General features: G+C 64.6%; 56 protein-coding genes (2 of these 56 cut by a window edge). 44 read left to right on the top strand and 12 right to left on the bottom strand.

Annotated elements, in window-relative coordinates:
• The 6 genes from RAD10_RS21380 to RAD10_RS21355 form a co-directional block, all read left to right on the top strand.
• A protein-coding gene (locus tag RAD10_RS21380; RefSeq protein WP_018315871.1) for an NYN domain-containing protein crosses the window boundary here: on the top strand, window positions 1–334 show its 3' portion. Its footprint begins 464 nt before the window's first position; the window shows 334 of its 798 coding nt (coding positions 465–798); its start codon lies off the left edge, out of view; it ends in the stop codon at window positions 332–334.
• A gap of 85 nt (window positions 335–419) precedes the next feature.
• Window positions 420–2,222, top strand: a complete 1,803-nt coding sequence (locus RAD10_RS21375; protein WP_461619139.1) for an adenine deaminase — start codon at window positions 420–422, stop codon at window positions 2,220–2,222.
• Between the two features lie 153 nt (window positions 2,223–2,375).
• The gene (gene gcl / locus RAD10_RS21370; RefSeq protein ID WP_461619138.1) at window positions 2,376–4,166 is read left to right on the top strand and encodes a glyoxylate carboligase; all 1,791 of its coding nucleotides are present in this window, start codon (window positions 2,376–2,378) and stop codon (window positions 4,164–4,166) included.
• An 11-nt stretch (window positions 4,167–4,177) separates the two neighbouring features.
• Window positions 4,178–4,963, top strand: coding sequence for a hydroxypyruvate isomerase (gene hyi / locus RAD10_RS21365; RefSeq protein ID WP_461619137.1), 786 nt, complete (start codon window positions 4,178–4,180; stop codon window positions 4,961–4,963).
• A 210-nt stretch (window positions 4,964–5,173) separates the two neighbouring features.
• A complete protein-coding gene (locus tag RAD10_RS21360) occupies window positions 5,174–6,061 on the top strand; it encodes a 2-hydroxy-3-oxopropionate reductase (RefSeq protein WP_461619136.1) in 888 nt (295 codons plus the stop codon).
• 114 nt (window positions 6,062–6,175) lie between these two features.
• Window positions 6,176–6,559: a DUF1236 domain-containing protein gene (locus tag RAD10_RS21355; RefSeq protein WP_018315876.1), complete on the top strand. Its 384-nt coding sequence runs from the start codon at window positions 6,176–6,178 to the stop codon at window positions 6,557–6,559.
• A gap of 45 nt (window positions 6,560–6,604) precedes the next feature.
• Here the strand turns inward: RAD10_RS21355 and RAD10_RS21350 are convergent, their stop codons facing one another.
• The 3 genes from RAD10_RS21350 to RAD10_RS21340 all read right to left on the bottom strand — a co-directional run bounded on the left by RAD10_RS21350 (window position 6,605) and on the right by RAD10_RS21340 (window position 8,216).
• Window positions 6,605–6,982: a VanZ family protein gene (locus tag RAD10_RS21350; RefSeq protein ID WP_461619135.1), complete on the bottom strand. Its 378-nt coding sequence runs from the start codon at window positions 6,980–6,982 to the stop codon at window positions 6,605–6,607.
• Between the two features lie 77 nt (window positions 6,983–7,059).
• Window positions 7,060–7,647, bottom strand: coding sequence for a thiamine pyrophosphate-dependent enzyme (locus RAD10_RS21345; protein ID WP_461619134.1), 588 nt, complete (start codon window positions 7,645–7,647; stop codon window positions 7,060–7,062).
• 8 nt (window positions 7,648–7,655) lie between these two features.
• Window positions 7,656–8,216, bottom strand: a complete 561-nt coding sequence (locus RAD10_RS21340) for a thiamine pyrophosphate-binding protein (RefSeq protein WP_461619133.1) — start codon at window positions 8,214–8,216, stop codon at window positions 7,656–7,658.
• A gap of 253 nt (window positions 8,217–8,469) precedes the next feature.
• Here RAD10_RS21340 and RAD10_RS21335 point away from each other — a divergent pair, with 253 nt between their 5' ends.
• From RAD10_RS21335 to RAD10_RS21325, 3 genes are all read left to right on the top strand, one after another.
• Window positions 8,470–9,519, top strand: a complete 1,050-nt coding sequence (locus RAD10_RS21335; RefSeq protein WP_461619132.1) for a hydroxyacid dehydrogenase — start codon at window positions 8,470–8,472, stop codon at window positions 9,517–9,519.
• Window positions 9,520–9,633: 114 nt separating this feature from the next.
• Window positions 9,634–10,083 carry a flagellar basal body rod protein FlgC gene (locus tag RAD10_RS21330; RefSeq protein ID WP_461619131.1) on the top strand — a complete coding sequence of 150 codons (450 nt, stop codon included), beginning with the start codon at window positions 9,634–9,636 and terminating at the stop codon, window positions 10,081–10,083.
• 120 nt (window positions 10,084–10,203) lie between these two features.
• Window positions 10,204–10,416 (top strand): hypothetical protein, encoded by a 213-nt coding sequence (locus RAD10_RS21325; RefSeq protein WP_018315882.1) that lies wholly within the window; start codon window positions 10,204–10,206, stop codon window positions 10,414–10,416.
• Window positions 10,417–10,419: 3 nt separating this feature from the next.
• Here RAD10_RS21325 and RAD10_RS21320 read toward each other — a convergent pair whose 3' ends face one another.
• The 3 genes from RAD10_RS21320 to RAD10_RS21310 form a co-directional block, all read right to left on the bottom strand.
• Complete coding sequence (locus RAD10_RS21320) at window positions 10,420–10,995, bottom strand: GNAT family N-acetyltransferase (protein ID WP_461619130.1); 576 nt, start codon at window positions 10,993–10,995, stop codon at window positions 10,420–10,422.
• 6 nt (window positions 10,996–11,001) lie between these two features.
• Window positions 11,002–13,356, bottom strand: a complete 2,355-nt coding sequence (locus RAD10_RS21315) for an Orn/Lys/Arg family decarboxylase (RefSeq protein WP_461619129.1) — start codon at window positions 13,354–13,356, stop codon at window positions 11,002–11,004.
• Window positions 13,357–13,437: 81 nt separating this feature from the next.
• A complete protein-coding gene (locus tag RAD10_RS21310) occupies window positions 13,438–13,917 on the bottom strand; it encodes an Lrp/AsnC family transcriptional regulator (RefSeq protein ID WP_461619128.1) in 480 nt (159 codons plus the stop codon).
• Between the two features lie 145 nt (window positions 13,918–14,062).
• Between RAD10_RS21310 and ald the strand changes: the two genes are divergently transcribed.
• Window positions 14,063–15,178: an alanine dehydrogenase gene (ald, locus tag RAD10_RS21305; protein WP_461619127.1), complete on the top strand. Its 1,116-nt coding sequence runs from the start codon at window positions 14,063–14,065 to the stop codon at window positions 15,176–15,178.
• 3 nt (window positions 15,179–15,181) lie between these two features.
• Here the strand turns inward: ald and RAD10_RS21300 are convergent, their stop codons facing one another.
• The 4 genes from RAD10_RS21300 to RAD10_RS21285 form a co-directional block, all read right to left on the bottom strand.
• On the bottom strand, window positions 15,182–15,817 hold the full coding sequence (locus RAD10_RS21300) for a DsbA family protein (protein WP_461619126.1): 636 nt from the start codon (window positions 15,815–15,817) through the stop codon (window positions 15,182–15,184).
• 75 nt (window positions 15,818–15,892) lie between these two features.
• Window positions 15,893–17,803 carry a flavin-containing monooxygenase gene (locus tag RAD10_RS21295; RefSeq protein ID WP_461619125.1) on the bottom strand — a complete coding sequence of 637 codons (1,911 nt, stop codon included), beginning with the start codon at window positions 17,801–17,803 and terminating at the stop codon, window positions 15,893–15,895.
• A complete protein-coding gene (locus RAD10_RS21290; protein ID WP_461619124.1) occupies window positions 17,800–18,447 on the bottom strand; it encodes a TetR/AcrR family transcriptional regulator in 648 nt (215 codons plus the stop codon). Before RAD10_RS21290 ends, RAD10_RS21295 begins: the two co-directional genes overlap by 4 nt.
• Window positions 18,444–19,937 carry an AMP-binding protein gene (locus RAD10_RS21285; protein ID WP_461619123.1) on the bottom strand — a complete coding sequence of 498 codons (1,494 nt, stop codon included), beginning with the start codon at window positions 19,935–19,937 and terminating at the stop codon, window positions 18,444–18,446. The genes RAD10_RS21290 and RAD10_RS21285 overlap by 4 nt, the downstream gene beginning before the upstream one ends.
• A 173-nt stretch (window positions 19,938–20,110) precedes the next feature.
• Between RAD10_RS21285 and RAD10_RS21280 the strand changes: the two genes are divergently transcribed.
• From RAD10_RS21280 to mmsB, 19 genes are all read left to right on the top strand, one after another.
• The gene (locus tag RAD10_RS21280) at window positions 20,111–21,370 is read left to right on the top strand and encodes an ABC transporter substrate-binding protein (RefSeq protein WP_461619122.1); all 1,260 of its coding nucleotides are present in this window, start codon (window positions 20,111–20,113) and stop codon (window positions 21,368–21,370) included.
• A gap of 90 nt (window positions 21,371–21,460) precedes the next feature.
• Entirely contained in the window at window positions 21,461–22,363 is a 903-nt protein-coding gene (locus RAD10_RS21275; protein WP_461619121.1) for a branched-chain amino acid ABC transporter permease, read from the top strand.
• A complete protein-coding gene (locus tag RAD10_RS21270; RefSeq protein ID WP_461619120.1) occupies window positions 22,360–23,379 on the top strand; it encodes a branched-chain amino acid ABC transporter permease in 1,020 nt (339 codons plus the stop codon). The genes RAD10_RS21275 and RAD10_RS21270 overlap by 4 nt, the downstream gene beginning before the upstream one ends.
• Before the next feature lie 2 nt (window positions 23,380–23,381).
• Window positions 23,382–24,137 (top strand): ABC transporter ATP-binding protein, encoded by a 756-nt coding sequence (locus tag RAD10_RS21265; protein ID WP_461619119.1) that lies wholly within the window; start codon window positions 23,382–23,384, stop codon window positions 24,135–24,137.
• Window positions 24,134–24,847, top strand: coding sequence for an ABC transporter ATP-binding protein (locus tag RAD10_RS21260; RefSeq protein ID WP_461619118.1), 714 nt, complete (start codon window positions 24,134–24,136; stop codon window positions 24,845–24,847). Before RAD10_RS21265 ends, RAD10_RS21260 begins: the two co-directional genes overlap by 4 nt.
• A gap of 165 nt (window positions 24,848–25,012) precedes the next feature.
• Window positions 25,013–25,231: a hypothetical protein gene (locus RAD10_RS21255; RefSeq protein WP_018315898.1), complete on the top strand. Its 219-nt coding sequence runs from the start codon at window positions 25,013–25,015 to the stop codon at window positions 25,229–25,231.
• Between the two features lie 110 nt (window positions 25,232–25,341).
• Window positions 25,342–26,400, top strand: coding sequence for a YeiH family protein (locus RAD10_RS21250; protein ID WP_461619117.1), 1,059 nt, complete (start codon window positions 25,342–25,344; stop codon window positions 26,398–26,400).
• 95 nt (window positions 26,401–26,495) lie between these two features.
• Complete coding sequence (locus RAD10_RS21245; RefSeq protein ID WP_461619116.1) at window positions 26,496–27,668, top strand: fumarylacetoacetate hydrolase family protein; 1,173 nt, start codon at window positions 26,496–26,498, stop codon at window positions 27,666–27,668.
• Window positions 27,669–28,229: 561 nt separating this feature from the next.
• On the top strand, window positions 28,230–29,195 hold the full coding sequence (gene ytfQ / locus RAD10_RS21240) for a galactofuranose ABC transporter, galactofuranose-binding protein YtfQ (RefSeq protein ID WP_018315902.1): 966 nt from the start codon (window positions 28,230–28,232) through the stop codon (window positions 29,193–29,195).
• Window positions 29,196–29,313: 118 nt separating this feature from the next.
• Complete coding sequence (locus RAD10_RS21235; protein WP_461619115.1) at window positions 29,314–30,858, top strand: sugar ABC transporter ATP-binding protein; 1,545 nt, start codon at window positions 29,314–29,316, stop codon at window positions 30,856–30,858.
• Entirely contained in the window at window positions 30,855–31,847 is a 993-nt protein-coding gene (locus RAD10_RS21230) for an ABC transporter permease (RefSeq protein ID WP_461619114.1), read from the top strand. Before RAD10_RS21235 ends, RAD10_RS21230 begins: the two co-directional genes overlap by 4 nt.
• Window positions 31,844–32,824 (top strand): galactofuranose ABC transporter, permease protein YjfF, encoded by a 981-nt coding sequence (gene yjfF, locus RAD10_RS21225; RefSeq protein WP_461619113.1) that lies wholly within the window; start codon window positions 31,844–31,846, stop codon window positions 32,822–32,824. The genes RAD10_RS21230 and yjfF overlap by 4 nt, the downstream gene beginning before the upstream one ends.
• Window positions 32,821–33,585 carry a FadR/GntR family transcriptional regulator gene (locus RAD10_RS21220; protein WP_461619112.1) on the top strand — a complete coding sequence of 255 codons (765 nt, stop codon included), beginning with the start codon at window positions 32,821–32,823 and terminating at the stop codon, window positions 33,583–33,585. Before yjfF ends, RAD10_RS21220 begins: the two co-directional genes overlap by 4 nt.
• A complete protein-coding gene (locus RAD10_RS21215; RefSeq protein ID WP_461619111.1) occupies window positions 33,582–34,508 on the top strand; it encodes a Gfo/Idh/MocA family protein in 927 nt (308 codons plus the stop codon). Before RAD10_RS21220 ends, RAD10_RS21215 begins: the two co-directional genes overlap by 4 nt.
• A 2-nt stretch (window positions 34,509–34,510) precedes the next feature.
• Window positions 34,511–35,587, top strand: a complete 1,077-nt coding sequence (locus RAD10_RS21210; RefSeq protein ID WP_461619110.1) for an aldose epimerase family protein — start codon at window positions 34,511–34,513, stop codon at window positions 35,585–35,587.
• On the top strand, window positions 35,587–36,465 hold the full coding sequence (locus RAD10_RS21205) for an SMP-30/gluconolactonase/LRE family protein (RefSeq protein WP_461619192.1): 879 nt from the start codon (window positions 35,587–35,589) through the stop codon (window positions 36,463–36,465). The genes RAD10_RS21210 and RAD10_RS21205 overlap by 1 nt, the downstream gene beginning before the upstream one ends.
• 72 nt (window positions 36,466–36,537) lie before the next feature.
• A complete protein-coding gene (gene chvE / locus RAD10_RS21200) occupies window positions 36,538–37,611 on the top strand; it encodes a multiple monosaccharide ABC transporter substrate-binding protein (protein ID WP_461619109.1) in 1,074 nt (357 codons plus the stop codon).
• 117 nt (window positions 37,612–37,728) lie between these two features.
• Window positions 37,729–39,303: a multiple monosaccharide ABC transporter ATP-binding protein gene (gene mmsA, locus RAD10_RS21195; protein ID WP_461619108.1), complete on the top strand. Its 1,575-nt coding sequence runs from the start codon at window positions 37,729–37,731 to the stop codon at window positions 39,301–39,303.
• Window positions 39,300–40,490 carry a multiple monosaccharide ABC transporter permease gene (gene mmsB / locus RAD10_RS21190; protein WP_018315912.1) on the top strand — a complete coding sequence of 397 codons (1,191 nt, stop codon included), beginning with the start codon at window positions 39,300–39,302 and terminating at the stop codon, window positions 40,488–40,490. The genes mmsA and mmsB overlap by 4 nt, the downstream gene beginning before the upstream one ends.
• A 99-nt stretch (window positions 40,491–40,589) precedes the next feature.
• Here the strand turns inward: mmsB and RAD10_RS21185 are convergent, their stop codons facing one another.
• Entirely contained in the window at window positions 40,590–40,757 is a 168-nt protein-coding gene (locus tag RAD10_RS21185; protein ID WP_461619107.1) for a hypothetical protein, read from the bottom strand.
• Window positions 40,758–40,930: 173 nt separating this feature from the next.
• On the opposite strand from RAD10_RS21185, the gene RAD10_RS21180 reads away from it, so the two are divergent.
• The 15 genes from RAD10_RS21180 (at window position 40,931) to RAD10_RS21110 (ending at window position 56,154) form a co-directional block, all read left to right on the top strand.
• Entirely contained in the window at window positions 40,931–41,509 is a 579-nt protein-coding gene (locus RAD10_RS21180) for a cytochrome c oxidase subunit 3 family protein (RefSeq protein ID WP_461619106.1), read from the top strand.
• Window positions 41,509–41,769, top strand: coding sequence for a cytochrome C oxidase subunit IV family protein (locus RAD10_RS21175; RefSeq protein WP_461619191.1), 261 nt, complete (start codon window positions 41,509–41,511; stop codon window positions 41,767–41,769). The genes RAD10_RS21180 and RAD10_RS21175 overlap by 1 nt, the downstream gene beginning before the upstream one ends.
• 113 nt (window positions 41,770–41,882) lie before the next feature.
• Window positions 41,883–42,335 carry a c-type cytochrome gene (locus RAD10_RS21170; protein WP_018315916.1) on the top strand — a complete coding sequence of 151 codons (453 nt, stop codon included), beginning with the start codon at window positions 41,883–41,885 and terminating at the stop codon, window positions 42,333–42,335.
• Window positions 42,336–42,435: 100 nt separating this feature from the next.
• Window positions 42,436–43,782: a cbb3-type cytochrome c oxidase subunit I gene (locus RAD10_RS21165; protein ID WP_461619105.1), complete on the top strand. Its 1,347-nt coding sequence runs from the start codon at window positions 42,436–42,438 to the stop codon at window positions 43,780–43,782.
• Between the two features lie 63 nt (window positions 43,783–43,845).
• Window positions 43,846–44,655: a CbbQ/NirQ/NorQ/GpvN family protein gene (locus RAD10_RS21160; protein WP_091952902.1), complete on the top strand. Its 810-nt coding sequence runs from the start codon at window positions 43,846–43,848 to the stop codon at window positions 44,653–44,655.
• Between the two features lie 10 nt (window positions 44,656–44,665).
• Complete coding sequence (locus tag RAD10_RS21155; RefSeq protein ID WP_461619104.1) at window positions 44,666–46,582, top strand: nitric oxide reductase activation protein NorD; 1,917 nt, start codon at window positions 44,666–44,668, stop codon at window positions 46,580–46,582.
• 73 nt (window positions 46,583–46,655) lie between these two features.
• Window positions 46,656–47,318 (top strand): HAD family hydrolase, encoded by a 663-nt coding sequence (locus RAD10_RS21150; protein WP_461619103.1) that lies wholly within the window; start codon window positions 46,656–46,658, stop codon window positions 47,316–47,318.
• 7 nt (window positions 47,319–47,325) lie between these two features.
• Window positions 47,326–48,276: a sugar-binding transcriptional regulator gene (locus RAD10_RS21145; protein ID WP_461619102.1), complete on the top strand. Its 951-nt coding sequence runs from the start codon at window positions 47,326–47,328 to the stop codon at window positions 48,274–48,276.
• A gap of 316 nt (window positions 48,277–48,592) precedes the next feature.
• A complete protein-coding gene (locus RAD10_RS21140; RefSeq protein WP_461619101.1) occupies window positions 48,593–49,906 on the top strand; it encodes an ABC transporter substrate-binding protein in 1,314 nt (437 codons plus the stop codon).
• A gap of 85 nt (window positions 49,907–49,991) precedes the next feature.
• Window positions 49,992–50,864, top strand: a complete 873-nt coding sequence (locus RAD10_RS21135) for a carbohydrate ABC transporter permease (protein WP_461619100.1) — start codon at window positions 49,992–49,994, stop codon at window positions 50,862–50,864.
• A 3-nt stretch (window positions 50,865–50,867) separates the two neighbouring features.
• Window positions 50,868–51,698, top strand: a complete 831-nt coding sequence (locus RAD10_RS21130) for a carbohydrate ABC transporter permease (protein ID WP_461619099.1) — start codon at window positions 50,868–50,870, stop codon at window positions 51,696–51,698.
• A gap of 15 nt (window positions 51,699–51,713) precedes the next feature.
• Window positions 51,714–52,721, top strand: a complete 1,008-nt coding sequence (locus RAD10_RS21125; RefSeq protein ID WP_104463041.1) for an ABC transporter ATP-binding protein — start codon at window positions 51,714–51,716, stop codon at window positions 52,719–52,721.
• Between the two features lie 31 nt (window positions 52,722–52,752).
• The gene (locus tag RAD10_RS21120; RefSeq protein ID WP_461619098.1) at window positions 52,753–53,526 is read left to right on the top strand and encodes an SDR family NAD(P)-dependent oxidoreductase; all 774 of its coding nucleotides are present in this window, start codon (window positions 52,753–52,755) and stop codon (window positions 53,524–53,526) included.
• A gap of 40 nt (window positions 53,527–53,566) precedes the next feature.
• The gene (locus RAD10_RS21115; RefSeq protein ID WP_461619097.1) at window positions 53,567–55,213 is read left to right on the top strand and encodes an FGGY-family carbohydrate kinase; all 1,647 of its coding nucleotides are present in this window, start codon (window positions 53,567–53,569) and stop codon (window positions 55,211–55,213) included.
• Window positions 55,214–55,218: 5 nt separating this feature from the next.
• Entirely contained in the window at window positions 55,219–56,154 is a 936-nt protein-coding gene (locus RAD10_RS21110) for a carbohydrate kinase family protein (RefSeq protein ID WP_461619096.1), read from the top strand.
• Window positions 56,155–56,161: 7 nt separating this feature from the next.
• Here RAD10_RS21110 and RAD10_RS21105 read toward each other — a convergent pair whose 3' ends face one another.
• On the bottom strand, window positions 56,162–56,577 hold the end of the coding sequence (locus tag RAD10_RS21105; RefSeq protein WP_461619095.1) for a LysR family transcriptional regulator. The gene runs 472 nt beyond the window's last position; the window shows 416 of its 888 coding nt (coding positions 473–888); its start codon lies off the right edge, out of view — the gene reads right to left on this strand; the stop codon is at window positions 56,162–56,164.

Genomic DNA, 56,577 nt, shown 5'->3' with positions numbered 1-56,577 from the left:
CGCATCCTCAAGATCAGCGCCGCTGCAGCCGCCCGATGCCGCCACGCCCATCATCAAGAAGGTCATCACCCAGATGGAGAGCGAGGACGGCTGGGTCGCGCTCGGTGAAGTCGGACGGCAGCTTGCCAATCTGGCTTCCGATTTCGATCCGAGGACCTACGGCTTCCGCAAGCTGAGCGACCTCGTGCGGAAGACGAATTCGTTCGAGATCGATGAGCCGAAGGGCCGGTCGATGCGGATTCGGGTCAAGCCCATTGCTGCACCGCCGGCAAGAACGCGGAACCCGCGCCGGCCTGCCAGGTCGGGGGCAGGCGGCGCGGCGCCTAAGGCGTAAGCAGGGCGTGCCGTCATATTTGCACTTGCCCGGTTTGGTGCAGGGCGTAACCATCGCTGGGCCGTAACGCCGCGCGAGGGTCCCAATGACCAAACTCACCCGCTTCACCGTCGCCCCGCTGCATGCGATGACCCGGCGCCTGGCCGATGTCGCTTCCGCGCGCCTCGCGCCAGATCTGGTCATTACCGGCGCGCGGGTGCTCTCGACCTATTCGGAACGCATTCATCCCGGTCGGGAGGTCTGGATCACCGGCGGGCGCATCGCGGCAGTGAAGCCACCAGGCGCGGCGAAGAAAGTCTGGCCCAACGTGCCGCTCTACGACGCCGCCGGCGGCATCATCGCGCCGGGCCTGGTCGATCCGCACATCCACATCGAATCCTCGATGGTGACGGCCTGCGCCTATGCCGAGGCCGCGCTGCTCAACGGCACCACCGCGATCTTCTGCGACAGCCACGAGATCGGCAATGTCATGGACGTCGCCGGCGTCGAGGCCATGCTGGAAGACGCACGCGAGGCGCCGCTCTCGATCTTCTTGACGGTGCCGAGCACGGTGCCGGCGACGTCGGCTGAGCTGGAAACCGCCGGCGGCGATCTCACGCCGGACAAGATCGCCGGCCTGTTCGACCGCTGGCCGGAGGCTGTGGCGCTCGGCGAGAAGATGGATTTCGTGCCCGTCACGATGGGCGACGAGCGCAGCCATGCCATCCTCGCGGCCGCCTTGAAGCGGGGACGTCCGGTGTCCGGCCACGTCTACGGCCGCGAATTCGTTGCGGCCTATGCGGCGAGCGGCGTCACCGACACCCATGAAGCGATCGAGCGCGACATCGCCGACGACCTGCTCGATGCCGGCGTCTGGGTATTCCTGCGCGGCGGCCCGCCGACGACGCCGTGGCACTCGCTGCCGCAGGCGATCCGCACCATCACCGAGCTCGGGGCCTCGCACAAGCGCACGGCGGTGTGCACCGACGACCGCGACGCCGACGATCTCCTGATGTTCGGTCTCGACTGGGTGGTGCGCGAAGCCGTGAAGGCCGGGATGTCGCCGGAGCAGGCCTGGTCGATGGGCTCGCTGCATGGCGCCACGCGCTTCGGCATGGATGGCGACATCGGTGGCCTCGGCGGCGGCCGCCGAGCCGATCTCGTGCTGATGGACGACCAGCTCAAGCCGCAATGCACCTGGTATGGCGGCGAGCTCGTGGTCGAGAACGGCAAGATCACTGGGCTGCTCGATCAGGCGCTGTCGCAGCGCTATCAATATCCAAAGGCGGCCTATACGACCGTGAAGCTGCCGGAGAAGGTCAAGCTGACTCCGGATCTGCCGGCGAAGGCCTGCACCGTCAATGCGATCAAGACGGCGCTGCCGGGCATCACGCTGATCCATGAGAAGGTCGCGATCGAGCCAGCAAAGGACTGGCCGTCGCTGTTCACGCGCTACGGTCTGTGTTTCGTCACCGTCGTCGAGCGCCACGGTAAATCCGCCGGCAATGTTGCCCATGGCCTGCTCAAGGATTTTGGTCTGAAGCGCGGCGCAGTCGCCTCCAGCGTCGGGCACGACAGCCACAACATCATTGTCGCCGGCACCAACGAGCCCGATATGCAAGTCGCGATCGCTGCCATCAAGGACCAGCAGGGCGGCGTCTGCGTGGTCGCCGATGGCAAGGTAAGGGCGCTGGTTCCGCTACCGATCGCGGGGCTTCTCTCGGACAAGCGCGTCACGGAGGTGGCCGAAGAGGTCAAGATGCTCAAGAAGGAATGGGCCGAGGCCGGCTGCACCATCCCCTACATGGGCTTCAATTTGATTCCCCTATCGGTCATTCCGGAAATTCGCATCACCGACAAGGGCCTCGTACTGGTGCCGCAGATGGAACTGGCGCCGCTGTTCGAGTGAAGCGGCTTTCACGCAGCTCTCGATCTAACCGTTTGAGACCACCACGATTTTTCTACGGCTGCCGCATCGTGGAAAATAAAATCGATCTCGTTGAGATCGGCCTCTGCGCACCCGATGATCTCGCTCGCTGACGCAACTTGAGCGAGGTCCGATATGGCGAAGATGCGAGCTATCGATGCTGCCGTGCGAATTCTGGAGAAGGAAGGCATCTCCACCGCCTTCGGCGTTCCCGGGGCCGCGATCAATCCGCTTTACTCGGCGCTGAAGAAGCGCGGCTCGATCCGGCACATCCTGGCGCGCCATGTCGAGGGCGCCTCGCATATGGCCGAGGGCTATACGCGGGCGAAGGCCGGCAATATCGGCGTCTGCATCGGAACCTCGGGGCCGGCCGGCACCGACATGATCACCGGGCTCTATTCGGCGATCGCCGATTCCATTCCGATCCTCTGCATCACCGGGCAGGCGCCGCGGGCACGGCTCTACAAGGAAGATTTTCAGGCTGTCGACATCGAGTCGATCGCAAAGCCCGTGACGAAATGGGCCGTCACCGTACGCGAGCCGGCGCTGGTGCCGCGCGTGTTCAGCCAGGCGTTTCACGTGATGCGCTCGGGCCGGCCGGGGCCGGTGCTGATCGACATGCCACTCGACGTGCAGCTGGCCGAGATCGAGTTCGACGATGAGACCTATGAGCCGCTGCCGGTCTACAAGCCCACCGCGACGCGCAAGCAGGTCGAGAAGGCGCTGGAGATGCTCAACGCCGCCGAACGGCCGCTGATCGTTGCGGGCGGCGGCATCATCAATGCCGATGCTTCCGACCTCCTGGTCGAATTCGCCGAGATTGCCAACGTGCCTGTTGTCCCGACGCTGATGGGGTGGGGCGCGATCCCCGACGATCACGTGCTGATGGCGGGCATGGTCGGCCTTCAGACCAGCCACCGCTACGGCAACGCCACCATGCTCGAATCCGACTTCGTGCTCGGCATCGGCAACCGCTGGGCCAACCGCCACACCGGCTCGGTCGAGACCTACACCAAGGGCCGCACCTTCGTGCATGTCGACATCGAGCCGACCCAGATCGGGCGCGTGTTCAATCCCGATCTCGGCATCGTCTCGGATGCCAAGGCTGCGCTCGAGCTGTTCGTCACCGTCGCCAGGGAGTGGCGCCGGTCAGGCAGGCTCCGCGAGCGCCAGGCGTGGCCCGCGGCCTGCCGCGATCGCAAGAAGACGATGCTGCGCAAGAGCCATTTCGACAACGTCCCGATCAAGCCGCAGCGCGTCTATGAGGAGATGACCAAGGCCTTTGGTCGCGACACCTGCTACGTCACCGTGATCGGCCTGTCGCAGATCGCCGGCGCGCAGTTCCTCGGCGTCTACAAGCCGCGCAACTGGATCAATGCCGGGCAGGCGGGTCCGCTCGGCTGGACGCTGCCCGCCGCGCTCGGCGTGCGTGCGGCGTGCCCGGATCGCGACATCGTCGCGCTCTCCGGCGACTACGACTTCCAGTTCCTGATCGAGGAGCTCGCGGTCGGGGCGCAGTTCAATCTGCCCTACATCCACGTCGTCGTGAACAATTCCTATCTCGGCTTGATCCGCCAGGCCCAGCGCGGCTTCGAGATGGACTATCACGTCCAGCTCTCCTTCGAGAACATCAACGCGCCCGAGATCGGCGTCTACGGCGTCGACCACGTCGCGGTCGCCGAAGGCCTCGGCTGCAAGGCGATCCGCGTCACCGATCCGAAGGACGCGCAGGCTGCATTCGCGACCGCGCGCGAATTGATGGCCAAGCACCGCGTGCCCGTGGTGGTCGAGTTCATCCTCGAACGCGTCACCAACATCGCGATGGGCACCGAGATCGACAACATCGTCGAGTTCGAGGAGGTGCTGGACCTGCCGCTCGACGAGGTCGAGCGGGCGCGCCCGGGCGTGCTGCAGCCGGCGGAATAGGGGAGAGCATCATGCCGAAATTTGCCGCCAACCTCACCATGCTCTTCAACGAGATGCCGTTCCTCGACCGCTTCGCAGCGGCGAAGGCGGCGGGCTTTTCCGGGGTCGAGTATCTCTTCCCCTATGATTTCGACAAGGCGCAGCTGCGCGAGCAGCTGGAAGCCCACGGCCTGACCCAGGTGCTGCACAATCTGCCGGCCGGAAACTGGGCCGGGGGCGAGCGCGGCATTGCGATCCTGCCCGATCGCACTGCTGAATTCCGCGACGGCGTGTTTCGCGCCATCGACTATGCCAAGGCGCTCGATTGCGAGCAGCTCAACTGCCTCGTGGGTATTGCACCTGCCGATGCAGATCCGCGCGAACTCAACGAGACGCTGGTGGGAAATTTGCGCTTTGCCGCCTCCACGCTGGCACGTGAGAACATCAAGCTGCTGGTCGAGCCGATCAACACGCTCGACATTCCCGGCTTCTTCCTCAACGGCACCGAGCAGGCGATACAGCTGATCTCCGAGGTGCGGTCGAGCAATCTGTTCGTCCAGTACGACATCTATCACATGCAGATCATGGAGGGCGATCTGGCCCGCACCATGCAGGAATATCTGCCGCAGATCGCCCACATCCAGCTCGCCGACAATCCGGGTCGCCACGAGCCCGGCACCGGCGAGATCAACTATCCCTTCCTGTTCCGCCATCTCGACGCAATCGGCTATCGCGGCTGGGTCGGCTGCGAATACAAGCCGCGCACCACGACGCTCGAGGGTCTGTCCTGGCACGCCGCGCAGACCTTCGAGACCTGAGAATGCACCCACAGCGACGGTGCGCTCCCTCTCCCGCTTGCGGGGGAGGGCTGGGGTGGGGGTATCTCCGCGAAAAGATTCGATCGAGATGCGCTGAAAGACCCCAAGCGGATAGAGCCCCCACCCGGCGCTATGCGCCGACTTCCCCGCAAGCGGGAGAGGTGCACCGAGCTTGTGGATCGACCTGGCCTAAATCTGGAGGAATGAGACATGATCGACATCGGCTTCATCGGACTTGGCACCATGGGACGGCCGATGGCCGGCCATCTCCTGGCCGCGGGCCATCGTGTTCTCCTGCATGACGTTGCGCCGGTCGCGCCGGAGCTGATCGCGGCGGGCGGAGTTGCCTGCAAGTCGAGCAAGCAGGTCGCCGAGGAGGCCGATGCGGTCATCATCATGGTCCCGGACACGCCGCATGTCGAAGCGGTGCTGTTCGGCAAGGATGGTGTTGCGAGCGGCATCTCGAAGGGCAAGATCGTCGTCGACATGAGCTCGATCTCGCCGCTGGCAACGAAGGAGTTTGCAAAGAAGATCGAGGCACTCGGGGCGGACTATCTCGACGCGCCGGTGTCGGGCGGGGAGGTCGGGGCGAAAGCGGCGAGCCTCACCATCATGGTCGGCGGACCGGAGCGGGCGTTCAACACCATGAAGCCGGTGTTCGACAAGATGGGCAAGAACGTCACCCGCGTCGGCGCCAATGGCGACGGGCAGACGACGAAGGTCGCCAACCAGATCATCGTCGCGCTGACGATCGAAGCGGTGAGCGAGGCGCTGTTGTTCGCATCGAAAGCCGGGGCCGATCCGGCGCTGGTGCGGCAGGCGCTGATGGGCGGCTTTGCCTCCTCGCGCATCCTCGAAGTGCATGGCGAGCGCATGGTGAAGCGTAATTTCGCTCCCGGCTTCCGCATCGAGCTACATCAGAAGGATCTCAATCTCGCACTCGAAGGCGCGCGCACGCTCGGCCTGTCGTTGCCGAGCACGGCAGTGGCGCAGCAATTGTTCTCGGCCTGCACCGCGCATGGCGGCAAGGGCTGGGATCATTCCGCGATGGTGCGGGCACTGGAACTGATGGCAGGCCACGAGATCGCGGCAGCCTGAACTGTTACGCGGTAACAGTCTCCAGTTTTTGAGGCGTCTTCGCTTCGGGGGAACCGGAACAATGCTCCGGCCCCGCGGTTGAAGGCGCAGGACAATCACTGGAGACAAAGCAACATGAAAACCCGTCTTGCGATTACGTTGGCTGCAGCGTCGCTGCTGGCGTCGAGCGCAGCCTTTGCCCAGTCGACGACCGAACAAGGCGCCAGGGACGGCGCGCGTGCGGGCGGCGATATTGGCGGACCGATCGGCGCGATGGTCGGCGGCACCGTTGGTGCGGCCGTGGGCGCGGGCCTGGAAATTCCGAATGCGGTGCTGGGCGGAATTCCTCGCAGCGATTCCGTCGTGGTCGAGGAGCGCGTCGTGGTAGGCGAGCCGCTGCCGCCGACCGTGGTGCTCCGCCCCGTACCGAACTACACCGAGTATCGCTATGCGGTCGTGAACGATCGCCGCGTGATCGTCGAGCCGCGCACGCGTCGGGTGGTCAAGATCATCGACTGATCCAAGCCGACCACAGGTGTGGAGAGAAAAGGGCCCTGCGGAGTTCTACTCCGCAGGGCCTTCGCTTGCTGCAGAGGGGCTTGCGCGAAAGCGTGTCACAACCCAATCGGTGATCGCCGCGAGCGCAAAGCCGAGGCAGGCCGTGAGCGCGTCGACCAGAAAGTCCTCCAGCCGGGCGTGGCGTCCGGGTGCCCAAAATTGCATCAGCTCGAGCACGCCAATCAGAACGACCGCGGCTCCTGCGCCCGGCAGGCGCCGCCGCGGATAGGCGAGGCCGAAGGCCAGTCCCACCAGGATGAAGGCGAGCGCATGTTCGCCGTCCTGGCCGAGGTCGGAATGGGGTCGCAGGCCGGGGGGACCGAGGGTGGCGAAAGTAACGGCGGCCGCGAGCAGCCAGGCAAATGAACGGATCAAAATGGACATCCGGTTCGCTTAGCACAGATTGGCAGCGGACCGGTACAGTCCGTCCATCAGATCGCTGTGTAGTTAATGACAAAATGTTAGCGCACGCCGAGCCCGTGCATGAAGCGCTCCCGGATTTGTACGGGATCGCGCCTTGTGGTGCCGACGCCGGGCTTGTCGTCGATGCGGACGGCGATCAGGCTCGGCGCGGCGGCGGACATCGCCGCATCGACCAGGCGCTCGAAATCCTCCTCGTCTGCGGCCCAGGTGCTGTTGGAAAGGCCGGAGCCTGTGGCGATGGCAACGATGTCCGCGACGCTCGCCGCTGGCGTCGGCTGCGCGCCGGTAATTTGGTAGATGCCGTTGTCCATCACGATCATGATGAGGTTCTTCGGCTTCAACGTCGCGATCGTCGAGAGCGCGCCGAGCTGCATCAACAGCGAGCCATCGCCTTCGAGCGCGAAGACGCGTCGGTCAGGCTGCGCCAGCGCCACGCCGAGCGCGATCGGGAAGGCGAGGCCCATGCTGCCCAGCATGTAGAAATTCTGCGGGCGATGCCCGGCGGCCCAGAGGTCGAAATTGGTGTTGCCGATGCCGCCGATCACGGCTTCCTCGTGCTTGAGCTTTCCGATCAGGCGCGAGGTCACATCGAACCGGTTCATCACTTTGGTGTTGCCAATGTTCATGGTGGCGCTCACTTGTCGAAAACCTTGCCGCCGGTGAGCAGCGGGTTGAGGATCAGGGCCACCGGCGCCTGCGTGGTGACGGCCTGCTTGATCGAGCGGTCGGTGATGAATTCGAGCTCGTCGAGCCGGGTGATGGTGTGGTGCTCCAGCGCCAGCGAATCCAGCACCGGGCGCATGGTGCGGCAGACCAGCGACTGCCCGTAATTGAACTCGCCGAGCGTGCCGCGCTCGGACACGAACATGATCAGCGGGATCTGGTAGGGCACTGCGAGCGAGGCAAGCACGTTGGCGAGCGTGGCAAAGCCGGAGGTCTGCATCAGGACTGCGCCGCGCCGCCCACCCATCCAGGCGCCTGAGACGATGCCGACGGCTTCCTCCTCGCGGGCAGTGGCGAAGGTGGTGAAGAAGGGATCGGCGTGCAGGCTCTTGATCAGCGGCGTCAGCACCCGGTCGGGCACGTAAGGGATGAGGCTGATATCGTTCCGCTTCAGGGTTTGCAGGACGATGCCGTGCCAGCTCCCGTCGCTGGACGCCTGTCCCGCCTGAGTCTGCTGTTCCGCAATCGCCATTGCGTTCTCCCTTGGCGTATTTTCTTGGGCGCGCATGCTTCTTGGTTCTGGCCGTCGCGCGACCGGCCGAACTTGACGGAGCGGGCGGGATTGTCAACATGTCCGGGCCGGCACCGTGATCTGCGCTGGACGGCCTGTCGTGGTCGGCACCGCCATGTCATAAGCGGGCGACAACGAGAAAACGGGAGGGGGCACGGACGGGCGCGCATCGCGCCGACCTTGCGGATCTCCCTGGAGAGCCGGAAGGGTCCTGATGTCCGTCAACAGCAAGCGCGTCTTCTACTCCAATTATTTGGCCAATCCGATCTATGTCGACATCCTGAAGGCGCGGCCTGACGTCCGGCTCGATCGCATCGAGAACGGCAGCCCCGAAGATGTCTACGCGCCGATCCTGAATGCGGCGCACGTTTACCAGATCGGCGCCGCCCGGGACGAACTCGCCCCGCATTTCCATGTCGATGCCACCTTTTTGAAGCGGACGCCGAACCTGCTGCTGGTCTCCAGCAATGGCGCGGGCTTCGACCCTGTCGATGTCGAGGCCTGCACGGATGCGGGCGTGCTGGTCGTCAACCAGTCCGGCGGCAATGCCCATTCCGTCGCCGAGCACGCGCTGGCGATGATGCTGACCTTGTCCAAACGTATCATCCAGTCCGATCGCCGCCTGCGCCGCGAGCGCGACGTCAACCGCAACGATCTGGTCGGCAATGAGGTCGAGCACAAGACCGTCGGCATCATCGGCCTCGGCAATGTCGGCCGCCGCATTGCCGCGCTGTGCAAGGGCCTGCTCGGCATGAAGGTGCTGGCATATGACCCCTATCTCTCGGCCGGGGTGATGGCCGAGCGGGGCGGCGAGAAGGTCGAGCTCGACGAGCTCCTGCGCCGCGCCGATTTCGTCTCGATCTCCTGCCCGCTAAACAAGGGCAGCCGCAACATGATCAGCGTGCGCGAGTTCGGGCTGATGCAGCCGCATGCGTATTTCATCACCACGGCGCGCGGCTTCATCCATGACGAGGATGCGCTGCTCCAGGCGCTGCGCGACAAGCGCATCGCCGGTGCCGGCCTCGACGTCTGGTCCAAGGAGCCGCCGCCGCCGGAGCATCCGCTGCTCCAGTTCGACAACGTGCTGGCAAGCCCCCATACCGCGGGAGTGACGATCGAGGCGCGCCAGAACATGGGCCGGATCGCCGCCGAGCAGGTGCTGGACACGCTCGACGGCAAGCGCCCGCCGCGTATGATCAATCCCGAGGTCTGGCCGCATTATGCGGAGCGCTTCAAGCAGGCGTTCGGGGTGACGCCGGGATAGGGCGCGAAGGGTCAGCGCACTCCGATCATTGGTTACCACGATAGAAAGGCAAAGCGCCGCATCTTATCGATCGGGTAAGTGAACGTGTATCACTTGTCCTGTAGTTGAAAGTCCATGAGCATATTCTCGATTGCGACATCCGGACTTTCCGCGGCGAGTTTGCGCGTGAACGTCGCCGCGAGCAACATCGCCAATGTTCAAACGACCGGCCCGCTGCCGGCGTCGGGCGGGTCGAGCCCGTCGGCCGTTACAGGCAGTCCGGGCATTGCTCCGACGTTTCCTGCGGCTTACGTGCCATTGCGCGTCGATCAGGTCGACCAATCGAGCGGCTCGACGCCGAGCGGCACGATCGCGAAGGTGTCGACGGTATCGCCGAGCTATACCGCGCAATCCGACCCAAGCGCTTCCTTCGCAAACCAGGATGGGCTGGTCGCAGCGCCGAATGTCGATATCGCCAACGAATTCGTTCAACTGGCGGCCGCCAAGTACAGCTTCATTGCCAATGCGAAAGTCATTCAGGCTTACGCGGAAACGACAGAGTCGCTCCTCGATATAACCACATAAGGGCGGACTGCCGTCTGGATGGGCGGCGGGAACCTTGCCGGACTTGATCCGCGTCAAAATCTCCTTCCCCGGTGCGGCTTAAATGGGATTAGAGTGCGGCCGGGGCAGCAGGGAGGTCCCATGTCAACCTATGTCGTCAAGTTCATGAAGGATGTGCTCGGCGAGTACGGCCGGCAGAGCGAGATTTGCCAGGGTACGCTGGAAATCGACGCCTCCGACGAGGACGAGGCCAGGGAGCGGGCGAAGGCCAGGTTCTGCAAGGACCAGGCCCTGCATCACTGGTCGCTGCATGCCGACCGCATCCATGTGCGAGCGGCCGACTTTCCGTCCTGAGGTTTACCGGCCCGGCGCCATGACGGGCGGGGGCGCCGTGGTCCCCGCGCCGAGCGATCGCTGCACCATGACAGTGTCGGACCAGCGGCCGTGGCGATAGGCCACGCCGCAAAGCAGGCCGGCGCGCGCGAAGCCGAACTTCTCGTGCAGCGCCAGCGAAGGCGCGTTGTCGGCGTCGATATAGCCGATCATCTGGCGGAAGCCGGCAGCCGCACAAGCATCGATCAATTCCTGCAGCAGCAGCCGTCCGACCCCGCGGCCGAGCTGCTCGTGGTGGACGTAGATCGAATGCTTGGCCGTGTAGCGATAGGCCGGGCGCTTGCGGAACAACACTGCATAGGCATAGCCGACCACCTCGCCGCGAAACGTTGCGACCAGATGCGGCAGGCGAGTCTGCTTGAGGTTCTTGCGCCGGTCGCGCAGATCGTCCGGCTCGGGCGCGCCGGTTCCCTCGATATCGCGCGCCACGCCGTTGCGGACGTGATGGCGGTAGATCGCCAGCATCGCCTCGACATCGCTGTCGCGTGACGGCCTGACCAGGACGGCTTCGTCGCTCGCGCGCGCAGCTGTTTCGTTCATTCGCACCTACTCGGCAACGACGTAAGTATAGAGCCCGATGCGCCCCTGGGCATCGATCTCCTTGTAGACGCCCTGGATCTCGACGTCGAAGCCCGGAAATGTGTTGAAGCAGGTTTCGAACATCTTGAGATAATCCACCATGGGCTTGGCCCGTTCCGTCAGCCGCTCCCCGGGCACGATGGTAGCGATGCCCGGCGGATAGACCACGAAGGGCGTGGTCGCGATGCGGCCCGCGATGGCCTCGATCGGCAGGTAGTCGACATCGTTCTTGAACAGATAGCGCGCGGCATCGCGAGGCGACATCGCGATCTCAGGCATGTGCTCGGGCATGAACTGCCGGGCCTGAAGCGCGCTGACATCGGCGGTGCGGAAGAAGCGGTGCATCTCACCGCAGAGATCGCGTAAGCGCACGCCGGCATAGCGCGCCTGCCGCCGCTGGTAGAACTCCGGAATGACGTCGGACAGCAGCGCATTGTCATCGTGCAGCTTCTTGAAGGCGACGAGGCCGGAGATCAGCGTGCCGGCCTTGCTCGCCTCGACGCCGGGGGTGAGCAGGAAGAGCAGGGAGTTGAGGTCGTTCTTCTCGGGGACGATGCGGTTCTCGCGCAGATATTGCGCCACGACGGGGGCGGGGATGCCGTGCTCGGCATAGGCACCGGAGCGGTCGAAGCCGGGGGTGAGCAGCGTCAGCTTGTTCGGATCGGTCATGGCAAAGCCTTCGGCCATGCCGGGGAAGCCGTGCCAGTTGGTGTCGGGCGAGAGCTGCCACAGCGCTGCGTTGGTGGCGAGCTCATCGGTGGAGAGGGTTTCCCAAGCGACGTTGTGCGCGGCGCCGGGGCGGCCGACATCGGGAATGGCGACACGATCGGGAACGAAGGGCTCGAAGAACCAGCGCCGATCGGCGTTCTGCTCCTTCTCCTCGAACTCCCTGCGCATCGCGCGGATCTTCTTGCGCAGCTCGATGCCGAGGCGGATCGTGTCGTCCCACAGCACTTCGCCGGAGCGGCCCTTCATCATCTGGGCGCCGACGTCGAGCGAGGCGAACAGCGGATAGAAGGGCGAGGTGGAGGCGTGCTGCATGAAGCTTTCGTTGAAGCGGCGGTGCTCGACGCGCCGCTTCTGGCCGCGGATGTGGCGATCCTTGATGTGGATCTGTGAGGCCTGCGAGAAGCTGGCAAGCTGCTTGTGGGTCGATTGCGTCGCGATGATGCCCGGTGCCTCGGGCGGAAGGTTCGCCAGCCCCATGGCGAAGCGGCCGGCATAGAGCGGGTGGAATTTCATGAAGCCGGCCCAGGCTTCGTCGAACAGGATGTACTCGCAGAGATGGCCGATGCGCTTCAGGATCATCTCGGCGCTGTGGATCGTCCCATCATAGGTGCACTGTTCGACGACGGCGACGCGGAACGGCCGCTCCTTGCGCCAGGCCTCCTTGTCCGTGACCAGCGGGTGATTGCGGATCGCCTCGCGCAAGGTTTTCTCGTCCAGCACGTCCCAGCGCATCGGACCGATCAGGCCCCAGGCGTTGCGGATGGTCGGCACGTAAACCGGGACGCCGCCGTTGATCATCAGGGCGCCGTGATGGGCGGCCTTGTGGTTGTTGCGGTCGAACAGCACGAGGTCGCCGTCGGTGACGAGGGCGCCGAGTGCGACCTTGTTCGAGGTCGAGGTGCCGTTGAGCACGAAATAGGTCTTCTCCGCGCCAAAAATCTGGGCGGCTTCCTTCTGCGCCTTCAGCGCCGGCCCTTCATGGGTGAGGAGGTCGCCGAGATCGAGCACGGAATTGTCGAGGTCGTCGCGGAACACGGATTCGCCCAGATGCTCGACGAAGACCCGGCCGATCGGGCTGCGGTTGTAGAATACGCCGCCATTGTGCCCCGGGCAGGTCCAGAGCTGGTTGCCTTCCTCGGCATAGTCGACCAGGGCGCCGAAGAACGGCGTTTTCAGCGTCTCGGCATATTGTTTGAGCCGGCTGATCAGATTCTTGGCGATGAAGGTCGGCGTCTCCTCGGACAGGAAGACGTAGCCGTCGATGAAATCGAGCACCTCGACCGGCAGGTCCTCGAAGCGCTTGCGCCGGATCAGGAGGATGATCGGGAAATCGAGGCCGCGGCGGCGCATCAGGTTGATCAGCGCCGAGGTCTTGCCCTCCAGGCCCTTCTTGCCCCAGTCCACCACCATGCAGCCGATCGCGGCATCGGTCTGCACCGCCATCTCGGCATCTTCTAGCTTGCGCGCCCGGACCACCTCGAAGCCGGAGCGCTGGATCTCCTCGATGATCTGGTTGAAGCGGACGCCTTCGAGATCGTCGGCGTCGAACACTGGTGCGGCGAACAGGAAGTTGAAGCGCTTGAAATAATCCATGGTCTGTCCCGAATGTGCAGGAGATACAGCTCTCTGCACATTCGATGACAGTTGGATGACAGGAGAGCGGGATGGCCCCAGCTAGCGCTTTGCTTCGCCGAACACCACCGTCGGCACCGCGCGGTTGACGATTTCGCGCAGGGCGAAGCTCGATTGCACGCGCGCGACGCGCGGCAGGCGGGACAGCTCGGTGCGGTGAATGCGCTCGAAATCCTGGATGTCGCGGGCAAGCACGATCAAGATGTAGTCGTCGGTCCCCGACATCAGGAAGCAGCGCACGACGGAAGGGCATTTCACCACCTCGGCCTCGAACGCCTTCAATGCGTCGTCGCTCTGGCTCTCCAGCGCGATGCGCACCAACACGGTGGTGGTGAGGCCGAACTGCGAGAGATCGAGTGCGGCCTGGTAGGCCTGGATGTAGCCCTCGTCCTCCAGTGCCTTCTGCCGCCGGGCCAGCGCCGTGCTGGAGAGCCCCACCTTGTTGGCAAGCTCGGTGTGGCTGGCACGTGCATTGGTCGTGAGTTCCGCGAGGATCGCGAGGTCTTTCCGGTCGAGGGCCAATGTTTCGTTTCCAGCGTGAAAGGGCAGCTTGGCGCCGGAAACCGGCGCGCGCCTACCGAAACTAGCGGATATTTGCACGAAACCAAACCGGCCCCGTCGCTACGATGAGGAACGGAATCAAGGCGTTGGCAAAGGAGCCCGGAAGATGCGCGTCGGTGTGCCCAAGGAGATCAAGGTGCAGGAATATCGCGTCGGGCTCACCCCGGGCGCGGTTCGTGAATATGTCGCGGCCGGGCACCAGGTCACGGTCGAGACGGGCGCCGGCGGCGGCATCGGCGCGTCCGATGAGGTGTATCGGCGGGCAGGGGCCACCATTGCCGAGAGCGCCCACGACATCTTTGCCAAGTCCGACATGATCGTGAAGGTAAAGGAGCCGCAGAAGAGCGAATGGGCCCAGCTCCGGGACGGCCAGATCCTGTTCACTTATCTTCATCTTGCGCCGGATCCGGAGCAGGCCAAGGGCCTGCTTGCCTCGGGCTGTACCGCGATCGCCTATGAAACCGTCACGGACGCGAACGGTCACCTCCCGCTGCTCGCCCCGATGAGCGAAGTCGCCGGCCGCCTCGCCATCGAGGCCGCCGGCGCCGCGCTCAAGCGCTCGGCCGGCGGACGCGGCCTGCTGCTGGGTGGCGTGCCCGGCGTGCAGCCGGCGCGCGTCGTCGTGCTTGGCGGCGGCGTGGTCGGAACGCAGGCGGCGCGCATGGCCGCAGGCCTCGGTGCCGAAGTCACCGTGATCGACCGCTCGATCCCGCGCTTGCGCCAATTGGACGATCTTTTTGCCGGACGCGTGCGTACCCGCTTCTCGACCATCGAATCGGTCGAGGACGAGGTGTTCACCGCCGATGTCGTGATCGGCGCGGTGCTGGTGCCGGGCGCCAGCGCCCCCAAGCTGGTCACGCGCGCGATGCTGAAATCGATGCGGCCGGGCGCCGTGCTGGTCGACGTCGCGATCGACCAGGGCGGCTGCTTCGAGACTTCGCATGCGACCACGCACACCGACCCGACCTACGAGGTCGACGGCGTCGTGCACTATTGCGTCGCCAATATGCCGGGCGCGGTACCGGTAACGTCGAGCCAGGCGCTGAACAATGCGACGCTGCCGTTCGGCCTGATGCTCGCGAACAAGGGCTTTGCCGCGGTGCTGGAAAACCCGCATTTGCGCAACGGGCTGAACGTCCATCGCGGCCGCATCACCAACAGGGCGGTGGCGGAGAGCCTCGGGCTGGAGTTTGCTCCGGTGGAGACTGGGCTCGCGGCGTAGCAGTTACCCTGGCTTACGATGGCGGCTGCCGAGCGCGGCCTCGATCGTCTCGGGCTTCTCGATGCGCGCGATCAGCATGTCGATGCGATCGCCGCCCCAGAATAGCTCGCTGTTGAACACCATGGTGGGCACGCCGAAGACGCCTAGCGCTTCGGCTTCGTCGATGATGCGGTCGTGCTCGGCGCGGGCAGGGCCGTGGACGTAGGCTTCGAACTCGCTCGCCGAACCACCGCACGATGTGATGACGTCCGTGATTGCGGCGAGGTCGTCGATCTCGAGCTCATGGCTCCAGAAGCGACGAAACACCGTGTCGTGATACGTACGGAAGAAGGCGTGTCGTTGCGCAAACAGCATGCCGACGCTGGAGTAGAAAGCGTCGTAGATCCGCCGCGGCCCCTTCATGACGAGTCCCTGAGCATTGGCATAGCGCCGTGCGTCCATATAGGCGTAGCGCACCTTGCGCCAGAAATGCGGCGTGCGCTCCTCGACCGTCCCCATGAATTCGGCGACGCGCAGCGTGTAGGGCAGCCATTCGAGCTCGACGCCGTGCGTCTCTTCGAGCGCGAACAGCCGCTTGTTCGCGACGAACGCATAGGGGCTCTTGTAGTCGGTGTAGATGCGCACGATTGGCTTGGGCACGGACGGCTCCCTTTGGACGTATGGCGCTCCTTGTCGGACGGGAGGTTAACCCGCGAATTCCGAGGCGGCGAGAGGCTACGCCCTCGTCATCCTGTACTGCCCCAGATCCGGATCATGCGTCATGCGCCAATAGTCGACGAACCGCCACGGCATCGCGGAAAACACGCGGCCACTTGAATTGCGGTAGTAGGTGCTCATGCCCGGATGGGTCCAGATCATTGTCTCGTGCTCGGCGTCGACCTTTCGGACGTAGTCGTCGAGCACATCAGGGCGGACGTCGATGGCAGCGACGTCGTGCTCGATCATTTCGGCTAGGCAGGCGGCGATGTAGCGGCTCTGGCATTCCGACTGGAAGATCACGCTGCCGCCGTGCGCGGGACCGGAGTTGGGGCCGAGCATGCAGAAGAAGTTGGGGAAATCGGGCACGGTGAGGCCGAGGAACGCCGTCGGATTGTCGTTGGCCCATGCCTGGCGCAAATCCTTGCCGTTGCGGCCGCTGATGTTGAGGCGCGCCGCCATCTCCGTCACCTTGAATCCGGTTGCGACCACGATGACGTCGGCGAGGCGGTGCCTGCCGTCGGCGGTGACGATGCCGCCCTGGTCGAAATGGTCGATTGCGTCGGTGACGAGCTCCACGTTCGGCCGCGTCAACGTCTTGAACCAGTTGTTGTCGAGCAGGATGCGCTTGCCGTAGGGCGGATAGGTCGGCACGCATTTTTCGATCAAGTCCGGCCGGCCCTGCAATTCCGACAGAATGAAATCGGTCAGCTCCTGGCGGTGCCGATCGTTGCCCTTGTTGACGGCGCGCTCGGGATGCGGCCAGGCCGGGTCCTTGCGCAGGAACGGCAAGAGGCCGTCGCCATAGCGCCAGAACATGTTGAAGCGGTACCACTGCACATAGAACGGCAGATGCGCCAGCAGCCAGCGCGCACCCTCGCTGATCGGATCGGCATAGCCCTTCACCGGTCGCGCCCATTGCGCGCTGCGCTGATAGACGGTGACCGAGGCGACGCGGCCGGCGATCGACGGCACCAGCTGCATCGAGGTTGCGCCGGTGCCGATCACGGCGACATGTTTGCCGTCGATGTCGATGTCATCCGACCACAGCGCCGAATGCAGGATCGTTCCCTTGAACTTGTCCTCGCCGTTGAATCTGGCATGGGAGGGATCGTTGAGCTGGCCGATCGCGCTGATAAGCGCGGTGGATTCGAACGTCTCCTCGCCGCTCTCGGTCTTGAGTGTCGAGATCCAGCGCCGCTTGCCTTCGTCCCAGCGCGACGAGGTCAGCTCGGTGTTGACGCGCAGATGCTTGCGAATGCCGTATTCGCCCGCGACCTTCTGAAGATAGCCGAGCAACTCCTCGCGCTGGCAGAAATAGCGGGTCCATGCATTGCCGGAGCCGAACGAGTAGGAATAGGAGTGGTTCGGCGTGTCGACGCCGCAGCCGGGGTAGCGGTTAATCCACCAGGTGCCGCCGAGCTCGGCGTTTTTCTCGACAATGGTGTAGCGAATGCCGAGATGGCCGAGCGCCACGCCGAGCGCAATGGCGCAGACGCCGGCGCCGACGATCAGCACGTGCTGGCTTGCTAGCTTGTCGTCGGAGGGGCGCTTGGTCCAACGTGCCTCGCGCGACACGAAGCCCATTTCCTCGCGCATCAGGGGAGCATATTCCGCCGCGACATTCTCGCCGAGACAGGCGCGCATCATCTTCAGCAGCAGCTCGTCGCCGGGATCAGTGATGACGGGCTTCGGCGTGCCCTTGGCGAAGAGCTCGACGACCGCGGCGCGGATTTCGTCCTGGATTTCCTTGGGCACGCCGGCTTCGGGATCGGGAATGAGGCGGATGTCGCGCTTGGGCAAGTACGGCGGCGCGAGCCATTTCTCGTCGCCGGTCATATGCACCAGCACCATCAGGAGACAGCGGATGTCACCTTCTGCGATGGTCGAGGCAAGGTCGAGCGGCCTGTGCGGAGATTCGATGTTCATGGCGTGTCCTGGTCTCCGGAGCCGGTGAAGAGGCCGCGCGTCATCAGCTTGCGATAGGCGGAGATGACGTGCTCGGGCACGGCGGTGACGCCGCCGGCCGAGTAGGAGTAGCGCCGGCTGAGATAGCCGCGCGCCCCCATCAGCATGTGGACGATCGCCTCGAACTCGTCGTCGCTGAAATCCTCGATGGCGCCGGCAAGGCGCGCACGGCGGAGGATGCGGACATAGGCGACCGAGATGTTGTCGAGATGCTTCTGGTAACCGATGGGTGCGAAGAATTCGGCCTCGTTGAGGATGCGCAAAAACTCCGGAACCTCGCGGATGAAGTCGAAGAAGGCGGCGAAGCGCTCGATCTCCTGCCGCGCCGCATCCGCCGTGCCGGTGCGGGCGCGGATGAACTCGACCATGTCGAGGCCGATCTTGGGTAGCAGCTGGTCGAGCAGCTCCTGGCGGTTCTCGAAATGATTGTAGAAGGTGCCTTGCGCGACGCCGGCCTGTTCGGTGATGCGGGCAACGGAGGCTTCGGCATAGCCATGCTTGCCGACGACCTTGGTGGCGGCCTCGAAGATCTTCTGCTTGGTCCAGGCGTTGCGCTCGACGCGGTTCAGCTTTGTGATCTTCGCGGTGGCTGGGCCTTGCGTCATGCCACGGTCTCCAGTTCGGCGCGCAGCACGCGCTTGAGAATCTTTCCAGACGGGTTGCGCGGGAGGCTGTCGCGAATGATCAGCTCTTTCGGCACCTTGAAGCTCGCGAGCCGCCCGCGGCAATGCTCGGTGAGGGCAGGGAGCTCGAGCCTGGCGCCCTCGGCCAGCACGACGATCGCGACCGGCCGTTCGCCCCAGCGTGCATCGCGCAGGCCGATCACCGCGACCTCGCGCACCCCAGGCAATTCATAGATGACGCGCTCGACCTCGGAGGAGGCGATGTTCTCGCCGCCGGAGATGATCATGTCCTTCTTGCGGTCGGTCAGATACAGGAAGCCATCCTCGTCGAGATAGCCGACGTCGCCGCTGCGGAACCAGTCGCCGAAGAAGGCGGACGCCGTCTTCTCCGGATCCTTCCAGTAGCCGCGCGTGATCTTCGGTCCGCGCAGGCAGATCTCGCCGTTGACGTTCGCCGGCACGGCCTTGCCGTCCTCGTCGCGGATCTCGATCTCGACATGGGCAATCGCACGCCCGGTCGAGCCGATCTTCTCGATCTCGCGGCCGGCCTCCATGAAGGTGTCGCCGCCGACGGTCTCGGTGAGGCCATAGGCATCGATGTAGCGCGCTTTGCGGAAATATTCGGAGAAGGCGTGGATGCGCAGCTCCGGCGTCTTCTCGCCGCCGCCGATCGCCCATTTCAGGCTGGAGACGTCATAACGCTCACGCGTCGGGCAGGTGAGCATCGCGCTGGTCATCACAGGTGCGAACCAGGCGGCGTTGAGCTTGTTCTCGGCGATCGCCGCAAGCGCTGTCTCCGGCTCGAAATTGCGTTCGATGTGGATGAAGCCGCCGTGCCAGAGCACGGCGATGCCGGGCAGGTCGAGCGCGCCGACGTGATAGAGCGGGCCGACGACGAGCAGGCGGGTCTCGGCGCTGAGCCCCAGCGCGATCGTCTGGTCGGCGGACTTCCAGTAGAAATTATCGTATGTGAGCATCACGCCCTTGGGGCGGTCGGTCGTGCCCGAGGTATACATCAGCCGCATCAGGTCCGATGGTGCGCGGAGATGCATCAGCGCGGGCGGCGCATCGTCTGCGAGATGCGTAAGGCTCTGCTGCGCGGCCTCGTCGAGCACGACAACCTCTGTGCCCGCGGCATTCGCAGCCAATTCCTCATCGACGATCAAAAGCCGTGCGCCGGCGTTGCCGGTGATGTAGCTGACCTCGTCGCGGGAGAGGCGGAAGTTGATCGGCAACAATACCGCGCCGAGATGGCTGGTGGCGAAGACGAGCTCCAGGAACGCCGCACTGTTCTTCATCAGCACCGCCACGATGTCGCCGGCGCCAATGCCCTGCGCGGCGAGCCAGCCTGCCACCGTTCGGACACGCGCATCGAACGCCGCGTAGGAAATCTCCTCGCCGCGGTATTTCAGCGCGGGCCGCTCCGGCGTGCGCCGGGCATGAAAGCCGATGAAGCTCGACAGATTGATCATTTTCGCTGGTTTCAGGCCAGTTGCCGGCCTCGTTTCCTCTCCTATGAATTCTGACTCATAATTCATGCTTGGCTTGACGTCACCCCCTCCCTCTGAAATCCTTGGGAATACGGAGACGAGACGATCTCCGGCAAGGGACCAGGAAAACGCCGACCCGAAAGAGGGAGGGGAAAATGACGAGAACCCGCACGCCGGGCATCAGCCGCCGTTCAACGCTGGCGCTGATGGGCGCCGGTGCGATGAGTGTTGCCGCGCCTTGGGTGGCGCGTGCGCAAGCCAAGACCATCAAGATCGGTATGCCGACGATCCTGTCGGGCCGCGTGGCGCAGCTCGGCACGTCCTCACGCAATGCGGTGATGCTCGAGGTCGAGAAGGTCAACGCCGCCGGCGGCTTGGCCGGCCGGCAGATCGAGATGGTGATCCGCGATTCCAAGGGCCAGCCGCAGGAAGCCGCTCGCGTCGCGCGCGAGCTCGTCAACACCGACGACTGCGAGTTGCTGCTCGACGGGGAGGCGTCCTCTGGATCGTTCGCGGTGCATGAGGTGGCGCGCGATCTCGGCGTGCTCTGCATCCATACCTGCTCGGAAGCGTCCTCGCTGACGGCTGATCCGAAGCAGCACATCCCGAACGCGTTCCGCTGCGTGCGCCAGGGCATCCACGATTCCATCGTCGGCGGCAGCTACGCCGCCGCGATCGCCAAGACCAAGGGCCTGAAGAAATGGGCGACCTGTTCGCCCGACTATGCCTATGGCCGCGACACCACCGGCGAGTTCACGCTGTATCTGAAGCGTTTCGCGCCTGATGTGGAGATCATCAGCGAATCCTGGCCAAAGCTGTTCCAGCCCGACTACACCGAGGTGGTGACGAAGATCCTTCAGGCCAAACCGCAGGCGCTTTATTCCTGCCTGTGGGGCGGCGATCTCACCTCCTATATCGACCAGGCCAACATCTACGCGATGTTCAGCCAGATGGAGGTGTTCGCGGTCAACATGGCCGACTACACCGCGCTCACCGTCGTGAAGAACCTGCCCAAGGGCATCCACTCCGGCAACCGTTACATCAAGACCTTTCCGACCACGCCGGAGAACGCGGCCTGGGGCGATGCCTACAAGGCGAAGTACAACGAGTATCCGACCAATTGGTCGTGGCAGAACGCAACCGCCGTGATGTTCCTGGCCGAAGCCGCAAAGAAGGCGAACTCCGCCGATGGCAAGAAGATCGCCGAGGCATTGAAGGGCCTCACCATCAAGTGCCCGTTCGGTGCCGACGGCACCGTGACGATGCGCGGCGACGATCACACGCTGGTCGGCTACGCCATCGGCTGGGGCACCACGATCCCGCAGGAGCCGTATGTGCCGGAGGTCAAGGCCGGCGACTGGAAGACGATCTTCGAGCTGGAGGCCGAATGGAAGAAGAGCAAGGGTTACACCTGATCTGATGCGCGGCGGAGACGGGCGACCGTCTTCGCCGTTTTCGTTTGATTTTTCGCGCCGTGTCAGGCGCGCCGCAATGAAAGTGCTCCCGTGGATCTCGACGCGCTTGCCGGCTGCCTCTCCAGCTCCGCCTGCCTGGTGACGCAGACCACCAGCGGCCTCATCATCGGCATGCTGCTGTTCCTGGTCGCGGTCGGGCTGACGCTGATCTTCGGCGTGCTCAAGGTGGTCAATTTCAGCCACGGCGCCTTCTATATGTTCGGCGCCTATTTCGCGATGACGGCTTATCAGCTCACCGGCAGTTTCGCGCTCGCGATGCTGGCGGGCGCGGCCGGCACGGCCATTCTCGGATTGATCTTCGAGCGCGTCTTCATGAGCCGCGTCTATGGCGCCGACGTCTTGATGCAGCTCCTCGTCTGCTACGCCTTCGTGCTGATCTTCGACGATGTCGTGCGCCTGATCTGGGGGCCCGAATTCAAGTCGATGGGCATGCCGTCCGCGTTCCAGGTGATGCCGCTGTTCATTGCCGGCGGCGTGGTGCCGCCTTATTATCTGCTGCTGATCGGCGTCGCGCTCATTGCGGCCATCGTGCTCGGCATCGGCCTGTCGCGCAGCCGGATCGGCAAGGTGATCCGCGCCGCCGCGCAGAATCCCGGCATGGTGTCCGCGCTCGGCATCAACACCGGCCTGATCTATGGCGGCGTGTTCGCGCTCGGCGGCATGCTGGCGGGGCTCGCCGGCGCGCTCGCCGCGCCGGTGCGCTCGCTCACGCCCGGCATGGGATTCTCGGTGCTGATCGAATCCTTCATCGTCACCGTGATCGGCGGCATGGGCTCGATCCTGGGCGCCTTGATCGGCGCGCTGCTGCTTGGCCTGATCCGCTCGTTCGGCTCGCTCGGCTTTCCCCTGTTCACCGAAGGCCTGATGTATCTGTTCATGGTTGTCGTGCTGGTCTCGAAACCCACCGGCCTGTTCGGCAAGGAGGCGGCATGACCGAGCTGGAGGCCGGACGCGCGCAAGGGCTGGCACCCGTGCGCGGTGGCTCGGTGCTGCAACGCTATCGCGACGTCCTGATCGCGCTGGTCGCCTTTGCCGTGCTGGCGAGCCTGCCGCTGTTGACGGGCAGCAAGGCGCTGCTCGATTTCGTCATCCGCTGCTCCGCCTACGGCCTGTTCGCGACCTCGCTCAACCTCCTGGTCGGCTACACTGGCCTGACCTCGTTCGGCCACGGGATGTTCTTCGGCCTTGGCGCCTACAGTTTCGGCCTGATCATGCAGAAGCTCGGCGTGCCCATTCCGGTCGCCTTCGTGGCGACGCTGGCGATCACGGCGCTCATCGCGGCCGTCATCGGCGCGATCTGCGTGCGGCTAAAGGAGATCTATTTCGCCTTCGTCACGCTCGCCTTCCAGATGCTGATCCACTCGACCATCCTGTCCTGGGCTTCGTTCACCGGCGGCGACCAGGGCCTGCGCGGCGGCATTCCGCGACCCGTCTTTCTCGGGATTGATCTGGCCAACCACGTCCATCTCTACATCGCGAGCTGCGCGCTGTTGATCGTCGGGCTGCTCGCGATGCGCCAGATCGCGCAATCGCCGTTCGGCTACACGTTGCGGATGATCCGCGACAATGCCGCGCGTGCGAGCTTTCTCGGTATCGACGTCTGGCGCGCAAAACTGACCGTGTTCGTGCTGGCGGCGCTGTTTGCCTCGATGGGCGGCATGGTGATGGCGCTGTTCGTCTCCGGCGCCTATCCGGAATTCGCCTATTGGACCATCTCCGGCGAGGCCATCTTCATCAACATGCTCGGCGGTGTCTCGACCTTTCTGGGACCGATGGTCGGCACCGTGTTGCTCTTGCTGCTCAACGACACCGTGACGCGGTTCACCGAGTACCATGGCATTGTGCTCGGGGTCGTCATCCTGTTCTTCGCGCTGGGCCTGCGCAAAGGCCTGCTGGATTTCGTCGCCGAATGGTTGTCGCAGCGGCGCGACGCAGGCGAGGGCCGCTAGCGATGCTGGAGATCCGCAACCTCGCAAAATCCTTCGGCGGCGTGAAGGCAACCAACGACGTCACGCTCGACTTCCCCGACGGTTCGCTCACCGCGGTGATCGGTCCGAACGGCGCCGGCAAGAGCACCTTCTTCAACCTGATCACCGGCGCGTTGAAGCCTGACACCGGCCAGGTGCTGCTCGACGGCGTCGATCTCGCCGGCCGCTCGCCGCCGGAGATCGTGCGCCATGGCATCGGCCGCGCCTTCCAGGTGGCGAGCATTTTTAAATCGCTGACGGTGCAGGAGACCATGCTGGCTGCCGTCAGCGCCGACCAGCGTTCGTCCGCGGTGCTGCACAAGCGCTTTCCGTTGGCCGAGACGCGCGACCGCGCCGAACACGTGATGGAGCTGCTCGGCCTTGCGGGCAAACGCCATCGCACGGCCGCGACACTGTCACACGGCGATCAGAAACTCCTCGATATTGCCCTTGCGCTGGTGCTCGAACCAAAAGTGCTGCTGCTGGACGAGCCCACCGCCGGCATGGGGCCGGAAGAGCGCTGGCGCATGATCGACAAAGTGCGCGAGCTCTGGGACACCCAGAAGATCACCGTCGTCTTCATCGAGCACGACATGGACATCGTGTTCAAGATCGCGCCCGAAATCGTCGTGCTCTGCTATGGCCGCATTCTTGCGACCGGCACGCCTGACGAGATCCGCAACAACAGTGCCGTGATCGAGGCCTATCTCGGCACCGAGCATGCGGGAGCGGCCGCATGAGTTCTGTCGTCATCGAAGTCGCCGATCTCGACGTCTATTACGGCACCAGCCAGATCCTGTTCGGTGTCGGCCTCTCGGTGCGGCAGGGCGAGACCATGGCTCTGCTCGGGCGCAACGGCGCCGGCAAATCGACGACCATGAAGGCGATCATGGGGCTGGCGCCGCCGCGGCGGGGCAGGGTGAGCCTGCGCGGTGCGGTGATCTCCGGCCGGAAGCCGCATCATATCGCGCGCGCCGGTCTCGGCTTCGTGCCGGAGGATCGCCAGATCTTTCCGGAGCATACGGTCGAGGACAATCTCGTCATCGGTCGCAAAAAGGGGCCGGAGGGCCAAGACGAATGGCCGATCAAGCGCATCTATGAAGTTTTCCCGCTGCTGGAGCCGCTGCGCCATCGCATTGCCGGGCGTCTTTCGGGCGGCGAGCAGCAGATGCTGGCCATCGCGCGCACGCTGATGGGCAATCCGGCGCTGTTGCTGCTGGACGAGCCGAGCGAGGGGCTCGCGCCGATCATCGTGCAGCGGATCGGCGAGCTGTTGCGGCAGCTCCGAAGCATCGGATCGACCGTGCTGATCGCCGAGCAGAACATGCATTTCTGTCTGGGGCTCGCGAGCCACGCCACGATCATCGACAAGGGCCAGATCGTCTACGCCGCCGGAATCGACGAGCTGAAAGCCAATGAGGCGATCCGCCGGCGTTATCTGGCCCTCTGAGCCGGGCGGGCGGTGCCCGAATAGGCCCGAAGAAGAAAACAGTTGTCCGGGGGCATTCCGGCGGAAGGAGTTTCCTCGCGGGGGACCAAAAAAGCCAATCGCTTCCATTGCTGTTTGGGGTCGAAAAGACGACATTTCAGCCACGAATTGATGGATTGGCCGGCTATGGAACGCACTGGATTTGAGCCCTTCGGCGAGCAGTTGGTGTCCGCAACGGATGCCCAGCCGAAGTCGCGCGCGTCAAAGCTCCTGTTGCGGGTGGGCACCGGGCTGTTCTGGTCGCTCGTGGCCGGAATCGTGCTCGCGCGTGCGGCGTTCTTCGAACCCGGCGTCTACGACGGGTTCAGCCGTGTGGCCTCGCTCGCCAAGAGCCTGATCTTCTGAGGCCGTTATTCCGGGTTGAGGATAGAACTTCCCTCGGCCCTGATATGTCGAAAACTTATTCCCCAATGAACCGGCGCTGCGTATAAATCTTTCTCCCCTGGGAGAGATTTGTGTCGCAAAATCAAGCATCCAGCCCGGCCGATGCCAAGCCGACCACCGCCGCGAGCCGTATTTTCGCGCTGATTCCGGGCATCCTCCTCTGTATCGCCGTCGCCGGTGTCTCGGCCCTGCTCGAACGGGCGGAGCTTGGCGTTTTCGAGCATCCCTATGTCGAGGCGCTGGTGATGGCGATCCTGCTCGGGATGGCCCTGCGCAGCTTCTGGAAACCCGCGCCACGCTGGCAGGCCGGCATCGCCTTCAGCGCCAAACAGCTGCTCGAAGTCGCGGTCATGCTGCTCGGCGCCTCGATCAGCTTCGCCGCCATCGCGGCCTCCGGCGTCGCGCTGCTGGCGTCGATCGCAGGGGTCGTGGTGATTGCGCTCTGCGTCTCCTTTGGCATCAGCCGGATGCTGGGCCTGTCGACGCGGTTGTCGATCCTGATCGCCTGCGGCAACTCGATCTGCGGCAATTCGGCGATTGCCGCCGTGGCGCCGATCATCGGCGCCAACAATGACGAGATCGCATCCTCGATCTCCTTCACCGCGATCCTTGGCGTGATGATGGTGCTCGGCCTGCCGCTGTTGATTCCGCTGTTGCAATTGTCTGCCACGCAATACGGCATCCTCGCCGGCCTCACGGTCTATGCGGTGCCGCAGGTGCTGGCCGCGACGGTCCCGGCCGGGCTCGTCTCGACACAGATCGGCACACTCGTGAAGCTGATGCGTGTGCTGATGCTCGGGCCGGTCGTGGTCGGCCTGTCGCTCGCTGCCTCGCGCTGGCAGAGCGATGCCAAGAAGACCCATGTTGGCTTCTTCCGCCTGGTGCCCTGGTTCATCCTCGGCTTTCTGGCGCTGGCGACCTTGCGTTCCCTCGAAATCGTGCCGGGCACGGTGGTTGGGCCGGTGACCAAGATCACGAGCTTTCTCACCGTGGTGTCGATGGCGGCCCTCGGTCTCGGCGTCGACGTACGCGTGCTCGCCAATGTCGGCGGGCGGGTGACGGCCGCGGTGACGCTGTCGCTGATGCTGCTGCTCGGCATCAGCATCGCACTGGTGCATTGGTTCAAGTGAGGGGCGCGCTCTCTGGACTTCCCCCGCCAGACGTTTATTGGTTTTCGCCAATGTGATCGGCTGCGGCTGATCCGAGAAACAGCGAGGGCGCGGCCATGACGACATTGACGGTGAAAGACCTTCTCCCTGAGGACGGAACACGCGGCACACTCGCCGGCCGCGTCTGGCTGCCGCAGGCGAACGGTCCGGCCGTGGTCGCCGTCCGTGGCGACGGCGTCTTCGACGTCACCGCAAGATTTCCGACCATCAGCGCGCTCTGCGAAGAGGACAATCCGGCCAAGGCGCTGAGCCTGACCAAGGGCGAGCGCATCGGCGATCTCGACGCCATCGTGGCCAACACGGCGCCGGACCAGCGCGATCGCCAAAAGCCGTGGCTGCTTGCGCCCGTGGACCTGCAGACGCTGAAAGCTGCCGGCGTCACTTTTGCCATCTCGATGCTGGAGCGCGTGATTGAGGAGCGGGCGAAGGGCAATCCGGCTTCCGCCGAAGCGATCCGCAAGGAGGTGACGCGGCTAATCGGCGACGATTTGTCAAAGCTCAAGCCGGGCTCCGACCAGGCGATGCATCTGAAGCAGGTGCTGATCGATCAGAACGCCTGGAGCCAATATCTCGAGGTTGGCATCGGTCCCGATGCCGAAGTGTTCACCAAGGCGCCGACCATGTCGTCGGTCGGCACCGGCATGGATGCCGGCCTGCATCCGAAATCGACCTGGAACAACCCGGAGCCGGAGCTCGTGCTGTTCGTGTCGAGCCGCGGCAAGATCGTCGGCGGCGCGCTCGGCAACGATGTCAATCTGCGCGACTTCGAAGGACGCTCGGCGCTGCTGCTGTCGAAGGCCAAGGACAACAACGCCTCCTGCGCGATCGGACCGCTGCTGCGCCTGTTCGACGACAGTTTTACGCTCGACGATGCGCGCAAGCTCGACATCAGCCTGAACGTGAAGGGGGCGGACGGCTTCGTTCTCGACGGCCATTCCTCGATCAGCAAGATCAGCCGTGATCCGATCGATCTGGTCGAGCAGACCATCGGCAACGTGCATCAATATCCTGATGGCTTCGTGCTGTTCCTCGGCACGATGTTCGCGCCGGTCAAGGATCGCGATGCGCCGGGGCAGGGGTTCACCCACAAGCGGGACGATATCGTCACGATCGCAGCGCCCCAGCTCGGCAAGCTCGTCAATCGCATGCGCACCAGCGACGAGTGCGAGCCCTGGACCTTCGGCATCGGTGCGCTGATGAAGAACCTGGCGCAGCGGAAGCTGATCTAACACGCGGTCCTTCGCCTCTCCCTGCGTGCGGGGAGAGGCCGGAATTTGCGCGAAGCGCGAATGCCGGGTGTGGGGGGCTCTCCGCGAGTCGCTTTGATCGACATGCGCAGGCCTCTATCCACATCGTCGTTGCGAGCGCAGCGAAGCAATCCAGAATCCCTCCGCGGAAAGGATCCGGATTGCTTCGCTGCGCTCGTAATGACGGGGAGGCAAGGTCGCGGGTCCGCTATCACCGTCGTCGCGGATGAAGCCCCTCACCCCAACCCTCTCAGCGCGAGCGAAGTTCGTCGCGGCCCCGCAAGAACGGGGCGAGTGAGCGTTCCGTCGCAGCAGCCCACAAACTACCTTCATCTTCCCGTTGCATCGGTGGAAGAAAATCGCGCTTGGCGTGTCTTAGAACCGCCTGCCGCCGCTCGGCGCGATTTCCTCCAAATAGTCAAATAATATGACTAGTCGGAACTCATCTTCCGTGAAATAGTCCCTCCCGCCGCCTCGAAGGCCGGCCTGCGGGTGCCATGTTACCAATCGGCGCCCCTGATAACATTTTGGGAGACTCGCCTGATGATCCTCAAAGCCCTCTTTGCGGCCAGCGCCACGGCCGCCTTGCTGCTCGCGCTGCCGGCGAATGCCGCCGAGCTCACCATCGGCTTCTCGCAGATCGGATCGGAATCCGGCTGGCGCGCGGCCGAGACGTCGGTCTCCAAGCAGGAGGCCGCCAAGCGTAAGGTCAATCTCAAGATCGCCGACGCGCAGCAGAAGCAGGAGAACCAGATCAAGGCGATCCGCTCCTTCATCGCGCAGAACGTCGATGCGATCTTCCTCGCGCCCGTGGTTTCGACCGGCTGGGACTCGGTGCTGAAGGAGGCCAAGGAAGCCAAGATCCCGGTCGTGCTGCTCGACCGGGACATCGACCCGTCCGGCAAGGAGCTCTATCTCACCGCGGTCACCTCGGACAGCGTGCATGAAGGCGAGGTCGCCGGCGACTGGCTGGCCAAGACAGTCGGCGCCAAGGCCTGCAACATCGTCGAGCTCCAGGGCACGGTCGGCGCCAGCGTCGCCACCAACCGCAAGAAAGGCTTCGACACCGCCATCGCCAAGCACGCCAACCTGAAGGTGGTGCGCAGCCAGACCGGCGACTTCACCCGCGCCAAGGGCAAGGAGGTGATGGAAAGCTTCATCAAGGCCGAAGGCGGCGGCAAGAACATCTGCGCGGTCTACGCCCACAACGACGATATGATGGTGGGCGCGATTCAGGCGATGAAGGAAGCCGGCCTCAAGCCCGGCAAGGACATCCTCACGGTTTCGATCGACGCGGTCCCCGATATCTTCAAGGCGATGGTTGCCGGCGAGGCGAACGCCACGGTGGAGCTGACGCCGAACATGGCCGGCCCAGCACTGGATGCCGTCGCAGCCTTCAAGGGCAAGGGCACGGTTCCGCCGAAATGGATTCAGACCGAGTCCAAGCTCTATACCGCCGCCGACGATCCGCAGAAGATCTACGACAGCAAGAAGGGCCTCGGTTACTGAGGCGGGCTCCGCGCCGGACCGCTTCCAGTGGTCCGGCGACCCCCCTTCGAAACCGCTGCACGAACGGCTAGGCTGGGTGTCTGCTTCAATGGCGGGCACCCGTGGGAGTGAATTTGCCATGCAGAACAGCCCCGGTCCTGCTCTGCCCCTTCTTGAGGTGCGCGGGATCAGCAAGAGCTTTGGCGCTGTGCGCGCGCTGCAGGAGGTCGACTTCACGCTGCGCGCCGGCGAGATCCATGCGTTGCTCGGCGAGAACGGCGCCGGCAAGTCCACGCTGATCAAGGTCGTCACCGGCGTATTCCCGCGCGACGCCGGCATCGTCAGGATCGGCGGTGAAGAGGTTGCGCCGCGCTCGGCCAAGGCGGCGCTTGGGGCCGGCATCGCCACCGTCTACCAGGAGGTCAATTTGCTGCCGAACCTGTCGGTGGCGCAGAACCTGTTCCTCGATCGCCAGCCGATGCGCTTCGGCATCGTGCGCGAGGGCGAGATGCGCCAGCGCGCCAAGGCGCTGCTTGCGGAGTTTGGCCTCGACATCGACGTCGCCGCGCCGCTCGGCAACTATTCGGTGGCCATCCAGCACGTCACAGCGATTGCCCGCGCGGTGGATCTCTCCGCGCGGGTGCTGATCCTGGACGAGCCCACCGCAAGTCTCGACCGTCACGAGGTCGAGATCCTGTTCGGCATCATGCGCCAGCTCGCAAAACGTGGCATCGGCATCGTCTTCGTCAGTCACTTCCTCGACCAGGTCTACGAGATCTCCGATCGCATCACCGTGCTGCGTAACGGTCGCCTCGTCGGCGAGCGCGAGACCGCCTCGTTGCCCCGGCTCGAACTGATCCGGCTGATGCTCGGCCGCGAGTTGGCCGAGACCACCAGCGCACGCGCATCGGTGGGCGAGCACAAGGTGCGCGAGGTCTGCGCGAGTTTCGAGAATTACGGCAAGGCCGGCTATGTCGCGCCGTTCAATCTCGAGCTGCGCCATGGCGAGGTCGTCGGTCTCGCCGGCCTGCTCGGCTCGGGCCGGACCGAGACGGCGCGGCTGGTGTTCGGCGCCGAGCGCGCCGATGGCGGGAAGGCGAGGGTGGAGGGTGCGCCGGTGCGGCTGCAGTCGCCCCGCGACGGCGTACGCCACGGCTTTGGCTATTGCCCGGAGGAGCGCAAGACCGACGGCATCGTCGCCGAGCTCACCGTGCGCGAGAACATCGTGCTCGCGCTCCAGGCCAAGCGCGGCCTGCATCGGCCGCTGTCGCGCCGCGAGCAGGACGAGATCGCGCGCCGCTATGTCAAGATGCTCGACATCCGTCCGCCCGATGCTGAGCGCCCCGTCGGCCTGTTGTCCGGCGGCAACCAGCAAAAGGTGTTGCTGGCGCGCTGGCTCGCGACCTCGCCGCGGCTTCTGGTGCTGGACGAGCCGACCCGCGGCATCGATGTCGGCGCGCATGCCGAAATCATCCGCCTGATCCGCGAGCTCTGCGACGACGGGCTTTCGCTGCTCGTGATCTCCTCCGAGCTCGACGAGATCGTGACCTACTCCGACCGCGTCGTGGTGCTGCGCGACCGCGCCCATGTCGAGGAGCTCGCGGGCGAGGCGGTCGACGTCGGCAACATTGTCGCCGCCATCGCCGCCGACGGCGCCGCCGTTGCGCTTGAGGCCCACACATGACAGCGCTGCTGCCGCGCCGCGGTCTCGCCCAGATCCTCGCATTGATCGTCATCCTCGCGGTCGATCGCGTGGTGTCGCCGCAATTCTTCGACCTGCGTCTCCAGGACGGCCGTCTGTTCGGCAGCCTGATCGACGTGCTCAACCGCGGCACGCCGGTGGCGCTGCTCTCGCTCGGCATGGTTCTGGTGATCGCGACGCGCGGCATCGATCTGTCGGTCGGCGCCGTCATGGCGATCGCGGGCGCGATTGCGGCGAGCCTCGCCGACACTCACAGTCTCGCCGTCGTGCTGGCGGCAGCGCTCGGGGCGGGCTTGATTTGCGGCTTGTGGAACGGCTTCCTCGTCGCGGTGCTCGGCATGCAGCCGATCGTGGCGACGTTGATCCTCATGGTGGCGGGACGAGGCATCGCCCAGCTCATCACCGAGGGACGCATCGTGACGTTCTCCTCGCCGGATCTGGTCTGGCTCGGAAACGGCTCGGTGCTCGGCCTGCCGGTACCGGTGGTGATTGCGCTCGGCATGCTCATCCTGACCGGCGCGGTGGTGCGTGGCTCCGCGCTCGGCCTCCTGATCGAGGCGACCGGCGGCAATGCGCGCGCGAGCGAGCTTGCCGGCGTCGGCACCCGTGCGATGATCCTGTCGGTCTATGTCTGGTGCGGCGTCTGCGCCGCGCTGGCCGGCGTGATCGCGGCGGCCGACATCATGGGAGCGGACGCGAACAATGCCGGCCTCTGGCTCGAGCTCGATGCCATTCTGGCCGTGGTGATCGGCGGCACCTCGTTGTTCGGCGGCCGTTTCAGCCTCTTGCTGGCCGTCCTCGGTGCGCTGATTATCCAGACCATGAACACGGGCATCCTCTTGTCGGGCTATCCGCCGGAGTTCAACCTGCTGGTCAAGGCGGTGGTGGTGCTCACGGTGCTGTTGTTGCAATCGCCCAAGCTGACCGGTTTTGCCGGCATTGCCGCGCGGCTGCGGAGGACGAAAGCATGAGAGGTCTGCCTCCCGCCTTCATTACGGCGATCGTGCTCGTTGCGGGCTTCGCAGCCTGCGCCGTGCAGTTTCCGAACATCGCCTCGACCCGCGTCGTCGGCAATCTCCTCACCGACAACGCTTTTCTCGGCATCGTCGCGGCCGGCATGACCTTCGTCATCATCTCCGGCGGCATCGATCTCTCGGTCGGTTCGGTGATCGGCTTCACCACCGTCTTTGTTGCGCTCGCGATCGAGCGCTGGGGCATGCCGCCGCTGGTTGCTTTCGTCGCCGTCCTCGCACTCTCGGCGGCCTTCGGTGCGGCGATGGGCGCGGTGATCCATGTCTTTGATTTGCCACCCTTCATCGTGACGCTCGCCGGCATGTTCCTGGCGCGCGGAGCGAGCTTTCTGCTCTCCACCGAATCCATACCGATCACCGCGCCGATCTATTCCACCGTATCGGACTTCGCCTTGCGATTGCCGGGTGGAGGGCGATTGACGGCGATTGCGATCATCATGCTCGCGATCGTGATCGGCGGAGCCTTGCTGCTGCATCTCACCCGGTTCGGCGCCAATGTTTATGCGCTCGGCGGCAGCCGGACGACCGCGAGCCTGATGGGCGTTGCGGTCGGCAAGATGACGGTGAAGATCTACGTGCTGTCGAGCCTGCTCGCAGGCATCGCCGGCATCGTCTTCTCGTTCTACACCAGCGCCGGCTATTCGCTTTCCGCCGTCGGCGTCGAGCTCGACACCATCGCCGCCGTCGTGATCGGTGGTACGCTGCTCACGGGCGGGCAGGGCTCGGTGATCGGAACCTTCCTGGGGGTGCTGATCCAGGGCCTTATCCAGACCTACATCAATTTCGACGGCACGCTGTCGAGCTGGTGGACCAAGATCGCGACCGGCATCTTGCTGTTCGCCTTCATTGCTTTGCAGCAGGGACTGGTCGCGCTGGCGCGCCGGCCGCTGGCGAAGAGCGCAGGAGCGGCCACATGACATCGCGCATCGTCGTCATCCCGACGCGGCGGGCTCACTCCAACCATGCGGAGGTCGCCCGCTCGATCGGCATCGACATCATCGCCGGCCGCTACGCGGAAGGGACGCGCCTGCCTGGTGATGCCGAGATGATCGCGATGTTCGGCGTGTCGCGGCCGGTGCTGCGGGAGAGCGTGAAGACCCTGGTCGCCAAGGGACTGCTGACGACCAAGGCGCGCGTCGGCACCGTCGTGCGTGAACGCGCCGCCTGGAACATGTTCGACGCCGACGTGCTGGCCTGGCATCTGGACGCCGGTATCGACAAGCGTTTCCTCAATGACCTCGCCGAGATCCGTCTCGCGGTCGAGCCGCGCGCGGCCATGCTGGCGGCCAAGCAGCGGTCGGAGGAGGACCTGGCCGAGCTTCGGCGCAGCATGGACCGCATGCGGCTCGAAGCGTCCGATTCGGTCGGCTTTGCCGATGCCGACCTCGCACTTCACGTCGCCGTGGCGCGCGCCTCCGGCAACCTGTTCATGCGCTCGATCGGCCACGTCATCGAGGCCGCGCTTCGCGCCTCGTTCCTGCTGAGTGCGCCGGTCGAATTGGAGGACCGCGATACGGTGCTGCTCTGGCACCAGAAGATCGTCGATGCGATTGCGGCCGGCGATGCGGATGCCGCCTCTGAGGCGATGATTTTCGTCATTCACAACGGCATGCATCGCCATGAGGGCACGGTCATCGAGACCGCACCGGCCTCCGCGGAATCTGGAGAGGGATCGTGACGGAACTTCGCATCGCCATCGTCGGCTTCGGCAAGATCGCCCGTGACCAGCATGTCGGCGCGATCGCCGCCGTGCCGGGCGCGGCGCTGGCGGCGATTGCCAGCCGTAACGCCTCGCTGCCGGGACTGCCGCATTTCGCCACCATCGAGGAGCTTCTGGAAAAGGGACCGCCGATCGATGCGGTCTCGCTCTGCACACCGCCGCAGGTGAGGCGCGCGCAGGCTGCCGCGGCGCTCGCCGCCGGCAAGCATGTCATGCTGGAGAAGCCGCCGGGCATCGGTGTCGCCGAGCTCGATCCGCTGGTCGCGATGGCGGCGGAGGCAAAGCGAACGCTGTTTGCGACCTGGCATTCGCGCCATGCGCCGGCCGTCGAGCCCGCGCGACAATGGCTCACTGAGCGGCGCATCAAGTCGGTGCACATCAGCTGGAAGGAGGATGTTCGCGTCTGGCATCCCGGGCAGGGCTGGATCTGGGAGCCGGGCGGCCTCGGCGTGTTCGATCCCGGCATCAACGCGCTGTCGATCCTGACCAAAATCCTGCCGAAGCCCGTGTTCGTCACCGCGGCCGAGCTGGCGTTTCCCGCCAATTGCCAGGCACCGATTGCGGCGAACCTGACGCTGACCGACATCGACGGCCTTGCTGTCACCGCCGAGTTCGATTTCCGCCAGACCGGACCGCAGAGCTGGGATATCCTCGTCGATACCGACCAGGGCCGGATGACTTTGTCCAGCGGTGGCGCGCGGATGGAGGTCGACGGCAAGGTGCTTGCCGAGGCGCCCGATGAGGAATATCGCGGACTCTACCGGCGCTTCGTCGAGCTCGCGGCGACCGGCGCAAGCGACGTCGATCTGACACCCCTTCGCCTCGTCGCCGACGCCTTCCTGCTCGGCAGGCGCACCGTCGTCGAACCGTTTGTGGATTAGACATGGCCGCATCAAAAATCACAAAAGACATCTTCGGAACACTGCCTGACGGTCGCAAGGTCGAGCGTATCGTGCTGCGCGGCGAGGGCGACTTCGAGGCGCGCATCATCACCCACGGCGCGGTGATCCAGGCGCTGATTGCGCCGGATGCGAAGGGTGGTCACGACGACGTCGTGCTCGGCCATGACGCGTTCGCCGGTTATCTCGCGGAGCGAAAGTTCCTTGGGGCCACCGTCGGCCGCTACGCCAACCGCATTGCCAAAGGACAGTTCTCGCTCGACGGCGAGACGGTGCAGCTTGCCGTCAACAACGGGCCGAATGCGCTGCATGGCGGCCTCGATGGATTCGACCGTAAGCTCTGGCAGATTGCGGAGATCGACGACGGCGCCGCGCCCGGGGTGACGCTCACTTACACAAGTCCGCATGGCGAGGAGAATTATCCCGGCCAGCTCGATGTCCGCCTGACCTATCGCGTCACCGGCCCGACCGAATTGTCGTTGAGCATGGAGGCGCGGACCGACCGTCCCACCATCGTCAACCTGACCAACCACAGCTTCTTCAATCTGGAAGGCGCAACGTCAGGCACGCCCATTCTCGATCACCGGCTGACGGTTGCCGCCGAGCATTTCCTCGCCATCGATCCCACTGCCATTCCCCTGCCCGGACCGCCGCGCGCGGTGGCGGGAACGCCGTTCGACTTCCGCGAGCCTCGGCAGGTTGGCGAGCGCATCCGGCAGAACGATGAGCAATTGCGCAACGGCAAGGGTTACGACCACACCTACTGCCTTGCGCGCGACGGCAAGCTTGCGCTTGCGGCGCGGCTGGAGGCACCGCGCTCGGGGCGCGTCATGGAGCTGCTCACCGACCAACCCGGCCTGCAAGTCTATTCCGGCAACTATCTCGACGGCACGATTTCGGGGAAGGGCGGCAAGCTGATCCGGCAGTCGGACGCCATGTGTCTGGAGCCGCACATCTGGCCTGACGCGCCGAACCGGCCGGATTTCCCGAGCCCGCGCCTCGATCCCGGCGAAGTCTATCGCCATCACACGGTCTATCGCTTCGGTGTGAGGGCGTCATGATGGAACAGGTGCCGACATCAGTTCTCTCGGACGATCCCTGTCATCTCGGCGAGGGCCCGACCTATGACGTGACCACAGACACCGCCTGGTGGTTCGACATCCGCGAGGGGCGGCTGTTCGAGGCACAGCTTGGCAGTGGCAGCGTCCGCGTTCATGCGCTCGGCCGGATGGCGAGCGCGCTCGGGCGCATCGATGCCGAGCGCCAGTTGATCGTCGCCGAGGACGGTGTCTATGTCCGCAAGCTCGCCGATGGCGCGATGACGCTGTTCTGTCCGCTCGAGGCGGACAATTCTGCCACGCGCTCCAATGATTGCCGTGTGCATCAGTCCGGCACATTCTGGATCGGCACCATGGGCAAGAAGGCCGAGCCGAAGGCGGGGGCGATCTACGCGCTCCATCGCGGCAAGATCTCGACGCTGTTTCCCGGCATCAGCATCCCCAATTCGATCTGTTTCTCGCCGGATGGCGCCATTGGCTATTTCACCGACACTGCGCGCGCCGTGCTCTACGCAGTCCCGCTCAACCCCGCGACCGGTCTGCCGCGCGGCGAGCCGGAGGTGTTGTTGCGACACACCGGTATCGGCGGCCTCGATGGCTCAGTGTGCGATGCCGACGGAAAGATCTGGAATGCCTGCTGGGGCGCGAGCCGTATCGATGTCTATTCTCCGCAAGGCGAGCGTCTGCGCTCACTGAGCGTGCCGGCGAAGCAGACGAGCTGTCCCGCTTTCGTCGGTTCCGATCTGTCGCGCCTCCTTGTCACGTCAGCGTGGCAGGATATGGACGCGGCGGCACGCGCCGCCGATCCGCAAGCCGGTTGCACTTTTCTATTGGAGGCATCCGCGCGCGGTCGCGCGGAGCCAGACGTCAAGCTCGCATAGGAGACCACAGACAGCCCACGACGACGTTCTCGATGAAACAAAGAAACCGTCTGACACACAAGGGAGTAAAACATGCTGACACTGAAGACGACATTCCTCGCGCTGGCGCTGGCCGGCGCTGCAACGATGGCCACGGGCCTCACCGCCTCCGCCCAGGACAAGGCGACCGTCGGCATCGCGATGCCGACCAAATCGTCGGCGCGCTGGATCGACGACGGCAACAACATGGTCAAGGTGCTGAAGGAGCGCGGCTACAACACCGACTTGCAATATGCCGAGGACGACATCCCGAACCAGCTCTCGCAGGTCGAGAACATGGTGACCAAGGGCGCGAAGGCCCTGGTGATCGCCGCGATCGACGGCACCACGCTGTCCGACGTGCTCAAGCAGGCCAAGGCGAAGGGCATCACCGTGATCGCCTATGACCGCCTGATCCGCGGCACGCCGAACGTCGACTATTACGCGACCTTCGACAATTTCCAGGTCGGCGTGCTCCAGGCCGAGTCGATCGTGCAGGGCCTCGGTCTCAAAGACGGCAAGGGCCCGTTCAACATCGAGCTGTTCGGCGGCTCGCCCGACGACAACAACGCCTACTTCTTCTACAACGGCGCAATGAGCGTGCTGAAGCCCCATATCGACAGCGGCAAGCTCGTCGTCGCCTCCGGCCAGATGGGCATGGACAAGGTCGCGACGCTCCGCTGGGACGGCGCCACCGCTCAGGCCCGCATGGACAATCTGCTCAGCGCCTATTACGGCAACAAGAAGATCAACGCCGTGCTCTCGCCCTATGACGGCATCTCGATCGGCATCATCTCCTCGCTGAAGGGCGTCGGCTACGGCAGCGCCGATCAGCCGATGCCGATCATCTCGGGTCAGGACGCCGAGGTGCCCTCGATCAAGGCCATGCTGCGGGGTGACCAGTACTCGACCATCTTTAAAGACACCCGCGACCTCGCCAAGGTGACCGCCGACATGGTCGACGCCGCGCTGGCCGGCAAGCAGGTCACGGTCAACGACACCAAAACCTACGAGAACGGTGTCAAGACTGTGCCGTCCTACCTGCTCAAGCCGGTCGTGGTCTACAAGGACAATTGGGAGAAGGTGCTGGTCGACAGCGGCTACTACAAGAAGTCGCAGTTCCAGTAGGACTTTCTCTTGCTCCGTCGTTCCGGGGCGCCCGGCGGGCGAACCCGGAACCTCGAGATTCCGGGTTCGATGCTTCGCATCGCCCCGGAATGACGGTGATCTAAGGACACAAAGCCAATGACCGCCATGCTGGAGATGCGCAACGTCAGCAAGAGCTTTGCAGGCGTGCAGGCGCTGCGCGACGTCAACTTCTCGGTTCACGCCGGGCAAATCCACGCGCTCGTCGGCGAGAACGGTGCCGGAAAGTCGACGCTGATGAAGGTGCTCAGCGGGGTCTATCCCGCGGGCAGCTACGAGGGCACCATCGTCTTCGACGGTGAAGAGCGGCGCTTCCGCGACATCAACGATTCCGAGGCGCTCGGCATCATCATCATCCACCAGGAACTCGCGCTGATCCCGCTGATGTCGATCGCCGAGAACATCTTCCTGTCTCATCCGCCGTCGAAGCTCGGCGTCATCGACCGCGACGAGGTCTACCGTCGTACGCGTGAGCTGCTGGCGCAGGTCGGCCTGAAGGAATCGCCTGACACGCTGATCACCGATCTCGGCGTCGGCAAGCAGCAGCTTGTCGAGATCGCGAAGGCGCTGTCCAAGCGGGTGCGGATGCTGATCCTGGACGAGCCGACCGCGAGCCTCAACGAGGCCGACAGCGCCGCGCTGCTCGAACGCCTGATGGCGTTCCGCGAGCAGGGCATCGGCTCGATCCTGATCTCGCACAAGCTCAACGAGGTCGCCAAGGTCGCGGACCACATCACCGTGCTACGCGATGGTCGCACCGTCGACAGCATCGATTGCCGCGCCGAGCCGATTCAGGAAGACCGTATCATCCGCAGCATGGTCAATCGCGACATGGCGCACCGTTTCCCGGAGCGCAGCGTGAAGATCGGCGAGCCCGTGCTCGACGTCGCGAACTGGTCGGTCTATCATCCCATCCATCCCGAGCGGCAGGTGATCAAGAATGTCAATTTCGGCGTCAAGCGCGGCGAGGTCGTCGGCATTGCCGGCCTGATGGGCGCCGGCCGCACCGAATTCGCCATGAGCCTGTTCGGCCGTTCCTGGGGCACCAATATCAGCGGCAGCATCCGGCTCGAAGGCAGAGATATGGTGCTGCCGAGCGTCGCGGCCGCGATCGACGCCGGCCTTGCCTATGTCACCGAGGATCGCAAGCAGCTCGGGCTGATCCTGGCCGACGACGTCCGCAAGAACATCACGCTTGCCAGCCTCGATCAGGTTGCACCTAAACGCGTGATCGACGATATCGCCGAGCTGAAGATCGCCAGCGACTATCGCACCCGCATGCGCATCCGCTGCTCAGACGTCTACCAGGAGACCGGCCAGCTCTCCGGCGGCAACCAGCAGAAGGTTGTGCTGTCGAAATGGCTGATGACGGACCCCAAGGTCCTGATCCTGGACGAGCCGACGCGGGGCATCGATGTCGGTGCCAAATACGAGATTTACTGTACCATCAACGAGCTGGCGGAGGCCGGCCGCGGCGTCGTGGTGATCTCCTCGGAGATGCCCGAGCTGCTCGGCATCTGCGACCGCATCTGCGTCATGAACGACGGCGCCTTCGTCGGCGAGTTCAAGGGTGCGGACGCGACGCAGGAAAAGATCATGCGCGCCATCATGCGCAACGAACGAAACATTGGGAACGCCGCGCCCGCGGCGGAAATGGGAGGAACGCAGCCATGACCGACAAGACGGTATCGCTGCCCGAGGAGCGCCGGCACGGCAGCTTCATCAAGAACAATTTGCGCAATTACGGCATGCTGATGTCGTTGATCGCGATCATGCTGTTCTTCCAGGTCATGACCGGCGGCACGCTGTTGCAGCCGCTCAACCTGACTAACCTGGTGCTGCAGAACAGCTACATCGTCATCATGGCGCTCGGCATGCTGCTGGTGATCGTCACCGGCCATATCGACCTGTCGGTCGGCTCGGTCGCCGGCTTCGTCGGCGCGGTGGCCGCCGTGCTGATGGTGACCTACAAGATCGACTACACGCTCGCCTTCATCGCCTGCCTGTTGCTGGGGGCGGCGATCGGCGCGGCGCAGGGCTATTGGGTGGCTTTTTTCGGCATTCCGTCGTTCATCGTGACGCTGGCGGGCATGCTGGTGTTCAAGGGCCTGGCGCTCGCGGTGCTGCAGGGCCAATCACTCGGCCCGTTCCCGGCGACCTTCCAGAAGCTGTCGTCGGGCTTTATTCCGGAACTGCTGCCCGAAGCCGGCACGCTGCATCCGACCTCCATGCTGATCGGTGCCGTGCTCGCGCTCGGCCTCGTCTATGCCAGTGCCAAGGGCCGCTCGCGTGAGCAATCGCATGGCATCGAGGTCGAGCCATATGCGTTCTTCCTGGGGAAAAGCGTTCTGCTCGCCTGCGCCGTGCTCTATTTCACCTATCTGATCGCCTCGCATCGCGGCCTGCCCAACGTGCTGGTCATCATGACCGCGCTGATCGCGCTCTATGGCTTCGTCACCCGGCGCACCGTGATCGGCCGGCAAGTCTACGCGGTCGGCGGCAATGCGAAGGCGGCAAAACTGTCGGGCATCAAGACCGAACGGCTGACCTTCCTCACCTTCGTCAACATGGGCGTGCTGGCCGCGCTCGCCGGCCTCGTCTTCGCCGCGCGCCTCAACACCGCGACGCCGAAGGCCGGCCTCGGCTTCGAGCTCGACGTCATCGCCGCCTGCTTCATCGGCGGCGCCTCGGCCTATGGCGGCGTCGGGCGCGTCGGCGGCGCCGTGGTCGGCGCCATGATCATGGGCGTGATGAACAACGGCATGTCCATCCTCGGCATCGGCATCGACTATCAGCAGGTCATCAAGGGCCTGGTGCTGCTCGGGGCAGTGTGTATCGACGTGTATAACCAGCGGCGGTAGCCGCATTGACGGTCTGGTAGGGTGGCCAAAGGCGCGTAAGCGCCGTGCCCACCATCTTCTCTCGTGGCACTATGGTGGGCACGCTTCGCTTTGCCCACCCTACGGCAGCGGTGATTGTGTCGTGAACAGCACCGTCGCGATCGCGACGGAAAGCGTCACCGCCGATACGGTTGCCACGGTCGACAGCACCCCCATTCGCCGCAGGGCGATGGCGAAGACGATGATGATGGGGGTCGCGGTCATCAGCCCGATTTGTGCATCGCTCATTGCATCGCTCGCCGTTTCGCGGAACCGCCGGATGCATCGACCCTATGGCGGTCGGGCGGGCGGGACGTTGCGATAGCGCAAACCCGCCTCTGGCCAGTTGCACTATTTGTCCGGCGACAAAGTTGGAATCGCGCCGGTGGGATATCTGTTCGGCGTCTTGATGCGGAAGTCAGATGTCGGCAACGGATTGCGAGCAACAGGGAACCGGCTGGGGAATCCTGGAAGATCTTCCCGGCGATCCCATGATCTGGGTGCTGATCTTCAGCGAGCTTGCCGCGTTCGGCCTGTTCCTCGGTGCCTTCGTCATCGCGCGTGCGCTTCACCCGGCGGTCTTCGCGGCCGGTCAAGCCAGCCTTGATGCGCATCTGGCGGGAATCAACACCATCGTGCTCGTGACCAGCGGCTGGGCTGCCGCGCGCGGGGCGGCTGCTGCACGGGCGAGCGAAAGCCGGCGCGCGCGCGGCTGGCTGTTCGGCGCCATGGCCCTTGGCGTCGTCTTCATCGCGGTCAAGCTGTTCGAATATGCCGGCGAGATCGCGTTAGGAAACGGCCTGGAGACTAGCCCGTTCTTCACGCTGTACTTCCTCCTCACCGGCTTCCATCTCCTGCATGTCGGCCTCGGCATCGTGATTCTGGCCGTAGTGTCCCGGGGTGCCCGAGCGGCGGGCGTCGAGACCGGAACGGCTTTCTGGCACATCGTCGACCTGCTCTGGATCGTCATGTTTCCCATCATCTATCTGGTGCACCCGTGATTCCGGATCGTCTCGACATCACCTGGATCGCGTTGATCGGCCTTGCGCTCGCGACCATTCTGGTCCCGCCGCTGGTGTCGCGTCCCTTGTTGGCCAATGCCTTGCTGCTGACGTTCGCCGCCCTCAAGGGCCGCCGTATCGTGCTCGATTTCCTCGATCTTCGCTCAGCGCCGGCGCTTTGGCGCGGCATCGTCAGCGCCTGGGTCTTCATCGTGGTGCTGTTTGCCTGGCTCGCATCGGCCGTCGTTGCCTTGATCTGACTGACGGTTGCGCATCGTCGCGCTGCTTGCGCTTCGTCAAAGAGTGCCCCCCGGCAATCGGCAATAAATCGCAGGATCGCATCTTCTCAGGAATCAAACGGAAAGGATTGGCAATGGCTGAACGCCTGACCAAGTCGGCCGCTCGAAATGTCTTCTACGGCGGTTCGGCCTTCTTCTTCGCCATTTTCATAGGGCTGACGGCGCACAGCCATTACTACATGGCCACGACCTCGACCGACGCGAAGACGCTGACGTCGTCGGTCGCCCGCGGCAAGCATGTGTGGGAGAAGAACTCCTGCATCAACTGCCACACGCTGCTGGGCGAGGGCGCCTATTTCGCCCCAGAGGTCGGCAACGTCTGGGATCGCTGGGGCGGCAACGAGGACCCGGCCGCCGCGCGCGAGACGCTGAAGGCCTGGATGCAATCGCAGCCCTCGGGCGCAGAGGGCCGGCGGCAGATGCCGCAGTTCAACCTGACCGACCAGGAACTCAACGATCTCGCCGACTTCCTGCAATGGACCAGCACGATCAAGCGTCAGAGCTGGCCGCCGAACAAGGCGGGCTGAGCATGATCCGGAAAAGTGTGAAGCGGTTTTCCGAAGAGATCATGCTCAAACGACATGCAAGGCGCACAGCTTTCCTCTTTCAAGATAGAGAGAACCCGAGATGAAGTACCAAACCCAGAAAGTCGCGATGCTGTATTTCTACGGCGCGCTGACCCTGTTCCTGGCCCAGGTCGTGTTCGGCCTGCTCGCCGGGACCATCTACGTCCTACCCAATACGCTGTCGACGCTGCTGCCGTTCAACATCGTCAGGATGATCCACACCAACGCGCTGATCGTGTGGTCGCTGATCGGCTTCATGGGCGCGACCTACTATCTGCTCCCGGAAGAGACCGAGAATGAGCTCTATAGCCCGCTGCTGGCGAAGATGCAGTTCTGGATGTTCTTCGGCGCAGCCGGCGTCGCCGTGGTCGGCTATCTCTTCCACTACCACGAGGGCCGTGAGTTCCTCGAACAGCCCTTCATCATCAAGGTCGGCATCGTCGTCGTCTGCCTGATGTTCCTGTTCAACGTCACGATGACGGCGCTGAAGGGCCGCAAGACCACGGTCACCAACATCCTGTTGTTCGGCTTGTGGGGCGTTGCGATCTTCTTCCTGTTCGCCTTCTACAACCCGGCGAACCTTGCCGTCGACAAGATGTACTGGTGGTACGTCGTCCATCTTTGGGTCGAGGGCGTCTGGGAGCTGATCATGGCCTCCGTGCTCGCCTATCTCATGATCAAGCTCAACGGCATCGATCGTGAGGTCGTCGAGAAGTGGCTCTACGTCATCATCGGCCTTGCCCTGTTCTCGGGCATTCTCGGCACCGGCCATCACTTCTACTGGATCGGCGCGCCCGGCTACTGGCAGTGGATCGGCTCGCTGTTCTCCACGCTCGAGGTTGCGCCGTTCTTCACCATGGTGATCTTCACCGTGCAGATGACCTGGAAGGCCGGCCGCAAGCATCCGAACCGCGCCGCGCTGTTGTGGTCGGTCGGTTGCTCGGTGATGGCGTTCCTCGGTGCCGGCGTCTGGGGCTTCCTGCACACGCTGTCCTCGGTGAACTACTACACTCACGGCACGCAGGTCACCGCCGCGCACGGCCATCTCGCCTTCTTCGGAGCCTATGTGATGCTGAACCTGTCGGTGATGGCCTATGCGATCCCGCAGATCAAGGGACGCGCGCCCTATAACCAATGGCTCTCCATGACGAGCTTCTGGATCATGTGCACGGCCATGATGACCATGACCTTCGCGCTGACCTTTGCCGGCGTGGTCCAGGTCCATCTCCAGCGCGTGCTCGGCCAGGGCTACATGGACGTGCAGGACCAGCTCGCGATGTTCTACTGGGTCCGGCTCGGCTCCGGCGTGTTCGTCGCGATCTCCGCGCTGATGTTCGTGTGGGCCGTGCTGGTGCCGGGCCGCGAGAAGCAGGCGACCATTCCCGCCGTGCTGCAGCCGGCCGAGTGAACGAGAAAGGGCGGCCGCGGTTCGCCGCGGCCGCCTGCTTCCTGGAAAATCCGGAGAGACATCATGAAATCTGCCCTTCACACGGTAACCTCGGCGCCCGAGCTGCCGGCCTATGTTCCATCCGGAAACGAATGCGAGCTTTTCGAGCATGCCTGGCGGCGTCGTCTGCCGGTTCTGCTCAAGGGGCCGACCGGCTGCGGCAAGACCCGCTTCGTCGCGCATATGGCGGCGCGGCTGGGCCTGCCGCTTCACACGGTTGCCTGTCACGACGATCTCACCGCCGCCGATCTCACCGGCCGCTATTTGCTCAGGGGCGGGGACACCGTGTGGACCGATGGTCCGCTGACGCGCGCCGTGCGCGAGGGCGGCATCTGCTATCTCGACGAGGTCGTGGAGGCCCGCAAGGACGTCACGGTAGTGCTGCATCCTCTGACCGACGACCGCCGCATCCTGCCGCTGGAGCGGACCGGCGAGGAACTGGTGGCGCCGAACAGCTTCATGCTCGTGGTCTCTTACAACCCCGGCTACCAGACGCTGCTGAAGGCGCTGAAGCCATCGACGCGGCAGCGCTTCATCGCCATCGAATTCGGCTTCCTGCCGCCCGAGCAGGAGATCGCCGTCGTGTCCGCCGAAAGCGGACTGTCGCCGGAGCGCGTGCGGCCGCTGGTGGGGCTGGCTGGCCGGCTGCGCGCGCTGAGGGGCCACGATCTGGAAGAGGGCGTCTCGACCCGGCTAGTGGTCTATTGCGCGACCCTGATTGCCGCGGGCACGCCGATCGCCGATGCCGTGCTGGCCGGCATGATCGAGCCGCTGACCGACGATTCCGACGTGAAGGCGGCGCTGCTGGACGTCGCGCGCGCTGTCATCGGGTGAGGCCGCTCCCATGCTCGACTTCCTCGAACTGGAGGAGACGGTCGGCCGCGCCTGGCACAGGATGGTCGGCGGCACCGCGAGCTATCCGGTTCACGATGAGCACGCCGTTGCACTGACCGAGGTGAGAGGCCGGCTCGCGGTGATGTTCCGCGCGCTTGGCGGCGAGACCGGGGTGCAGATTGCAAGCGCGGGCGCGCGAAAATCGGGGCACCGTCTCGGCTGGCGACAGCGCATCGGCCTCGGTGACGAGCGGTTAGAGCAGCCGGGCCGTGACGCGGCGACCATCTTCCTGCCCGATCGGATCTCGATCTTTCCCGACCGCGCGTTGAACGCGGCGCTCTATCGCTGGCTTGCGGCATGGTTCGCAGCCGCACCGATCGAGACGATCACGGAAGCCGATCCGCTGCGGCGGGATCTTCTGGTGTTGCGCCGGGCAAGTGAGACGGCGGTCTGGGTGCTCACGCAATTCCCCGGGCTTGTCGCCGATTATGCCCAGCTCGCCGCGGCAACCGCCGAAGCTCGGCCTCGTCGCCCTTTGCCACGCATCGAGCAGGAGGTCGAGCAGATCGTCTTGGCCTTGCTCGGCGCCGGCAAGGCGCCTGCGGGCAGACTGTGGCCGGCGATGATGGGGACGGGCCTGCTGCCGGACAAGGCGCCGCCGGGCTATCATTCGATCCTGCCGTGCCCGCTCTGGGGGGATTGCTGGACGCGCGGGCTCTCGCCCGCGCATGCAGGCGAGGACGAATGTGCGCCGGGCGCCGAGCCCGAGGCCCAGGACAATCGCAAGCGCTTTGCCGTCCGCGAGCGTGAGGACAATGCCAATCGCCGCGACCCCTTCGTGCTCAACCGCTTCGAGAAGATCCTTGCGATGGCCGAAATGGTCAATGTCGACCGTCCGGCCGACGACAGCGAGGACGAGGATGCGCAGAAGGCGGCCGACGATCTCGAGGAGATCACGCTCAGCCGCCGCACCGGCAAGCCGGCGAGCCGGTTCAAGTTCGATCTCGACCTGCCGCCCGAGGCCCTCGATGCGTCGCGGCTGAATGCGGACCTTACCTATCCCGAATGGGATTACCGTAGCGGATCCTATCTGCCCGATCATTGCCGCGTGCTGGCCGGTGCGGCCTCCGAGCAAGGTGAGAGCTGGACGCCTGACGACGCCATGCGCCGGCACATCCGCCAGGTGCGCCGTCGCTTCGAGGTGTTGCGGCCGCGTCACGAATTGATGCGCGCCCAGGTCGACGGACATGATCTCGACCTCGACGCGCTGGTGCGCGCGCGGTGCGACCTGCGCGCCGGCAGCAGCAGCGGTCTCGATCGCATCCACGTCGCGATGCGCTCGCAAGGGCACGATCTCGCCGTCACGCTGCTCGTCGACGTCTCGCTGTCCACGGACGCCTGGGTCGACGGCTACCGCGTGCTCGACGTCGAGAAGGAGGCACTGCTGGCGCTTGCCCACGGGATTTCGGCCTGCGGCGATCACCACAGCATTCTCACCTTCACCTCGCGCCGGCGGTCCTGGGTGCGGCTCGAGACGGTCAAGGCCTTCGGCGAGCCGATGAGCGGGACGGTCGAGCGCCGCATCGGCGCGCTGAAGCCGGGCTATTACACGCGGATCGGCACGGCGGTACGCCATGCCGCCGCCGAGCTAGCCCGTCAGCCGCAGCGCAAGAAGTTGCTGCTCGTCCTCACCGATGGCAAGCCGAACGACGTCGACCATTACGAGGGCCGCTTCGCGCTCGAAGACACCCGCAAGTCGGTGCAGGAGGCTCGCCGGCTCGGCATCGCCGCCTTCGGCGTCACGGTGGACGCCACCGCGCAATCCTATTTCCCGACCCTGTTCGGGCGCGGCGGCTATGCCATCGTCGGGAACATCAAGCGGTTGCCCGCGGCGCTGCCGGCGATCTACCGGCAGGTCGCGCACTGACGGGGGGAAGCCGCGGCGTCTCGTTCCCGCCCGAACTATTGCTCATCAGCTGGGTATATGATCGTATGTCCGGATGGACGACTTCCGGTCAAAGCCCGACCTGATCATCTTCGACTGCGACGGCGTGCTCGTCGACAGCGAGCTTTTGAGCTGCCAGTGCCTGTCGGAGGTGCTGGCCGAGTTCGGCATTGCGCTCACCCAGGCGCAGGCGCTCGAGCTTTTCCTCGGGCGCAGCACCAAGGCGATCGAGCAGCATTATCGTGATCTCGGGCAGATCGTGCCGGACGGCTTTCTGCCGCGCCTGAAGTCGCACGTGCTGGAGACGTTCGCGGGCTCGCTCCGGCCGATCCCGGGCATTGCCGCCATCATGTCCGACCTGCGAATGCCGTTTTGCGTGGGGTCGTCGAGCGATATCGACCGCGTCTCGCTCTCTCTCGACGTCACGGACTTGCGGGCGCATGTCGGCGAGCGGATCTATACCGCGCAGATGGTCAGGCATGGCAAGCCTGCGCCCGATCTCTTCCTCCTTGCGGCCGAGAAGATGGGCGCGCAACCTGCGCGCACGCTGGTGATCGAGGACAGCGTCAGCGGCGTGCAGGCGGGCAAGGCAGCCGGCATGACGGTCTGGGGATTTGTCGGCGGCAGCCATTATCGCGGACGCAACGGCCGGGCTATATTGTCCGAGGCGGGGGCCGACCGGGTCTTCGCGCGCATGAGCGATTTCTGGGAGGCGTGAGGCCCGCATGGCCGCCGAGAACGACAAATCCCGGCTCGACGACGCCGCGCGCGCCGGCTGGCTGTATTTCATCGCCGGTCACACCCAGGACGAGATCGCAAAGATGCTCCAGGTCTCGCGTGCCTCGGCGCAGCGGCTGGTCTCGTTGTGCCTTGCCGAGCGTCTCATCACCTTCCGGCTCGAACACCCCATCGCCGCCTGCATGGAGCTTGCGGCGCGGCTGAAGGAGCGCTTTGATCTCGTTCATTGCGAGGTGGTGCCGGCCGATCCTGCCGCGCCGCAGGCCACCGCCGGCATTGCCGAGCGTTGCGCCAATCTGCTCGACGCGACGCTGCGCTCGGAGACGCCGGTGATCGTCGCGCTCGGCACGGGTCGCGCGGTGCGCGCCGCCGTCGAGCGCGTCACGCCGATCGACCGGCCCAATCACCAGATTGTCTCGCTGGTCGGCAACATCTCGGCCGACGGTTCGGCGAGCTTCTACGACACCGTGGGCCGGCTCGCAGACCGCACCGGCGCGCGGCACTATCCGATGCCGCTGCCGTTCCTGATGTCGTCCGAGGACGAGCGCAACAGGATGGTCCGCATCGAGCCGATCGCAAAGGTGAAGGCGGTTGCGGCCAAGGCTGACTTGCGCCTCGTCGGCATCGGCCAGATGGACCAGAAGGCTCAGGTCCACAACGATGGCTTCGTCACCCGCGACGAATTGTTCGAGATGATGCGGCTGGGTGCCATCGGCGAGATCACCGGCTGGGCCTATGATTCCAAGGGGCGCCTGCTCAAGACCGGCACCAACAAGCGCCTCACCAGCATTCCGCCGGAGGTGCCGGCGAAGACCACGACCATCGCCGCCGCGGTCGGTGCCGCCAAGGTGCCGGCGATCGCGGCGGCGCTGAACGGCGGCCTGGTCAACGGGCTGATTACCGACGAGACGACCGCGCAGGCAATTTTGGAGCGGTAGGCGGGCGCGCTTCGCGTGCCTGTGAGGCTGGCGGTGTTTCTCCACATAACACTGTCATCGTCCGCGAAGGCGGACGATCCAATACGCCGCGGCCAAGCTTGGGGCAAACCAACAGACGTCACGGAGTACTGGATGCCCCGCTTTCGCGGAGCATGACAGCTGTGGGCTAAGCAACACTTTCGATCCCCTTCCGCACCGCAGCACTCATAAGTTGCGAAAACGACTTCGCGCCTGCTTGACAATCCTCCTCCCTTGCGTTGAACATACGCCCAACGCGTGGGCATATGCTCAAAACGCGAGTTTGAGGGAGGTCACCGTGAAACATGTCTTGGGCGCCGTCTGCGGCGCGTCTGTTCTGTTGCTGGCCGTCCCCGCGATGGCCGAAACGACCCTGACGATTGCCACCGTCAACAACGGCGACATGATCCGAATGCAGGGGCTGACGGCTGAGTTCACCAAGAAGTACCCGGATATCACCGTGAAGTGGGTGACGTTGGAGGAGAACGTGCTGCGCCAGCGCGTCACCACCGACATCGCCACCAAGGGCGGCCAGTTCGACGTCCTCACCATTGGCACCTATGAGGTGCCGATCTGGGCCAAGAAGGGCTGGCTGGTGCCGCTCGCCAATCTCGGCGGCGATTACGACGTCGCTGACCTCCTGCCCAAGATCAAGGACGCGGTCTCCGTCGACGGCAAGCTCTATGCCGCACCGTTCTATGGCGAAAGCTCGATGGTGATGTATCGCACCGATCTGTTCGAGAAGGCCGGCCTGAAGATGCCGGAAAAGCCGGCCTGGGATTTCGTGATCGACGCCGCCAAGAAGCTGACCGACAAGAGCGCCGGCACGTATGGCATCTGCCTGCGCGGCAAGGCCGGCTGGGGCGAGAATATGGCGTTCCTCTCGGCCATGGCCAATTCCTACGGCGCGCGCTGGTTCGATGAAAAGTGGGAACCGCAGTTCAACACGCCGGAATGGAAGACGACGCTCACGACTTACGTCAATCTGATGAAGGAAGCCGGCCCTCCCGGCGCAAGCTCCAACGGCTTCAACGAGAATCTGGCGCTGTTCAACGCCGGCAAATGCGCGATGTGGATCGACGCCACGGTGGCGGCGTCCTTCGTCACCAATCCGAAGGATTCCAAGGTTGCCGACAAGGTCGGTTTCGCGCTCGCGCCCAACACCGGGCTCGGCAAGAACGCCAACTGGCTGTGGGCCTGGAATCTTGCGATCCCCGCCGGCTCCAAGAAGATGGAAGCCGCCGAGAAGTTCATCGCCTGGGCGACGAGCAAGGACTACACCAAGCTCGTGGCATCGAAGGAGGGCTGGGCCAACGTGCCGCCGGGCACGCGGACCTCGCTTTACAAGAACGATGAATATCTGAAGGTCGCACCCTTCGCAAAACTGACGCTGGCCTCGATCGATGCGGCCGATCCGAATAAGCCGACGGTGAAGCCGGTGCCTTATGTCGGCGTGCAATACGCTGCGATCCCAGAATTCCAGGGCATCGGCACCCAGGTCGGCCAGCAATTCTCCGCCGCGCTTGCGGGCTCGATGACCGTCGATGCCGCGCTCACTGCGGCGCAATCGGCAACCGAGCGCGAGATGAAGCGCGCCGGCTACATCAAGTGAACCCGAGCTCTTCCTCCTGAGCTCAGACTAGCGGCCATCCAGCGTCATGGATGGCCGCCTTCTTCCCGCCAGCGGAGAAGCGTTGATGGCAACCCGGCAGACGCAGACTCTTGCGCGCTCGCTCCTGACGCCGGCCGTCGGGCTGCTGTTCATCTGGATGATTGTCCCACTGGCGCTGACGATCTATTTCTCGACGCTGCATTACAGCCTGCTCGATCCCGGCTCGGAATCATTCGTCGGGCTGGAAAACTTCCGCTACTTCCTCACCGATCCCGCCTTCCTGGCCTCGCTCCAGAACACGCTGGTGCTGGTCGGCTCCGTGCTCGCGCTGACGATCCTGCTCGGCATTCCGCTGGCGCTTTTGATGGACCAGCCGGTGGTCGGTCGCAATTTCGTGCGGCTGATGGTGATCGCGCCGTTCTTCGTGATGCCGACGGTGAGCGCGCTGGTCTGGAAGAACCTGCTGATGCATCCAGTGTCCGGTCTGTTCGCCTGGCTTGCCTCGCTGTTCCATCTGACGCCGATCGACTGGTTCAACGATTTGCCGCTGTTTGCCGTCATCCTGATCGTGACGTGGCAGTGGCTGCCCTTCGCGACGCTGATCCTGCTCACCGCGCTGCAATCGCTCGACGAGGAGCAGAAGGAGGCCGCCGAGATGGACGGCGCCAGCGCCGTCTCGACCTTCATCTACATCACGCTGCCGCACTTGGCGCGGCCCATCACCGTGGTGATCCTGATCGAGACGATCTTCCTGCTCACGGTCTTTGCGGAAATTTATGTCACCACGGGTGGTGGCCCGGGACTGTCGACCACCAACATCGCTTTCCTGATCTATTCGCAGGCGCTGATCCAGTTCGACGTCGGCAGCGCCTCCGCAGGCGGCCTCGTCGCGGTGGTGATCGCCAACGTCGTCGCCTTCTTCCTCGTCCGCATCGTCGGCCGCAATCTGGAGGCTTGAATCATGGCACGGATGGCGACGACGCGGCGGGTGGTGATATCGACAGCGGTGGCCTGGCTGTTCGGCTTCCTGATCTTCTTCCCGATCCTCTGGATGGTGCTGGCGAGCTTCAAGACCGAGCTAGAGCCCTTCGCCATCCCGCCATCCTTCCTGTTCTTCCACTGGACCACCGAAAACTATGCGACCGTGCAGGAGCGCAGCGACTATTTCCACCACGCCATGAACTCGGTCATCATCGCAGGCGGCTCGACGCTGATTGCGCTGCTGATCGCGATCCCCGCGGCCTGGTCGATGGCGTTCTCGCCGACCAAGCGCACCAAGGACATCCTGCTCTGGATGCTCTCGACCAAGATGATGCCGCCGGTCGGCGTGCTGGTGCCGATCTACCTGATCTACAAGACCTTCGGCCTGCTCGATTCCCGCATCGGCCTCGTCTTCATCCTGTGCCTCGGAAACTTGCCGATCGTGATCTGGATGCTGTTCACCTATTTCAAGGAGATCCCGCGCGACATCCTTGAAGCCGCGCGCATGGACGGCGCCACCATCGGCCGCGAACTCATCTATGTCTTGACGCCGATGGCGATCCCGGGTCTGGCCTCGACCATGCTGCTCAATTTGATCCTGGCCTGGAACGAGGCGTTCTGGACGCTGAACCTGTCGACCTCGAACGCTGCACCGCTCACCACGTTCATCGCCTCCTATTCGAGCCCGGAAGGGCTGTTCTGGGCAAAGCTGTCGGCGGCCTCGACGCTGGCGATCGCGCCCATTCTCGTCCTCGGTTGGTTCAGCCAGAAGCAGCTCGTGCGCGGGCTCACCTTCGGCGCGGTGAAATAGAGGGGCTGCCGGATCATGGGTCAGATCACACTTCAGGGCGTGCAGAAATCCTTCGGCCCCGTGCACATCATCAAGGGCGCCGACCTCGAGATTGCCGATGGCTCCTTCGTGGTGTTCGTCGGTCCGTCCGGTTGCGGCAAGACCACGCTCTTGCGGCTGATCGCGGGGCTCGAGGATGTCTCTGGCGGCAAGATCGTGATCGACGGCAAAAACGTCGTGGACACGCCGCCCGCCAAGCGCGGGCTCTCGATGGTGTTCCAGTCCTACGCGCTCTATCCGCATATGAGCGTGCGCGGCAATATCGGCTTCGGCCTGAAGATGGCGGGGCTCGCCAAGGACGAGATCAACCGCAAGGTCGAGGCCGCCGCCGCGACGCTCAATCTCACGCCCTATCTCGACCGCAAACCGCGCGAGCTCTCCGGCGGCCAGCGCCAGCGCGTCGCAATCGGCCGCGCCATCGTGCGTGAGCCCAAGGCCTTCCTGTTCGACGAGCCGCTGTCCAACCTCGATGCGGCGCTGCGCGTGCAGATGCGCATCGAGGTGACGCGACTGCAGAAGCAGCTCGGCACCACCGCGATCTACGTCACCCACGACCAGGTCGAAGCCATGACCATGGCCGACAAGATCGTCGTGCTCAACGGCGGCAAGATCGAGCAATATGGCTCGCCCCTGGAGCTCTACGAGCGGCCGGCCAATCTCTTCGTCGCCGGCTTCATAGGTTCGCCCAAGATGAATTTCGTCACCGGAGAGCTCGCGTTGCAACGTGGTGCGGCCACCATCGGCGTCCGGCCGGAGCACCTCAAGATCGACCGCGATGGCACCGGAGGCTGGCAGGGGACCATCGCGGTGGCCGAGCATCTTGGCAGCGACACCTTCCTCTATGTCGATGCCGGCCCGCTCGGGATGCTGACCGCACGCTATATCGGCGAATTGAGCCTGCATGCCGGCGACCATGTGTCGCTGGTGCCGGACCCCGCGCGCATTCACCGCTTCGACGCGAGCGGCAACGCGCTTCGGAACTGACAAGAAAACGGCAAGAAACGGAAAGACCACCATGTACCTGGAAAAATTCAAGCTGAACGGCAAGACCGCGTTTATCACCGGCGGCGGGCAGGGCATTGGCCTTGGTTGCGCGGAAGCGCTGGCCGAAGCCGGCGCCAGGGTCATCATCGGCGACCGCGACAGCAAAATCGCCGACAGCGCCAAGGCCAGCCTGAAGGCGAAGGGCTTTGACGTGGAGACCGCGATCATGGACGTGACCGACACCAAGCGCGTTGCGGAGGTCGCGAACGACCTCGTCGCCCGCCATGGCAAGGTCGACATCCTCGTCAACAATGCCGGCATCGCCCGCAGCGAAACCCCGGCGGAAACCGTGACCGACGAGCACTGGCTCAACGTCATCGACGTCAATCTCAACGGCACGTTCTGGTGCTGCCGCGAATTCGGCAAGCACATGCTGAAGGCGAAAAGCGGCGCCATCGTCAATGTCGGCTCGATGTCCGGCTTCATCGTCAACAAGCCGCAGGAGCAGTGCTTCTACAACGCCTCCAAGGCGGGGGTGCATCATTTGACCAAGTCGCTCGCCGCCGAATGGGGCGCGCGTGGCATCCGCGTCAATGCGGTGGCGCCGACCTATGTCGAGACGCCGCTCAACGCCTTCGTGAAGAGCAACGCAAAAATGTACGACGCCTGGATCGGCGGAACCCCGATGGCGCGGATGGGGCAGGTCGAGGAGATCGCCTCGGTCGTATTGTTCCTGAGCTCCGAAGCGGCGAGCCTGATGACCGGCAGCATCGTGCTGGTGGATGGCGGCTATACTTGCTGGTAGGCTCACCGTCAAAGCTGACGGAAAGCAACCGGGAGCGACAATGCCGCGAGCGTATATCGGCGTCGACGTGGGGACCACCAGCACGCGGGCCGGAGTGTTTGACGAGGCCGGCACGCTTTTGGCCACCGCCCGGCATCCGATCCGGATCTGGCACGAGGCCGGCGATATCGTCGAGCAATCGTCCCAGGACATCTGGGACGCCTGCGCGACATCGGTGCGGGCCGCGATGGCGGAAGCCGCCATCGCGCCTGACAGCGTCGGCGGCATCGGCTTTGATGCGACCTGTTCGCTGGTTGTCCTCGATAGGCAGGGCGAACCGCTCACGGTCAGCGCGTCCGGCGACAAGCAACGCAATGTCATCGTCTGGATGGATCATCGCGCCATCGCCGAGGCGCGGCTGATCAACGAGACCGAGGACGCCGTGCTGCGCTATGTCGGCGGCTCGATCTCGCCCGAGATGGAGATGCCGAAGCTGCTATGGTTGAAGCGGCACCTTCGTGGGAGCTTCGACACCGCGGGCCACTTCTTCGATCTCGCGGATTATCTGACCTGGCGCGCGACCGGCTCGCTCCAGCGTTCCACCTGCACCGTTACCTGCAAATGGAACTATCTCGCCCATGACGGCGGCGGCTGGAGCGCGCAATTCTTCAAGCGCATCGGCCTGTCCGATTTCGTCAATGAGAAATACGCTCGCATCGGCACCGAGATCGTCGCCCCCGGCACGCGGCTCGGCGTGGGGCTCACCCGCACAGCTGCTGCCGAGTTCGGCCTGTCGCCGGGCATACCGGTCGGTGCCTCGCTGATCGATGCGCATGCCGGTGGCATCGGCGCGATCGGCGGACGCGACGGATCGGGCGGGGCGACCGATGTCTGCGACCGCCTTGCCTACATCATGGGAACGTCGGCCTGCATCATGGCGACGACGACGGAGCCGTGCTTCGTCCCCGGCGTGTGGGGGCCTTATTACTCCGGGATGGTCCCGGACTTCTGGCTCAACGAAGGCGGCCAGTCGGCCGCGGGCGCGGCGATCGACCATCTCCTCAAGTCGCATCCGGGCCACACCGAGGCGAGCGCGGCGGCGCGCAGCGAGGGTCTCGACCTCATCGACTTCCTCGAGCGCCGTATCATCGCGCGCGCAGGCAGCGCCAGCCGTGCCGCGCTGCTCGCCCGCGACATCCATGTTCTCCCCGAATTCATCGGCAACCGCTCGCCGTACGCCGACCCCGATACGCGCGCGGTGATCGCGGGCCTCGATCTCGACACCGACATCGCCGCGATGGAGCGGCTGTTCGTCGCCGGCCTGTGCGGGCTCGCTTATGGGCTCGCCGAGGTGATCGAGGCTTTTGCCGCGCATGGCGTTCGCTCCAGCATCATGATCATGGGGGGCGGTGCGAGCCGCAGCCCGCTGGTGCGGCAGATCATGGCGGATACGACGGGCCTCACCGTCGCGCTGCCGCAGACCAGGGAGCCGGTGCTGCTGGGGGCTGCGATGCTGGGGGCGGTGGCCGGCGGCGCCTATGCCTCGATCGGCGAGACCATGGCAAAAATGTCGGCGCTGGGACGGAAGAGCGAGCCGACCGCGCCCGACATGGCCGCGTTTCACGCCCGCAAGCGCGAGGTCTATACTCTCCTGCGCGACGTCGATCGCGGCAGCCGCGCGGCGATGGCCGACATCGCGAGAGGTTGAAGAACATGCTGATTGCCTGCGGCGATGCGCTGATCGATTTCGTGCCGACGCGAAATGCGCAAGGGCGTGAGGCGGTGATGCCGGCGGTCGGCGGCTCCTGTCTCAACGTCGCCATCGGCATGGCCCGGCTGGGCGCACCCACCGGGTTCGTCGGCGGCATCTCGACCGATTTGTTCGGACGGATGATCGCAGATCATGCGGCGGCCTCCAACGTCGACCTCAATCTCGCTACCCGCAGTGATCACCAGACCACGCTCGCTTTCGTCCGCATCGTCGCGGGCGAGTCGCATTACGCCTTCTACGACGCCGGAACCGCGACGGGGAACTGGACCTACCGGCGCGGGACGATTCCGTTCGCGAATGTGGAAGCCGTTCATGTCGGCTCGACCACGCTCGTCAACGACCAGGGCGCGGCGCACACGATAGCGCTGATCGCGGACGCGCGGGCGTCATCGACGATCTCCTTCGATCCGAACTGCCGGCCCAATCTGGTCAAGGACAAGCCGGCTTACCTGGCGCGCATGGCCGAGTTCGCTGGCCGCGCCGATCTCATCAAGATGTCGGATGTCGACTTCGCCTATCTCTTCGGCGACGAGCCTTACGAGCGGCGGGCGAGCGCGCTGCTCGGGCAGGGCACGCGCCTCGTCGTCATCACTCGCGGCGACAATGGCGCGATCGCGTGGCACGCGGGGGTAGGTCAGATCGAGGTCGCCGCGCCCAAGGTCGAAGTCGCCGACACGATCGGCGCGGGCGACAGTTTTCAGGCGGCGCTGCTCTTTGCCCTGCACAAGCAGGGACGCATTGCCCGGCAAGCATTGAAGGACATCAGCGCCGTCGAGCTCCGCCGGGCGCTGTCCTTTGCCGCCAACTGCGCCGGCCTGACCTGCACCCGCCCGGGCGCCGATCCGCCCTGGAGCCGTGAGATCAATTGGAGCTGGTAGCGCGGCCTTACATCCGCGCAACGGCCTTCTCGGCGCATTTTATGAACCTTGAGATCAGCGGGCTCTGGGAATCCCTCCGCCAGCACACCGCGATGTCGATGGAATCGGCCGCATCGCGCAGAGGCCTGAACACGATGCCGCGTGGCGCGCCGAGCTGGGCGCAGGCCGGCACGATCGCAAGACCTTCGCCGGCGAGAACCAGGCTCATCGCCGAATGCACCGTCTCCACCCGGCTCGCGATCGGCATCACGATCTGATGTCGTCGCAGCAGGGCTGCGACCGCGGAGGAGGCGGGATCTTGCTCCGGCGGCGGCAACGCGATCAGCGGACGGCCCTGCAACCGCGCCATCGGCACGGCGCCGAGACGTGCGAGCGGCGAGCGGATCGGCATTGCCAGCATAAAAGGCTGCGCACCGATCCGAG

This window comes from Bradyrhizobium sp. 23AC, assembly GCF_054863025.1.
Note: the sequence above shows the minus strand (reverse complement) of the source record. Positions and strands in the feature narration are given on the sequence as shown.

Coding starts and splice junctions, on each gene's coding strand:
- RAD10_RS21375 (WP_461619139.1), top strand. CDS start 420: ATGACCAAACTCACCCGCTTCACCGTCGCCCCGCTGCATGCGATGACC.
- gcl (WP_461619138.1), top strand. CDS start 2,376: ATGGCGAAGATGCGAGCTATCGATGCTGCCGTGCGAATTCTGGAGAAG.
- hyi (WP_461619137.1), top strand. CDS start 4,178: ATGCCGAAATTTGCCGCCAACCTCACCATGCTCTTCAACGAGATGCCG.
- RAD10_RS21360 (WP_461619136.1), top strand. CDS start 5,174: ATGATCGACATCGGCTTCATCGGACTTGGCACCATGGGACGGCCGATG.
- RAD10_RS21355 (WP_018315876.1), top strand. CDS start 6,176: ATGAAAACCCGTCTTGCGATTACGTTGGCTGCAGCGTCGCTGCTGGCG.
- RAD10_RS21350 (WP_461619135.1), bottom strand. CDS start 6,982: ATGTCCATTTTGATCCGTTCATTTGCCTGGCTGCTCGCGGCCGCCGTT.
- RAD10_RS21345 (WP_461619134.1), bottom strand. CDS start 7,647: ATGAACATTGGCAACACCAAAGTGATGAACCGGTTCGATGTGACCTCG.
- RAD10_RS21340 (WP_461619133.1), bottom strand. CDS start 8,216: ATGGCGATTGCGGAACAGCAGACTCAGGCGGGACAGGCGTCCAGCGAC.
- RAD10_RS21335 (WP_461619132.1), top strand. CDS start 8,470: ATGTCCGTCAACAGCAAGCGCGTCTTCTACTCCAATTATTTGGCCAAT.
- RAD10_RS21330 (WP_461619131.1), top strand. CDS start 9,634: ATGAGCATATTCTCGATTGCGACATCCGGACTTTCCGCGGCGAGTTTG.
- RAD10_RS21325 (WP_018315882.1), top strand. CDS start 10,204: ATGTCAACCTATGTCGTCAAGTTCATGAAGGATGTGCTCGGCGAGTAC.
- RAD10_RS21320 (WP_461619130.1), bottom strand. CDS start 10,995: ATGAACGAAACAGCTGCGCGCGCGAGCGACGAAGCCGTCCTGGTCAGG.
- RAD10_RS21315 (WP_461619129.1), bottom strand. CDS start 13,356: ATGGATTATTTCAAGCGCTTCAACTTCCTGTTCGCCGCACCAGTGTTC.
- ald (WP_461619127.1), top strand. CDS start 14,063: ATGCGCGTCGGTGTGCCCAAGGAGATCAAGGTGCAGGAATATCGCGTC.
- RAD10_RS21295 (WP_461619125.1), bottom strand. CDS start 17,803: ATGAACATCGAATCTCCGCACAGGCCGCTCGACCTTGCCTCGACCATC.
- RAD10_RS21290 (WP_461619124.1), bottom strand. CDS start 18,447: ATGACGCAAGGCCCAGCCACCGCGAAGATCACAAAGCTGAACCGCGTC.
- RAD10_RS21285 (WP_461619123.1), bottom strand. CDS start 19,937: ATGATCAATCTGTCGAGCTTCATCGGCTTTCATGCCCGGCGCACGCCG.
- RAD10_RS21280 (WP_461619122.1), top strand. CDS start 20,111: ATGACGAGAACCCGCACGCCGGGCATCAGCCGCCGTTCAACGCTGGCG.
- RAD10_RS21270 (WP_461619120.1), top strand. CDS start 22,360: ATGACCGAGCTGGAGGCCGGACGCGCGCAAGGGCTGGCACCCGTGCGC.
- RAD10_RS21265 (WP_461619119.1), top strand. CDS start 23,382: ATGCTGGAGATCCGCAACCTCGCAAAATCCTTCGGCGGCGTGAAGGCA.
- RAD10_RS21260 (WP_461619118.1), top strand. CDS start 24,134: ATGAGTTCTGTCGTCATCGAAGTCGCCGATCTCGACGTCTATTACGGC.
- RAD10_RS21255 (WP_018315898.1), top strand. CDS start 25,013: ATGGAACGCACTGGATTTGAGCCCTTCGGCGAGCAGTTGGTGTCCGCA.
- RAD10_RS21245 (WP_461619116.1), top strand. CDS start 26,496: ATGACGACATTGACGGTGAAAGACCTTCTCCCTGAGGACGGAACACGC.
- ytfQ (WP_018315902.1), top strand. CDS start 28,230: ATGATCCTCAAAGCCCTCTTTGCGGCCAGCGCCACGGCCGCCTTGCTG.
- RAD10_RS21235 (WP_461619115.1), top strand. CDS start 29,314: ATGCAGAACAGCCCCGGTCCTGCTCTGCCCCTTCTTGAGGTGCGCGGG.
- RAD10_RS21230 (WP_461619114.1), top strand. CDS start 30,855: ATGACAGCGCTGCTGCCGCGCCGCGGTCTCGCCCAGATCCTCGCATTG.
- yjfF (WP_461619113.1), top strand. CDS start 31,844: ATGAGAGGTCTGCCTCCCGCCTTCATTACGGCGATCGTGCTCGTTGCG.
- RAD10_RS21220 (WP_461619112.1), top strand. CDS start 32,821: ATGACATCGCGCATCGTCGTCATCCCGACGCGGCGGGCTCACTCCAAC.
- RAD10_RS21210 (WP_461619110.1), top strand. CDS start 34,511: ATGGCCGCATCAAAAATCACAAAAGACATCTTCGGAACACTGCCTGAC.
- RAD10_RS21205 (WP_461619192.1), top strand. CDS start 35,587: ATGGAACAGGTGCCGACATCAGTTCTCTCGGACGATCCCTGTCATCTC.
- chvE (WP_461619109.1), top strand. CDS start 36,538: ATGCTGACACTGAAGACGACATTCCTCGCGCTGGCGCTGGCCGGCGCT.
- mmsA (WP_461619108.1), top strand. CDS start 37,729: ATGACCGCCATGCTGGAGATGCGCAACGTCAGCAAGAGCTTTGCAGGC.
- mmsB (WP_018315912.1), top strand. CDS start 39,300: ATGACCGACAAGACGGTATCGCTGCCCGAGGAGCGCCGGCACGGCAGC.
- RAD10_RS21185 (WP_461619107.1), bottom strand. CDS start 40,757: ATGAGCGATGCACAAATCGGGCTGATGACCGCGACCCCCATCATCATC.
- RAD10_RS21180 (WP_461619106.1), top strand. CDS start 40,931: ATGTCGGCAACGGATTGCGAGCAACAGGGAACCGGCTGGGGAATCCTG.
- RAD10_RS21170 (WP_018315916.1), top strand. CDS start 41,883: ATGGCTGAACGCCTGACCAAGTCGGCCGCTCGAAATGTCTTCTACGGC.
- RAD10_RS21165 (WP_461619105.1), top strand. CDS start 42,436: ATGAAGTACCAAACCCAGAAAGTCGCGATGCTGTATTTCTACGGCGCG.
- RAD10_RS21160 (WP_091952902.1), top strand. CDS start 43,846: ATGAAATCTGCCCTTCACACGGTAACCTCGGCGCCCGAGCTGCCGGCC.
- RAD10_RS21155 (WP_461619104.1), top strand. CDS start 44,666: ATGCTCGACTTCCTCGAACTGGAGGAGACGGTCGGCCGCGCCTGGCAC.
- RAD10_RS21150 (WP_461619103.1), top strand. CDS start 46,656: ATGGACGACTTCCGGTCAAAGCCCGACCTGATCATCTTCGACTGCGAC.
- RAD10_RS21145 (WP_461619102.1), top strand. CDS start 47,326: ATGGCCGCCGAGAACGACAAATCCCGGCTCGACGACGCCGCGCGCGCC.
- RAD10_RS21135 (WP_461619100.1), top strand. CDS start 49,992: ATGGCAACCCGGCAGACGCAGACTCTTGCGCGCTCGCTCCTGACGCCG.
- RAD10_RS21130 (WP_461619099.1), top strand. CDS start 50,868: ATGGCACGGATGGCGACGACGCGGCGGGTGGTGATATCGACAGCGGTG.
- RAD10_RS21125 (WP_104463041.1), top strand. CDS start 51,714: ATGGGTCAGATCACACTTCAGGGCGTGCAGAAATCCTTCGGCCCCGTG.
- RAD10_RS21120 (WP_461619098.1), top strand. CDS start 52,753: ATGTACCTGGAAAAATTCAAGCTGAACGGCAAGACCGCGTTTATCACC.
- RAD10_RS21115 (WP_461619097.1), top strand. CDS start 53,567: ATGCCGCGAGCGTATATCGGCGTCGACGTGGGGACCACCAGCACGCGG.
- RAD10_RS21110 (WP_461619096.1), top strand. CDS start 55,219: ATGCTGATTGCCTGCGGCGATGCGCTGATCGATTTCGTGCCGACGCGA.